Source organism: Pseudomonas sp. RGM2987 (assembly GCF_022952855.1).
Classification (GTDB): Bacteria; Pseudomonadota; Gammaproteobacteria; order Pseudomonadales; family Pseudomonadaceae; genus Aquipseudomonas.
The window spans coordinates 1-57671 of the sequence record NZ_JALJDX010000214.1; the positions used below are offsets into that span (position 1 = coordinate 1).

Genomic DNA, 57671 nt, shown 5'->3' on the forward strand with positions numbered 1-57671 from the left:
CGAAAGCGATCGGTCAGCTATTGATGGTATCGACTGACACACCGCCTTCGCGAGCAAGCCCGCTCCCACAGGGGATCGTGGGTTATTCGCGTTATTCAGCATCCAAACGCCGTGACAGGCGATACGAAAGCTGCGCACGAGTCAGGCCCAGGCGCCGGGCCGCTTCGGAGACGTTGCCTTTCACTTCGCGCAGGCAATGATCGATCATCGTGTCCTCGATCTCCTGCAGCGATAACCGGCTCAGGTCCCTGCCACCGAACAACGCCTGGATGGCGTCATTGCCTGGAGCCGCGGGCGTGCGGGTGTCCGGTGCCGGGTCATTGGTTGCCGCCGCCAGTTGACCGCGATTGCCGATGGAGAACATCGGCTGGGCCAACCGTTCGCCACTGGTGAACAAGTGGGCCAGGTCGATGGCTCCGCCATCGGGGGCGCTGATCACGCCACGCTCCACCAGGTTCTGCAATTCCCGGATGTTGCCCGGGAAGTCATAAGCCAGCAGGGTGTCGGCGGTGCGGGGAGTGAAGCCGCTGATATGGCGGCCATGGAGCTGGGTGAAGCGCTGCAGGAAATGTGTCATCAGCAGTGGAATGTCTTCCTTACGTTCGCGCAGCGGTGGCAGGTGGATCGGAAAGACATTCAGGCGGAAGAACAAGTCCTCGCGAAACTCACCGCGCTGGGCGGCGGCACGCAAATCGACGTTGGTCGCCGCGACCACCCGCACATTCACCTTCAGTGTGCGACTGCCGCCGACCCGTTCGATCTCGCCTTCCTGCAAGGCTCGCAGCAATTTGCCTTGGGCGACCAGGCTGAGGGTGGCGATTTCGTCGAGAAACAGCGTGCCGCCGTCGGCGCGCTCAAAGCGTCCGGCCCGTGATTGCGTGGCGCCGGTGAAGGCCCCGCGCTCAACCCCGAACAGTTCCGACTCCATCAGGTTTTCCGGAATGGCCGCGCAATTGATGGCGACAAAGGGCTCGTCGTGACGCGGGCTGATGCGGTGCAGCATCCGGGCGAACATTTCCTTGCCGACCCCGGACTCACCCGTGAACAGCACCGTCGCCTGGGTGGGCGCGACCCGTCGCAGCATGTGGCAGGCCGCGTTGAAGGCCGACGAGATGCCAACCATGTCGCCGTCCTGGGCCGGTCTGCAAGCCTGCAGATCAGCCGGCAGCGCGCCTTTGTCGCCTTGGCTGCGAGCGGTGGCGCCATGTCCGCCACTGCTGACAAAGGGTTCGGCATTGAGGTCAGCGAGGATTTCTTCGGCGTTGTCCCATTCCTCGGCGGGCTTACCGATCAACCGGCAGATACTCGATCCGGTGGACCGGCATTCGACCTCTTGATAGAGAATCAGCCGGCCGACCATGGCCGAGGTGTACCCAGTGGCGTAGCCGGTCTGCATCCAGCAGGCCGGTTCGGTGCCGATGCCGAACTGGGCGATGTGCTCATCATCCTCGCTGGAGTGGTGCCAGAGGAATTCGCCGTAGTAGGTGCCCAGGTTCATATCGAATTCGAAGTGCACCGGCTCGACTTTCACCGCGCCTTCAATGGCGTGGATGATCGGGCCGGCGGCGAACAGCGCCAGGAAGTCGGCTTCGGGGAAGCGCTCCTTGATCAGTGCCGCGTCCCGGGCGCCGCAATGGTAGCCGGTGCGCAGCATGATGCCGCGGGCGCGGGCCAGGCCCATGCTTTCGATCAATTCCCGGCGCAGCGCACCGATCCCACTGCTGTGCATCAGCAGCATGCGCGCGCCGTTCAGCCAGATGCGCCCGTCGCCGGGGCTGAACATCAGGCACTCGGTCAGATCCTGCAAGGTCGGCGAGGCGCCCGGAGGTAACTGCTCGCTGGCGCCACGCACGGGCTTCTTCGGGACTCCACCGGCGAGTTCGGCCAGGGAAATCAACTTATCTGCCATGGGGAATCCTTAAGAGAAGTAACCATAGTCCGCATAGTGCAGCATGAAATTCATCAAATCATCACTTTTTTTGCACGTCAGATCCTTCATTGCCAGCAGGGAAATCACCGAAATGGTTTGCATGCCGCGTGCTTGAGCGGTTGACGGGCTATTGCCGATAGATGGCATATCGCTTGCTAAAACTAGTTACCGAGCTTAACTAATTCGGCAAATAACAATATGGCTTGGCAGCCCTCGTGCGGGGTCGCACAAGCACCAACCGGGAAACCCGTATGAAGCTGACCAATAAGAAGATCGTCGTGACCGGGGTCTCCTCGGGTATCGGCGCCGAAACAGCCAGGGCCCTGCGTGCTCGCGGAGCCATCGTGATCGGCATGGACCGCAACGAACCCAGCCTGAGCCTGGACGGGTTTATCCAGGCCGACCTCAGCCATCCCGAGGCGATCGACGAGGCGGTGCGCCAGCTGCCGGAACATATCGACGGGCTGTGCAATATTGCCGGGGTGCCCGGCACGGCCGATCCGCGGCTCGTTGCCTACGTCAATTACCTGGGCCTGCGCCATCTCTGCGCGGCGACGCTGCCGCGGATCAACGAGGGTGGCAGCATCGTCAACGTGACGTCGATTCTCGGTGCGCAATGGCCGCAGCGCCTGGACCTGCACAAGGAATTGGCCCGTATCGAGGGCTTTTTCCAGGGCCAGGCATGGCTGGCCCAGCACCCGGTGCCCCCGGAGAGCTGCTATCAGTATTTCAAGGAAGCCCTGATCGTCTGGACCTATCTGCAGGCCCAGCCCTGGTTCATGGAAACGTCGGTGCGCATGAACAGCGTGGCGCCGGGGCCGGTGTTCACGCCCATTCTCGGTGATTTCGTCAGCATGCTCGGCCAGGAGCGCGTCGATGCCGATGCCCACCGCATGAAGCGCCCGGCCTACGCCGATGAAGTGGCCGTCGCCATTGCTTTCCTGTGCGCTGATGAGTCGCGCTGGATCAATGGCATCAACCTGCCGGTCGATGGGGGGCTGGCCTCTACCTACATCTGAACAAGGAACCATCGCCTGCGCATTTTGCGGGCGGCTCGTTGCCGATCGATTTTTGCAAGAAAAGCTGCTTCCACACAACAAGAACAATGAGGAACACCATGCACAACTCTCGATGCTACCCGGGCTTCAAGCGTTCCGCCTTGGCTCTTTCGGCTTGCCTCGCTGGCCTGGCTTCCCAGGCCCAGGCCGCGCAGATCGACCTGGGCGACAGTGACTGGCGCCTGCGCTGGGACAACACCATCAAGTACAGCCAGGCCTGGCGTCTGCAGGGCGCCGACGACCACCTGACCAACGCGCCGACGGCGGGCGGCCTGTATCCATCGATCCAGAGCCAGGGTGACAAGAACTTCAGTCGTGGCCTGGTCTCCAACCGCTTGGACCTGTTCAGTGAGATGGACCTGAGCAAGGAAAACTACGGCCTGCGCCTCAGCGGCGCGGCGTGGTACGACGATGTCTATAACAGGGACACCGACGACAGCGCGAACCCGCATTTTCTCGACGATACCCGCGAACTGCATGGGCGCGACGCCGAGCTGCTGGATGCCTTTGTGTTTCTGCGTGGCAATGTCGGCGATGCGAGCCAGGGCACCGTGCGCCTGGGGCGGCACAGCCTGATCTACGGTGAGAGCCTGTTCTACGGCAGCAACGGCATTGCCGCTGCGCAAGGGCCCACCGACGTCGTCAAGCTGCTCAGCGTGCCGGGGACCCAGTTCAAGGAGATCCTGCGTCCGGTCAACCAGGTGTCCGGACAGTTGCAGATCAACCCGCAGTTGTCCGTTGGCGCCTACTATCAGTTCGAGTGGGAACGTTCCAACGTGCCGGGGGCGGGCAGCTACCTGAGCGATAACGATGGCATCGGCAAAGGGGCTGGCGACTGGACCGAAGTGTTTGGCAACACCACCGTCCATGCGTCCGATATCGAGGCCAGGAACTCGGGGCAAGGCGGCATGCAATTGCGCTTCAAGCCTGAAGGCACTGAAGTGGAACTGGGCTTCTACGCCGCCAAGTATCACGACAAGACGCCAAGTGCGCTGTATGCCTACCTGGACGGTGCGGCGGCGGCCGCCACCGGACTGCCGATCCTGAGTGCCTATCGCCAGGTCTACGCCGAAGACATCAAAACCGTTGGCGCCAGTTTCTCCACGGCCTACGGCCCGTTCAACTTCGCTGGCGAAACCTCGGTGCGTTGGGATGCGCCTCTGGTGAGCAACCTGCAGGTAGTGACGCCAGGCACCGCGGCGGACAACAGCGGCGATGCGCTCTACGCCAAGGGCAAGACCGCGCACGTCAACCTGTCGACGATTTACCTGCTGTCGCCCGGTTCACTGTGGGACGGTGGCTCGGTACTCGCCGAACTGGCCTGGAACCGCACCCTCAGCGTGACCGACAACCCTGGCGCATTGGACCCCAACACCACCCGCGATGCCACTGCGCTGCGAGTGCTGGCAGAACCTGCGTACTTCCAGGTGGCCGACGGTCTCGACCTGAGCGTACCAGTGGGTTTTGGCGTAGGCCTCGACGGTCGCTCCTCGGCCGTCAGCAAGGGTGGTTTCGGCAACTCCCACGCCGGCGACTGGAGCGTTGGGGTCAAGGCCACCTACCTGCAACGCTGGGACTTTGGCATCAACTACGTGAATTTCTTCGGCAAGACCGCGGCAGGCCTGCGCGAGGACGGCAACTTCAGCTATGCGCAGTCCCTGGCCGACCGTGACTTCGTCTCCATGTACGTGAAAACCACATTCTAATAAGAGGCTTCATTCTCTATGCAAAGCCAATTTTCCTTGCGTATTTCGGCCCTGACCGTTGCGTTGCTAAGTGCTGGACTCGTGCAGGCGGCGGTTTCGCCTGAGCAGGCCGCACGGCTGAACAAAGACCTGACACCCATGGGCGCCGAGCGTGCCGGCAACAAGGACGGCAGCATCCCGCCATGGACCGGCGGCTATACCCAGGTGCCGGCCGGCTACAAGAACGGCGACAAACGCGCCGATCCGTTCGCCGCCGACAAGCCGCTGTACACGGTCAGCGCTGCAAACATGGCGCAGTATGCCGACCAGTTGGCCGATGGCACCAAAGCCTTGATGCAGAAGTATCCGGGCTATCGCCTGGACGTCTATCCGACCCACCGCAGTGCCGCGGCGCCGCAATGGGTATATGACAACACCCTGAAGAACGCGACCCGTGCCACGGTGGATGTGGAAACCGAGAAAGTCGACGGTGCCTATGGCGGGATTCCGTTCCCATTGCCGCAGAACGGCACCGAGGCGCTGTGGAACTATCGGCTGTCCTGGCAGGGCGCCGATACGTTCTACTCGCCGTTCGACACCTGGTTGATGACCGCTGGCGGCAAGAAGATCCAGGCGACCCGGGCACGTTTCTGGTATCAGGCTCCTTACTACTTCAAAGAGGGCAGCCTCGAGACGTTCGGCGGCAAGTTCCTGATCGGCAAGTTGGCCACCGAGCTGCCATCCTCCAAGGCCGGTGAGGGCCTGATGACGCACTGGGACATGGATCCGGGCAAACGCGCCGCCTGGCAGTATCTGGTCGGCCAGCGGCGGGTGCGCCGTGCGCCGAACATTGCCTACGACACCCCGGACTTCGTCACCTCCGGCGTCGGCTTTTTCGACGAGGCTTTCATGATCTTCGGTCCGACCGACCGACACGATCTGAAACTGGTGGGCAAGAAAGAGCTGTTGGTGCCTTACAACAACAACCGTGCGGCCGCGGCGAAGAGCGATGACCTGGTTAAACCGGGCTTCCTGAACCCCGATCTGGTGCGCTGGGAGAAGCACCGGGTTTGGGTGGTGAGCGCTACGCTCAAGGATGGCAAGCGTCATGTGGTGCCAAAGCGTACCTATTACGTGGACGAGGACTCCTGGCAAGTGCTGCTGGTCGATGGTTACGACGCCCAGGGCAAATTGGGGCGCCACAACTACTCGCTGACTCTGCTGGCGCCTGAAATGCCCGTGCTCACCGCACAGATGTCGTGGGGCAGCTACAACCTGGAAACCGGCGCGTACTTCCTGAACTCCTCGGCCAACGACCTGGACGTGCAGTACCAGAGCTATCCGCGTCCGCCGGCGTCGTTCTTCACGCCGGATGCCATGGCTAACGACAGTTTGCGCTGAGGCACCGTACCACGCGCCGGGCTCGGCATCGGCGCGTGGCGTTTGGCTAAATTTCCTGGTGGGTTGGAGCGCACATGATCGGTAAATTTTCACTCGCACGGGCCCTGTCGGCGGCCCTAGCGCTGACGTTTCTTCTGGCGTGCGGCGCGGCCGTGGCCAATCCGGGGATTGCGCTGCTCGACCAGCCGGCCATGCAGAGCGCCAAGGCCCGCCATGCAGTGTTGCTGGCGGTAACCCGCGCCGGAGAACGGTTGGTGGCCGTGGGCGAGCGAGGCATCGTGCTGCTCTCGGATGACTCGGGCAAGACCTGGCGCCAAGCCCAGGTTCCGGTCAGCATCAGCCTGACGGCCGTGCAGTTTGTCAGCGCCGAAGAGGGCTGGGCGGTCGGGCACATGGGCGTGGTGCTGCACAGCACCGATGGCGGCGAAACCTGGGGCAAGCAGCTCGACGGCATCGAGGTCGCGCAGTTGGCGTTGGGACTGGCACAGCAAAGCGGTGACGCCCAGCGCCTCAGCGACGCCGAACGGCTGGTAGCTGACGGCCCCGACAAGCCATTTCTCGACCTGTACTTCAGCGACCTGCGCAACGGCTACGTGGTCGGTGCCTACGGCTTGATCCTGCGCACGGCGGACGGCGGCCTGAGCTGGCAGCCCTGGATGCATCAGTTGGACAACCCCGAGGGCCTGAACCTGTATGGCATTCGCGCTGCCGGCAGTGGGCTGTTCATAGTCGGCGAGCGTGGTTTGCTGCTGCGATCGAGCGACAACGGGCACAGTTTCCAAGCGCTCGACTCACCCTACGCCGGCAGTTTCTTCGGCCTGCAAGGCAATGCCCGCGGCGAGTTGGTGGCGTTCGGTCTGCGCGGCAATGTGTTCTGGTCGGGTGACCAGGGCGCCAGTTGGCGGTCCATCGACACGGGCCTGGAGGTGGCGATGTCAGCCGCGACGCCCTTGGCCGATGGCGCGCTGGTGCTGGCCAGCCAGGCCGGTGACCTTCTGCTCAGCGCCGGACGGGGAAGCCGATTCCATCCCCTGGCCGCTCCGATCGGCACCTCGATTGCCGGGCTGGCGGCCGCGCCCGATGGCAGCCTGATTTGCGTCGGACTGAGCGGACTGAACCGGCTCAATCCCGATCTTTTCTCGGCGCAACGCTGAACAACTTGCCTGAGCCCTCGCGGGCCGTATGCGGAGCATGACGTGAATAACCCTAATCTCTCCCTCGAACAGCAAGTCGTGATCGCCCGCCTGGAAGATTTCGATTCGCACTCCGGCAACCTCGGTGAACGTGCGATCTTCAACCACCGGCCATGGGTCATTCTCCTGTGTCTGCTGGCGACCCTGGTGCTGGGCTTCCAGGCCAGCAAGATCGGCCTCAACGCCAGTTTCGAAAAAACGATTCCGACTTCCCATCCCTACGTCGCCAACTTCCTTGAGCAGCGCAGTGAGCTGAGCGGTCTCGGCAACTCGATCCGCATCGCGGTGGCGGTCAAGGACGGCAGTATTTTCGACAAGGACTATCTGGACATCCTGGCCAAGCTCAACGACGAGATCTACCTGCTGCCGGGCGTCGACAAACCCTACATGAAATCTCTGTGGACGCCGACCACGCGCTGGACCGCCGTGACCGAGGATGGGTTGGATGGCGGCACGGTGATTCCGGACGGCTACGACGGGTCGCCGGCCAGCCTGGAACAGGTGCGCACCAACGTCGCGCGCTCTGGTGAGATCGGGCAACTGGTGGCCGGCAACTTCCAATCCAGCGTGATCTTCGTGCCGCTGCTGGAAATCAATCCGGCGACCGGCAAGGCGTTGGACGCTGGCGAATTCTCCCGGCAACTGGAGGCACTGCGCGACAAATACCAGAGCGAGCGGATCCAGATCCACATCACCGGTTTCACCAAGATCATCGGCGACCTGATCGCCGGATTGTCCCAGGTGCTGCTGTTCTTCGTCATCGCCGTGCTGGTGACGGTGGCGGTGCTCTATTGGTACACCCGTTGCGCCCGCAGCACTGCACTGGTGGTGCTCTGTTCCCTGGTGGCGGTGCTCTGGCAAATCGGCCTGCTCGCGACCCTGGGTTACGACCTGGACCCGTACTCGGCGCTGGTGCCGTTTTTGGTGTTTGCCATCGGCATGAGCCACGGTGCGCAGAAGATGAACGGGATCATGCAGGACATCGGTCGCGGCACCCATCGGGTGGTTGCCGCACGCTATACCTTTCGCCGCCTGTTCGCCGCTGGCATGACCGCGCTGCTCTGTGACGCGGTGGGGTTCGCCGTGCTGATGGTAATCAAGATCCAGGTGATCCAGGACCTGGCGATTACCGCCAGCATCGGCGTGGCAGTGTTGATTTTCACCAACCTGATCCTGCTGCCGATCCTGCTCAGCTATATCGGCGTAGGCGCCCAGGCCGCCGCACGCAGCCTGCGGGCGGAAACCGCCGAATTGACCGCAAACGTCAAGCATCCGCTGTGGAGTTTTCTCGATCTGTTTACCCGGCGCGCCTGGGCGACGGCTGCTTGCCTGGTCGGTCTGGCCCTGGCGGTCGGCGGTTTTGCCGTCAGCCTGCATCTCAAGGTGGGCGACCTGGATCCCGGTGCGCCGGAGCTGCGCCCGGACTCACGCTACAACCGTGATGCGGCGTTCATGACGCAAAACTACGCGGCCAGCTCGGACATCTTCGTGGTCATGGTCAAGACCCCGGAAGACCAGTGCACGCGCTATCCGACCCTGGCCGCGGTCGACTCCCTGGCCTGGCAACTGGAGCAACTGCCGGGCGTCGAATCCACCAACTCCATGGCGGCCCTGAGCAAAATCGCTGCCGCCGGTTATAACGAGGGTAACTTCAAGTGGTATGAACTGATTCCCAACGATGGCGCCTTGGGCGCGGTGCAAACCCGTGCGCCGCGAGAGCTGTTCAACCAGGGCTGTTCATTGCTCTCGCTGTATGTGTATCTGGCCGACCACAAGGCCGACACGTTGCAGCGGGTGGTCGAGACCAGCGAGGCATTCATCGCCAAGCAGCACTTGCCTGAGGTCAAGTTCATGCTGGCGGCCGGCAGCGCCGGGATCGAGGCCGCCACCAACATCGTGGTGAAAAAGGCCATGCGCGAGATGCTGTTCTGGGTCTACGGGGCGGTGATCCTGTTGTGTTGGGTAACCTTCCGTTCCTGGCGCGCGGTCTTGGCCGCAGTGTTACCGCTGGTGCTGACGTCGATTCTGTGCGAGGCGCTGATGGTCGGCCTCGGCATGGGCGTCAAGGTGGCGACGTTGCCAGTCATCGCCCTGGGCGTGGGGATCGGCGTGGACTACGCACTCTACGTGTTGAGCATCATCCTGGCGCACATGCGCGCCGGTGCCTCGCTGTCCGAGGCCTATTACCGGGCGTTGCTGTTCACCGGCAAGGTGGTGCTGCTGACCGGCATCACCCTGGCGATCGCAGTAGCAACCTGGGCCTGGTCACCGATCAAGTTCCAGGCGGACATGGGTATTCTGTTGGCCTTCATGTTCCTGGTGAACATGCTGGGTGCGCTGATCCTGCTCCCTGCGTTGGCGTATTTCCTTTTGCCTGAGCGGCTCTTTGCAAAAAAGCCTGAAGCGTGTGGGGCGTTGCAGTCCGTTGCGCAGGGGTGAACATACGCACCGCGCTGATTCCGTGGCGAGGGAGCTTGCTCCCGCTGGGCTGCGTAGCGGCCCCGCTTTTTTGCGGCTGCTGCGCACCCGAGCGGGAGCAAGCTCCCTCGCCACGGGGTGGGTGGTGAACAGGTCGGACGCTCAAGAAGCTTTCACCGGAACGTATAGGAAGCAGCCTTGAGCCAAGCCCTCAGAAAAAATCCTTGAGCATCGCGATGAACTGCTCGGCGGCCGGCGACAGGGTCTGGCCGGTGCGGGTGATCAAGCCGATCTGGCGGGTAACGCCCGGATGGTCCACCGGCACTTTGACCAGCCCCTCCCGGGCATCGTCCGCCGACTCCGGCAGCAAGCTCACCCCCAGGCCCTGGCGCACCAGTGCCAGGACCGTCGACATGTAGTTGGCTTCAAGTCCAGGCGATAGCTGCAGGCTGGCGTCGGCGAACAGTTGCTCGACCAACTCTCGAACGCTGCTGTCACGCCCGGTGAGGATGATCGGTTGAGTCGTCAGCTGATTCAGCTTGATCGTGCGGAGCCGGGCCAACGGGTGATCGGCGGGGACGAATAGGCAGAGCCGATCCTCCAGTACCGTCTGGAACTCCAATCCATAATGGGTCCGAGCCTGTACGCCGAGGCCAAAATCCACTTCGCCGTCGCGCACCAGCAGGTCGATGCGCCGGGCCACCACGTCCCGCAGGCGCACTTCAATCCCGGGAAACTGCTCACGGAAGTCTTTCAACAACGGCGGCAGCGCGCCGGCGCACAGCGAGGGCAGGGCGGCGATGCTCACCACGCCCCGCCTCAACGCCGCCAGGTCCCGGGAGGCGCTGACGATGTTGTCCAGGTCCAGCAGCAGTTTCTCCATGGGCAGCAGGTTGTTCTGCCCGGCGCTGGTCAATGCCACATGCCGCGGGCTGCGTTCGAGCAGGGCGACGCCAAGCCAGTCTTCCAATTGCTGAATCTGCACCGTCAGCGCTGAAGGCGACAGGTTCAGCGCCGCCGCTGCCTTGGCAAAGCTGCCGGTCTGCGCCACGACCAGGAACGCGCGAATGTGCTGGATAGAGTTCTTCATTTTGTTTTTCCGAATACAGACCGCCGAACATTTCAATTTACAAAGAATACCGGCAATTCCAATACTCGGTGAAAACAACAACAGCGCATTTCATCGCCACCGCGAACAGAGATGCCGAACAGGACCTCCCTATGCTTGCCACACTCGGTGTCGTCACCATCCTCTGTTTGCTCGCCTGCGTGATGAGCAAGCGCCTGTCACCCCTGGTCGCGTTGATCGCGTTGCCGATCATTGCCGCGCTGCTTGGCGGTTTCGGTCTGCAAACCAGTACATTCATCATTACCGGCATCAAGAACGTCGCCCCAGTGGTCGGGATGTTCGTGTTCGCGATTCTGTTCTTTGGCGTCATGACCGACGCCGGCATGCTTGACCCGATCATTGACCGCATTCTCAAACGCGTCGGTACCCGCCCGACGCGCATTGTCGTGGGCACCGCGCTATTGGCGTTGCTGGTGCATCTGGACGGTTCCGGAGCGGTGACCTTCCTGGTAACCATTCCGGCCATGCTGCCGCTGTACACGCGGCTGGGGATGGATAAGCGGATCCTGGCCTGTGTCACGGCGATGGCCGCCGGGGTCAACTTTCTGCCCTGGACCGGCCCTGTCCTGCGCTCCTCGGCGGCCCTGCACGTGCCGGTGGCCGAGTTGTTCCAGCCGTTGATTGCGGTGCAGATCTTTGGCCTGGCGTTCGTCTTTGCCTGCGCCTGGTTCCTTGGCCGTCGCGAAGAAAAACGCCTGGGCCTGGGCGCTGGCGCAGCGGTGGAAGTGATGCCACAACGGGTGCTGACCGAGGCGGAAGTCGCCCTGCGCAAGCCGCGCCTGTTTTGGGTCAACCTGGTGCTCACTGTCGTGGTCATGGGCGTGATGATTGCCGGGGTGGTCGATCCGGTGGTGATGTTCATGCTCGGTACGGTGTTGGCGTTGTGTATCAACTACCCGAACGTCGACGCGCAACGGGCACGTATCGACGCCCACGCAAAAACCGCTCTGACGATGGCCAGCATTCTCCTGGCCGCCGGGGTGTTCACCGGGATCATGCAGGGCAGCGGCATGCTCAAGGCCATGGCCGAGGTGGCTGTAGCGCAGATTCCCGCTGGGCACGGCAAGTTGATTCCGATGGTCGTGGGTTTCATCTCCATGCCCCTGAGCCTGCTGTTCGATCCGGACTCCTTCTATTTTGGCGTGATGCCGGTGGTGGCTGAAGTCGGTCGCTCCCTGGGCGTTGACCCGTTGCAAGTGGCCCAGGCCTCGTTGTTGGGCGTGCATACCACCGGCTTCCCGGTCAGCCCGCTGACCCCGGCGACCTTCCTGCTGGTTGGGCTGTGCAAGATCGAACTGGCCGACCACCAGCGCTTCACCATTCCTTTCCTGTTCGCCGCCTCGGTATTGATGACGCTGACGGCGCTGCTCATTGGAGTCTTTTGAATGAAAACCTTACGCATCGGCTCCGGTGCCGGTTATTCCGGCGATCGCATCGAGCCGGCGATCGAACTGGCCGAGCACGGCGAACTGGATTACCTGGTGTTCGAATGCCTGGCCGAGCGCACCATTGCCTTGGCGCAGCAGGCACGGTTGCTCGATCCGCAGGCGGGCTACGATCCACTGTTGAGCGAGCGCATGCGTCGGGTGCTGCCCTTTGTCGGGCGTGGTGCCGATGGTCGGCGACGTCGCTTGCGGGTGATCACCAACATGGGCGCGGCCAACCCCCAGGGCGCGGCGCAGGAAGTGCGGCGCATCGCCCGCCAACTGGGCTTGCCGGGGCTTAAAGTGATCGCTGTGACAGGTGATGATGTGCTGGCGAGACTGCTGGATGATCCGACTCAGACACTGGATAACGGCATGACGTTGGCAGCGTTGGGCGAGCGTTTGATCTCTGCCAATGCCTACCTAGGGGTCGACGGTATCATCGAAGCCTTGCAGGCCGATGCCGACGTGGTGATCACCGGACGGGTAGCAGACCCGTCGCTGTTCCTGGCGCCGCAGATGTTTGAGTTCGGTTGGGCTGTGGACGATTGGACGCTGTTGGGGCGCGGCACACTGGTCGGGCACTTGCTTGAATGCGCGGGCCAGATCAGCGGTGGCTACTTTGCCGACCCGGGGTTCAAGGACGTGCCGGACCTGGCGCGCCTTGGCTTTCCCCTCGCCGAAGTGGACGCAACGGGGCGTGCGGTGATCAGCAAGGTCCCAGGCTCAGGTGGGCGCATCGATACGGCGACCTGTACCGAGCAATTGATTTATGAAGTGCATGACCCGGCCGCGTACCTCACACCGGATGTCAGTGCGGATTTTTCCGGCGTGTCGTTCACGCTCCAAGGGCCGGACCAGGTCCTGGCCCAAGGCGCCGAGGGCCGGGAGCGGCCGGCATCGCTCAAGGTGTCGGTGGGTTACCTCGATGGCTGGATCGGCGAAGGCCAGATGTCCTACGGCGGACCGGGCGCTTTGGCGCGGGGACGGCTGGCGCGAGAGGTGGTGCTGGAGCGCTTGAAACTGATCGGCGTGGTGTTTGAAGACCTGCGCGCCGAACTGATCGGCGTCGATGCCTTGCACGGCAGCGAGTTGGGCTCGCGGGCGAGCGGTGAACCCTGGGAAGTGCGCCTGCGCGTGGCCGCCCGTTGCGCCGATCGCGCCGAAGCCGTGCGCATCGGCAACGAAGTGGAAACCCTCTACACCAACGGCCCCTATGGCGGGGGCGGCGCGAGCAAATCGGTACGCCAGGTGGTGGCGGTGGCTTCGCTGTTACTGCCGCGCGAAGCGGTCAACGTACAGATCCATTCGGAGGACATGCCATGAGCCAACTTAAACTGCGTAACCTGGCCCATTCCCGCACGGGGGACAAAGGCGATACCTCGAATATTTCAGTGATCGCATTCAAGGCCGACGACTATCCACGGCTGTGTGAATGGTTGACGGTGGAGCGGGTGGCCGAACATTTTGCCGAGCTGCTGGACCCGCACGGGCCGACGATACGCCGCTATGAGTTACCTGGCGTGAACGCGCTTAATTTCGTCCTGCCCGGCGTATTGCGCGGTGGGGTGACCCGCTCGCTGGCCCTCGATGCGCATGGGAAGGCGTTGGGGGCGGCGTTGTTGGATTTGGATGTGCCGGGCAGATGAGTGTGGTTTGTTGTACGGGTGGCCACCCGTGGAAGACGAGCGACCACCGGATCACGCAGGTCTTTACATCAAGACGTCGGCTGGTTTTTGCGGCCTCTCTCCAGGCTGCAAATATTCAGTCAACCCCTGGAACCACATCACTTCGACAAAATCACCGCTGACCACCAGATCCTCGGTGCGCAGTCCTGTCAGGAACGCATCTTTACCGTCCTTTGCAGACAAGATGGCGAAACCTTTCGCAGCGTTTCGGAAGGAGAGGGTGAACTGTGGATTCCGGGTCACGCCGGCAGAAGACGTTATCTCGCCGTTCTTGACGGTGAAGTAGCGGCCGATTCCGTCGTGGGTCCGGATCTGAAAGATCAGTTGCTTGCCGGTGATGTAGCTGGCGCAACCAGGCTTGTTCCTGACCGCTTTTTGCAAGAGTTTGGTCAACGCCCATAACAGGAACTTGAATTTCAGCATGACAGGCTTCCTTTGGCAGTGCGCAGGCACCTTGCGCTGTGGAGCGACATTGTTCGCTGCGCGAGTCGTTACTCGTTGAGAAATTGAATGGCGTGCTTCAGGAAGCGCTCTGGGTATTGGAACTGAGCCCCGTGCCCGGCATCGGGGTAGAGGAAAAGCTGTGCGTTCGGGATGTTCTGCGCCATGTACCAGGAATTCACCGTGGGGATCATGATGTCGTTCGTGCCGTTGAGGATGAACGTCGGCTGCCTGATCTCGCGCAGATGGTTAAACGGAGCGTCAGGGTCGAGCTTGGGCAGGTAATGCATATTGGCTTCGATCTGCGCCTGTATCACTTCGGGGGAGCTGGGTGGGTCTTGCTCGACACGCAGATGGCGACGTTCCCAGAACTCACGCCCGGCTTGCCGTGCGGCCTCGGAGCGACCGAAGAACAGCAATAGAAAGTCCTCCAGGACCGGCACGGGGCGCGGTGCAGCCTGCAGCACACCAGGGTCTGAATCAGGGTTGCCACCACGCGGCCCCGTGCCGAGCAACAGCAGTTTACGGACCAGGTCGGGATGGCGCCGCGCCAGGTCCTGGGCCTGGAAGCCACCGAGCGAGAAGCCCAGGACATCGACCGTAGACAGGCCCAGTGCGCGGATGACCGCCGCCGCGTCGTCGGCCATGTGCTCGATCCGCGTCCGTGGTTTGCCGGAGGAAGAGGCAATCCCGCGACCGTTGAAGAGGATCACCTCGCGCCCTGCGGCCAGGCCGTCGGTCATGAGTGGGTCCCAATGGTCCATGCCACCGCGAAAATGCTGGAGGAGAAACAGAGGGGGTTGGCCAGCCGTTGCGTTGCCAAAGCGACGATAGGCATATTGGTCACCATTGACCTCCACGAAACGGGTCGGAGCGGTGAGGTGGGTATCGGTCATGTTGGCGTCTTCCAAAGGGTCAGGGTCAGTTTCTGGGGATATCGGCTCATGCCCGCAGGCGTCGCGTACGGAAAGTCCCCCAGCCGCTTTTCATCACGGATTTGACAAATGCCCATAACCCGCTTTCGTCAGGACGCGGATCCCCGCCATTGGCAATTCGTTTGAGTTGCAGCGTGTACCAGAAGATTTCCATGACGCCCATCTGATCGACCTGCTTGATGCCTGTGGTGATCGGCCGTACGCGCTGGGGGCTGTCTTGTCCACGCAGCAGCGCCGCCGGGGCATCGGGGTCGATGGCCAGCAGCCGCGCCAGACCAACGACATCGAGCGCCCCGGAACGCAGCGCGGTGTTCATGGCCGCGGCGCTGCGAAAGCCGCCGGTGACCATCAGCGGTACCTGGGTCGAGGCGCGGACCTTCTCGGCAAACTCGAGGAAGTAAGCTTCGCGGGCCACTGTGGAGGCTTTCTTGGTTTCTTGCAGGGTGCCGCTCATGGCTGGGGCCTCGTAGGTGCCACCGGAAATTTCAATCAGGTCGATGCCGGCTTCGGCGAGCGCATGAATCGTCGCCATGGACTCCTCTTCGGTAAAGCCCCCGCGCTGGAAGTCGGCGGAATTGAGCTTGATGCCGACGGGGAAATCAGCCCCCACCTGACGCCGGATCTCTGCGTACACCGCCAGTACGAAACGCCGCCGCTTCTGCGCGCTGCCGCCCCATTCATCGGTGCGTCGGTTATGGTGCGGTGACAGGAACTGGTTGATCAGATAACCGTGCGCGCCATGGATCTGGACCCCGCTGAAGCCGGCCTTTTTACAGATCGCCGCGCTGCGCCCGAAGCGCTGGATGATCTCTTCGATCTCGTCCGTGGTGGCTTCACGCGGGGTCTCGAAAAGTGCCGCCATGTCCTCGCGAAAAGGAACAGCCGATGGCGCCAGATTGCTTTTATTCAGGCCTTTGGTCGATTGTTTGCCGGGGTGATTGAGCTGCACCCAGATGGCCGCTCCCTGCCCGGTGGCGGCGTTGGCCCATTGCTTCAACAAGGGCAGGTCGCTTTCATCCTCGATCACTACGTTGCCTGGCTCACCCAGTGCGCGCCGGTCGATCATCACGTTTCCAGTGAGAAGCAAACCAATGCCGGAGACTGACCAGCGACGGTACAACTCGACCAACTTCAGGGTCGGGCGATTCTCATAGGTCCCCAGCACTTCGCTCATGGCCGCCTTGGCGAGGCGGTTGCGAAGGATGCTGCCGTTTGGCAGGTGTAGAGGCTGGCTCAGCAGATTGGCTTCAGGCGCGGACGCGGTCATGGCGACTTCTCTTTCAGGGCTGTATCAAGGTTGGATAACGGGCAGCAACAGGCGGCCGAACCTGCGCTGGCGGGCTGGCATGCGAGGTTTGGGGCCGCTGTGTCTTTTATCGGGATGTACGATCGGATAAGCCCCGCTCACCGGGGCATATCGATTTGCGCGCTGTGGGGACGCGTCAGGAACGGCTTGAAGCCTTAGGGCTTGTACTCGAGAACTTTGAACATTCGCGTGAAGGCTTGCCGATCGCCCAGCAGCAGCTTGATGTCTCCTTCGCGTAGCGCCCGGGCCGGGGTGTCCTGGCCTTGGACCAAGGCGAGAAACGTTGCCATGTCGCACTGGACCCTGACCGCGACTGGCTCGGCGCTGGGGCCGGAGCGTGCCAGCAGGCTGCCGTCGTTCACTTGGATGTGAAAGACCTCTGCATCGACCTGGAATTCGTATGCCTCGCGCAAGCCTGCGCTCGCTTTCGGATCGCCCGCGCTTGTCAGGCACAAGGCTATGAGCTCCGCACGGGCACTGGTCGGATCGATACGCTCGTCGATCGGAAGCTTCAACCCCCAGGACCCTAGCGCGAGAATCGGCTTGCGCAGCTGCTCGCCCAAGTCTGTCAGCTCGTAGGCGGGTAGGGATGAAGGTGTGCGTGCGACCTGTTGGATGATGCCGTTCTGTACCAGCATGGCCAGGCGTTCGGACAGTCGATTGGTACCCATTGCCGGCAGGATGGCGAGCAGTTCCTTGAACCGCTTCGGACCCAATAGAAACTCGCGAATCAGCAGCAGAGTCCAGCGATCGCCCAGAATGTCCAGCGACCGGGCGATGGGGCAAAGTTGACCATAGGTTTTGTTTGTCATGCGCAATTGTACTGTATTGGGATCGGTCGGAACGTGCGGGAAAGGATGGGCTGCCGGCCAGAGTCGGATTGCAGGAATGGATGGATATTCCAGGCGCCGGCAACATTGCTGGCTGCGTCGCGCAGAACTTTTCCTGTGCCGGGGTAACGACCATTTTCATCTACCGATCGCTGGATGAGAAGTGCAATTCCCGGTCACTATACTATTCGTATAGTCTTTGTTGCTATATAAAACGTATAGTTTTTTGATTGGTGACGAAGCGCGGTACGAACATAGAGAGCGCGGCTGAGTGCGTAGAGGAGGGGGATGCGGCGCATGGCGGTATAGATCTCGCCGTCCTCGTCGCGAAAAGTGCCCCAAAGGTAAAGCGCCTCCGGTGGCATCCGAAGTAGGCACGATCAGACATCATGTCTTCGAGGCGATCGTGAAAAGGCAGTGGCGCAAATGGCACGTTATATCGGTGGCATAAAGCCTGGTTGGCTTGATTGCCAATGGTTAAGGCGGGCTTGTTGCCGGTTCGGACCAGGCTCTGTAAGAAACGCCTAGGGTGGGCCTTTGGCTCCGGTTGAAACCACCGTTTCTGCGGTCGGCGTCTGATTAGGAACCAGCAACCGCTGGGTGCGACATTTGAACTTCACACCCTTGCGCGGCGCCATGCCCCGAGCCTGCTCCATGCACAGTGCCTTAGTCGCATAGGTTGGTTCTGGCTTGCGTTCCTCGATGCAGCCCTCGCCGCCGGTGCAAATGGTCATCACCATTATGTAGACGGTCATCATCCTGGCTTGCTCCCATCGAAACGATGCGATTGATGCATCCTGCGTCAGCCCTGGCGGGCTTGAACGAGTAGCAATGACAGGCGGATGATGAGCCTTTCTTCAAATTGCCAGCAATGGCGCACTGATGCCTTTTGTCGGAAAACCGTCACTATTTGGATTTTTATTTGCCAGGCAAAAAATGTCGCCAATATATTGGCGGATCTGATGGATGGAGTGATTGAACGCTATGAGGCAGGGCATTGTTCGCCGTGAGGGTTACACGGCTCAAAGCCTGCCCAGGCAGCGTCCTTAAGCGTTCAGGGATAGACCTGCGTCTTGGTGTCTCGGTCGAGCACGTAGGAGGTAATGCTGATCTGCATTTGCTCGTACCCTGAGACACCTTTTACAGATGTCGAAGAAGACCATGTCGCGAGATAGTGCTTGCCGGCTTCCAAATTGATGTCCGGCGCACCAAAGCCGCATTTACCTCCACCGGTGCCCAGTTTGTTCATCGAGACCCAGCACCACTCCATGGAGTGGCGACCTGGAGTCAGGCGAATGGCCTGATAGCCGAAGTAATCCAGGATTGAATACTTCCCGGCATAAGGTAGCGGGGCACCATCCACGCGGACAGCCAGCAGCAGGCGATGGAAAGGTATTCCAAGATCCCGATATTGAGTCGTGTCAAAGTAGACAACAGGAGCGTCCAGCTTTCCATCGGACAAGTCCAGGACGCGGATCGCCGGATCATCCACGCTGCCGACGAAAGATTTGTACTGGTAGTTCGAGCAAGCAGACGTCAGCAGTGCGGCCATGGCCATACCTAGAAGACGAGATTTCATAGGGTCCATCCTGAGTGTGATATTCAGCGGGCGCGCAGTTTACCTGCCTGAGACATCGGTGTGTACGTGCGGTTTTGGTGATCGACGACGCTGCCAGACCTGCCCATCCACGCTCACCACCCAAGGCGCCTGATCGGCGACGATACGCACGCCACCGACCCATCGCGGCGTTGGATTCTGATCGAGCCAATTGAACTGGCCGAGCAGGATTTGCTCACCCAAGGCCGTTAGCTCAAGGAGGCGCTGGTGCCAATCGTCCCCTGGCTTTTCAGTGATCAGTGGACGAGGTGCATCGATCAAGGGGCGCAGGAGCGCGTAAAACATCAGGTCACCCAGGTAGGGCAGCGGCTCATAACTCGTCATGAGATGGCCGAACACTTTCCCAGCGGGCAATTCGCCGTGGTCGGCGAGAATGCGCAGCGCCAGGCGCTGGGTGAGACTCAAGCCATCGGCAGCGCCCGGAAGCTCCTGCAACTGCCGCGCAAGGGCGGGCCCAAGTAGCGGTAAGGCTGGGTGATGCTGGCGAGCCAGGGTTGCCCAGTCGCTTGGGTCCGATGCAGTGAAGGCAGCCCATGCCAGGCGTGCCAGGGCCAAGGCATCGTCACCCAAGCGACGGCGTTGTGGCCACAGCCAGGCGAGAAGGTCCGGTGCTAGCTGCCCAAGCCCGATGAACCGCTCCACGCCCGGCACCTGGGCTATTTCGATGAGTTCCAGCCGACGGGGCAAGGCGGAGAGACTCGCCAGGACTCGAATCAGAAACAATTGATCATAGGCATCGCCTTCACACCACAACACCAGTTCGCTATCGCCGTGCAAGCGGGACAGTGCCGCACGCTGCAGCGCCTGGCGCTGTTCGATATCGCGCGCGGATAGCCCGAAGGCCTGTTGCAGGTAAGCGGCGCGTATTGACCAATACTCAGCTTCAGGCACCGCGGGCACAGGCCCCATGACCATCGGGTCGTCAAACATATGAAACGCGCCTGAGAAGCCTGCGATGCGAAGGCTGTGCTCGATGTCGTTGCCGCAGCGCCAGTGCTGGACGGTGCTTTCGCCCGTCGCGGCGAACGTTGGGTGACGTGCGGCGAACGAGACTGCGTCGGTATGAGCGATCAGCTTGGGCCAACTGGCAAAACCGGCCTCTCGGGCGACGAGCCATTGAGTGTCGACGAGGCGATAGTCGGGGCCCGGCAAGCCGAGCGCGCGCAGCTGTAGGCGTGTCTCGTCAGCCTCATTGGCCTTGAGTGCTTTGAGCAGGCGTTTGGCACGTTTTCGCAGTGCGGATAAATCCAGAAGACCATCACGGCGTGATGCATAAGTAGCGGGCATACCAACTCCTCAAGAGGCTCGGTCCGCCGACAAGCCGGGAGCTGGAACGGAAAATGTTGGAAGCCTGCCTGGGTAACCCCTTCGCGCGGACCGCGGGCGTAGCGAACGCCGAGGGTCGGACTTTAACGGCAGGCTTGCGATGAGACAAGGGCGACGTGAGTCGACTGCAGTGTTATCCCCGCAGCATCGTCACCCGCCGACCCGCCATGAAACACAGCGTCCCGCCCATCGCCGTCAGCAAGCCAAGGGCATAGAACATTGTCGGCGCGGGGGTATGCAGGAGCAGGAAGCCGCAGATCACCGGGCTCAAGGCGCCGCCGAGGGCCGCCAGGTTTTGTGCGCCGTAGTAGCTGCCGCGCAGGTCTTCCGGGGCCAGGGTGTCGACGAACAGGAATTCCGCCGGGTAGATGATCATCTCGCCCAGGGTGAAAATGAACATCGCCACGCACCAGCCCACCAGGCCATCGGCCAGGCTGAAACCGATCAAGCCGAGGATGAACAGGCTGGTGCCGCCGGCAATCCAGTAGCGCAGTTGCTCGCGCTTGAGGAAACGACCAATCTGGTATTGCAGCAGGATCACACTGACTGCGTTGCAGGCGAGCAGGGCGGCCATGGTTTGCAGGGCGCGTTGCGAGTCTTCGGTCACCAGCAGGTATTGCGACAGGTACAGGGTGAATCGACCGTGGACCACGGTGCTGAATAGGCAGCCGCAGGTAAACATGATCAGGGTACGGTCGTTCTTGAGGGTGGTCAGGGTCTTTAGAAAACTCGGCGGCTGGCCGATGACGGGCACCGGATCGGCGTCCTTCGGGATGGCGCTCATCAGGAAAATGCTGAGGAACGCGATGCCGCCGGCCATCAGAAACGGCGCTGTCGGGTAGACCCCGGCGATCACCACGCCGAGCATCGGGCCGGTGGCGTAGCCGATGTTGGTCAAGGTGTAGCGCAAGGAGAACGCCTTGGCCCGTTGGCCCACCGGCAGTTGCTCACTGAGAATCGCCTTGGAGCCGATCAGGAACAACGCCGAGGCGGTCTCAGTGACTACCAGGGTGGCGGTGGTCAGGTAGAGGTTCTCAGCGAAGGTCAGCAGCACGAAACCGATGGCGCTGGAAAGCATGGCCAGGATCAGCAACCGGCGCTTGTCCAGCCGGTCGATGACGTAGCCACCATACAGCGCCAGCAAGGTGGCGATGAACACCGCGATACCCAGCAGCAGACCGACATCCTGCTGATTGAGGCCCAGCTTGGTGCTCAGGAACAGCGTGAGCAACGGGCTGGTAATGGCTCGGCTGACAACGATGGTCAGCGAGCAGATCATCAAGCGGCGGATCACGAGGGAGTAGGTGGCCACGGGAAACAAATGTCCTTATTCGAATGCGCTAGCGTTTGCCGGCAGAGCCTGTACCGGCGGCCGATGGTTCACGTCAGCCATTGATGCAACTCTGCCGTTGATTCCAGGGTTTCCATACGTTGCAGCCGGGCCAGTAACGCCTGGGCCTGTTGTTGCGTGATAGTCCGCCCGGCCAGGCTGAAGAACTTCTCTTCCAGTGCTGCGTCGCTCAGCGGATTGCCCGGCGCGCCCAGCGGGATGTCCACGCAGAGGCTGGCTTGCCGACCGTCCTGGGTCCGCACGCTCACGATGGGCTCGCCATCCTGCGATAACGTCGGGTCCACTTCAAGGCGAATCCGTGAAACCCACTGCGCTATTCGCCGATCGCTGCGCGGTACATCGTCATAGGCCTCCAGGCGGCAATGTCCCAGCACCAATCGTGCAGCGAGGGCGTAGCGCAGGCTCATCTGTGCGGCGGCCAGGCTGGCGACATCCTGGCCGCCGCACATGTCCTGGAGAAACTGGCAGAGCGTGACCTGGATGTCCTCGATCTGCCCGGCGCCGACATCCAATTCGGCCAGCAACAGCCCCAACGCATCAATCGCCGAGTGGGTGCCACGACAAGCGGCGTAGGGTTTGATCGAGCACCGCGCAAGTTTCCAGACGAGGCCCAGGTCCTTATCCAGTGCCTCAGGTACGGCAGTGCTACCTGCCAGGGTCTTGAGAAACCCGCCCCAGACGTCCTCGAACAATTGGCTCGGCCCGGTGATTCCCTGCTGGGCGAACCGGGCGGCCAGCAAGCCGCCTTCGGCAGCGCGCCCGCTGTGGAGTTTTTTGCTTTGGGAGCCGTCATGGATAAAAGCCCACAGGCCGCCGCTGAAGCTGCCGGCGATGCCCAGGGCGGACACGGTTTGCGCTGTGTCTAGGCCGAGGATCCGTGCACTGGCTGCCGCTGCGCCAAACACGCCGCAGGTTGCGGTGGAATGCCAGCCGGCGCCGTTATGCACTGAATAACTGCCACAGGCTTCCAGCGCCCTGCGGGCGATCTCGTAGCCAATCACCACTGCCGTGATGAACTCCCGGCCGTTCACCGGGCGGCCAGCCATCGACACCGCCGCCATGACCGCCGGCAACACCACGGCTCCGGAGTGATCGCAGCCTCCGGTGTCGTCCAGCTCCAGGGCGTGGGCGGCGATGCCATTGAGTGTCGCAGCCTGGGCAGCGCCGGTGCGCCGATCTGTGCCCCAGATCGGCGTGTCGCCCGGTTCAGCGGCAAACACCGCCTGGGCCTGTCTGGCCACCTCACTGCCGGCCCCGGCGAGGGCCGCGCAGAAGGTATCGAGGATGTGCCGCTTGGCCTGGCTTACCAGTGCTGCGGGGAGATCTTCGAAGCGGGTCATCACGCAGAACTGTGCCAAGCGCTCCATGGGCGTCACGCCTTGCCAAGTGCTCATACGCCCTGAGTCCGATAATGGCGCTCGTACACGGCTGCCGGGTGGTCCTCGGTCACAGCCCCCGCCGCAGTTGCCCACCACTGTGCAACTTCACCCGCGGTGGCGAGCCACACGTCCGGATGCTGCTGGATGCCTTCCAGCAGTTCCCGTAACAGGCCGATGCGCCCGGGCGTAGCGATGATCTCCGGGTGCAGACGCAGCACATAACACAGACCGAATCGGTGGAAGCCGGCGAAGTCCATTTGCAGGTTGCCCAGGGTGTGGCTGTACGAGGCGATCCGCGATTGACCGGGTGGCACGGCGGGGCTGAGGTTGAAGGCAAAGTAGGGTTCGTCTTCGAGTTCGTAGTGCAGCGGCAACTCGATCACCTCGGGCGCGGTTGGGTGCGCAAAGGGCAAGTCGTCGCCGCGCCACGACGAAGACCAGCGGATACCCTGCTGGTGCAGCGCCTGGATGAATCCCGGCGCGCCATTCCCCGCAGGAATCCGGAAACCGCTCGGATGCTTGCCGGTGAGCCGGGCCAAGGCTTCACAACCCTTGGCGATGTCGGCGGTTTGCTCGGCGAGGGTCAGGTTGTCGTAGTTTTGATGGCGATAACCGGTGCAGGCAATCTCATGCCCACCGGCCTGGATCGCCTGGATGTGCCCGGGGTTTTCTTCGCCGACAATGCCGGGAATGCACCAGGTACTGGGCACCTTCAGCTCGGCCAACAAACCGAGCAGACGCTCTACGCCCCGTTGGCTGCCGTAGCGCCAGACCGACAGGGTCTTGTCGCGCCCGGCCACTTCCGGGGCCTGGGTAAGAATGCCATGGATGTCGTTGTAGTCGACGGTCACCACCACCGCGCAACGGTAGCCGTCGGGCCAGACTTTGGAATCAGCCATGGTGATGCTCCTTGAGCCACCAACGGGCTACATCGCGGCAGGTGGCGAACCACACGTCATCGCGCTGGCGCATGTGTTCGAAGAGTTTTTCCAGCAACAGGATGCGGCCCGGTTTGCCGATGATCTTGGGGTGGAACAGGGTGGTCAGGCACAGGCCTTCGTTCATTGCGCCGTCGTACTCGCGGCACCAGTTGTCCAGTGTCAGTTGGTAACTGGCGGTACGGTCCAGTCCCGAAGGGAAGTCCGGGCCACGGGTGTAGGCGAGGGAGGCGTAGTCGTCCATCTCCCAGCGGCCGGGGATTTCCACCAGGGGTGTATCAACGCCAGGAACATTAACGAGATAGGGACGGTCATCGCCACGCATGCTGCTGGAATAGATCACTCCCGCCTGCGCCAACATGGCCGGGGTCTCGGCGCGCCAGTCCCCGGACGGGGTGCGAAAGCCCTCTGCGCGGATGTTCAGATAGTTGCTGAACACCTCGCGGGATTTGTTCATCACGGCCTTCTGCTGGTCCAGCGTCAGGGCGTAGAAAGATTCGTGTTTGTAACCGTGGTACGCCACCTCATGTCCGCGCTCAATGATCGCCTGGCACTGCCTGGGCCAGTTTTCCACGACCCAGGCCGGGACGAAGAAAGTGGTCGGGATCTGGAACGCGTCGAGCAGATCGAGCAGGCGTGGCAGTGCGCGATAGGGGCCATAGCCACCGAAGCCGAAGTACTCGGGCTTGTGCCAGATCGAGCCGTTGAGCATTGCGTCGCCAGTCGGGCCGTCGAGGTCGAAGGCCAGCGCGAGGCAGGCTTTGTGTCCATCGGGCCAGGTGGGTTGAGACATCTTTGTGCTCCAGCAATCAATAAGTCGCCACCCATCGGGTGGGAGCGGGCTTGCTCGCGAAGGCGGTGGGCCAGGCAATCCAGTAGCGACTGATCGGACGCCTTCGCGAGCAAGCCCGCTCCCACAGGGCGCCGGGGGTGTTTGCGGGTTCTGCGTACACCCCGGCCCTGGTCATTTACCGGCGTTGATGGTCACTGTCTTGATCGCACCCAATTCCAGGTCCCACTTTTTCAAGATGGCCTGGTAGCTGCCGTCATCGACCATGCTTTGCAATGCCACTTTCACAGCCTCGCTCAGCTCAGGCTTTTTCTTGCTCACGCCAAGGCCGGTGAACTGCACGGAAATCGGCTGGCCGACGCTCTTGTACATGTCCTTTTCCTGGGTCTTGAGGTAGGACAAGGTTTCGCTGCCCTGCATGGCCGCATCGATACGGCTTTGGCGCAGCTGTGCACGGGCGTCCGCCGAACCTTCGGTACCGATCACGACGATGGCCGGTTTGCCGGCCGCCTCACAATTGGCCTTGCTGAACTCGGCGATTTCCGCCGGAAAGGTGGTACGGCGGCTGGTGCCGACTTTCTTGCCGCACAGGTCGGTGACGTCGTTGGTGTCCTTGTTTTTCTGCAAGGTGTAGAACTGCGGACCGCTGGTGAAGTAGTCGACGAACGTCACGCTGGCCTGGCGCTCGGCGGTGTCGGTCATGCCCGATAGCACCATGTCCACCCGGTCGGTGGTCAGGGCGTTGATCATCTGTTCGAAGCCGGTTTCCTGCCATTTGATCTTCACGCCCAGGCGTTCGGCCAGGGCATTGCCCAGGTCATAGTCCAGACCGGTCAAGGTGTTGGTGGCCGGGTCCTTGAAATCCATCGGCGGGTAGTTCGGCATGATCGCCACGACAACCTCGCCCTTGTCCTTGATGCTCGCGGGTAAATCGGCGGCGAAGCTGACGCTGGAAGCCATCAGGCCGGCGAGTACTGCTGGGATTACGAAATTCTTCATGGTCGTTCTCTTATGAGTGTTGTGGCGCCAGACGGCGCTTAGGTTCGAACGGCAGAAATGAAGCTTTGGGTGCGCGGGTTTTGTGGACTTATTAGGATTTCTTCGGGGCTTCCAGCCTCCACGATCTGCCCGCCGTCCATGAACACCATGCGATTGGAAACCTCGCGGGCGAAGCCCAGTTCATGGGTGACGACGATCATGGTCATGCCGGTCTGCGCCAGATCGCGCATTACCGACAGCACCTCACCGACCAGTTCCGGGTCGAGTGCCGAAGTGGGTTCATCGAACAGCATCAGCTTGGGTCGCATGGCCAGGGCGCGGGCGATCGCCACCCGTTGCTGTTGGCCGCCCGACAGTTCGATCGGGTAGCTGTTGCGTTTGTCGGCCAGGCCGACCCGCGCCAGTAACTCCAATGCTTCTTCGTGTGCTTCCTTGGGCGAGCGCTTGAGCACCTGGCAGGGGCCTTCGATGATGTTTTGCAGCACTGTCATGTGCGGGAACAGGTTGAAGCGCTGGAACACCATGCCGGTGGCCAGGCGTTGCCGGGCGATCTGCGACTCGTTGAGCTCGTGGAGTTTGTTGCCGACCACGCGGTAACCCACCAGTTCGCCGTCGACCCACAGACCGCCCTTGTCGATCTTTTCCAGTTGGTTGACGCAGCGCAGCAAGGTGCTCTTGCCCGAGCCGGACGGCCCGATGATGCACAACACTTCTCCTTGCTCGACTTCGATATTGATGTCTTTGAGGGCGTGGTACTGGTCGTAGTATTTGTTCAGGCTCACGGCCTTGACGATGCTTCTCATGTCGCTTCCCTCACGAACGCTTGCCGGCGCCGCGAGCGAAACGACGCTCCAGACGACTTTGACCAAAGGACAGCACCGTGACCGCAGCCAGGTACCAGATACCCGCGACGATCAGCAACTCCATGACCCGGGCGTTGGCGTAGTAGATGTTCTGGGCGTTGTAGAGCAGTTCCGAATACTGGATGACGCTCGCCAGCGACGTCATCTTCACCATGCCGATGAACTCGTTACCCACCGGCGGAATAATGATCCGCATGGCTTGCGGCAGGATGATCCGGCGCAGGGCTTGCAGGCGCGGCATGCCGATGGACTTGGCGGCTTCGTACTGGCCAGTGTCCACGGACAGCAGGCCGGCGCGCACCACTTCGGCGGTGTAGGCGCCCTGGTTGATGCTCAAGCCGAGCAGGGCCGCCACGAACGGCGTCATCAGGCTCACAGTGTCTATTTCGAACAGACCGGGAATGCCGATGGTGGGGAAAATCAGCGCCAGGTTGAACCACAACAGCAGTTGCAAGATCAGCGGCGTACCGCGGAACAACCAGGTGTAGGTCAACGCCACGTAGCGCAGGACCGGGTTGGCCGACATGCGCATGATCGCGGTGATCACCCCGAACACGATCCCCAGCGCCATGGCCAGCACGGCCATGACGATGGTGTTGAACAAGCCCCACAGAATGGCCTGGGAGGTGAGGAACTGGCCGATGTATGACCATTCGATCTTGCCTTCGGCGAAGGCCCGCACCAGGCCCAGCAGCGCAACGACGATCACCGTGGCGAAGAAGATGCGCCCGTAATAGCGCCGTGGCACATGCTGGTACTGGGTTATGTCGAACTGGTTTTCCGCCAGTTTGCGCTCCGCCTGGAGTTGTTCTGCCTGGGTCTGGCTCATGTTGGTTCTCCGTACACTTTATTCGGGTCAAACACCTGGTCCTTGTGGGAGCGAGCTTGCTCGCGAAGGCGTCCGATCAGTCGCTACTCGATTGCCTGACCCACCGCTTTCGCGAGCAAGCCCGCTCCCACAGGAGTGTTTGATTCAGAGGCGGAACCCCTGGTAGTCCTCGGTCCACTCCTGCTGCGCGGCGAGGGCGGTTTTCAGGCGGCCGATCTGCTCACGCACCTGCTGCGGGGCGGTGCCGCCATGGCCACTGCGAGCGGCAATCGCTGCCTCCAGGGTCAGGCTTTCGCGCACTTCTGGCGTCAGGCGCGGGTCAATCTCGGCCAGCAGCGCCGGGGAGGCATCCCACAATTCAATGTCGTGTTGCTCACAGGCCTTGACCAGCGCACCGGTGATTTCGTGGGCTTCCTTGAACGGCACACCGCGCATGGCCAGCCAATCGGCGACCTCGGTGGCGAGGGTGAAGCCCAGCGGCGCCTGACGCCGCAGTTCCTCGACATTGACCTGCATGGTCGCAACCATTCCGGCCATTGCCGGCAGTACCAGTAGCAGCGTGTCGACGCTGTCCAGAACGCCGCTTTTGTCTTCGCTCAAGTCGCGGTTGTAGGACAGCGGCAGCGATTTGAGGGTGGACAACAGGCCGGTCAGGTTACCGATCAAGCGACCGGCCTTGCCGCGCGCCAGTTCGGCAATGTCCGGGTTCTTTTTCTGCGGCATGATCGAACTGCCGGTGGCGTAGGCATCGTCCAGCGTGACCCAGCGAAATTGCCGCGACGACCACAAGCAAAACTCTTCAGCGAGGCGGGAAATGTTGATCCCGAGCATGCTGGCGATGAACAGGAATTCGGCGACGTGGTCGCGGCTGGCGACGGCGTCGATGGAGTTCTCGCACACCCCGCTGTAGCCCATTTCCCTGGCCGAATGCTCGGGCTGGCGAGCGATGGCGGAACCGGCCATGGCTGCTGCGCCCAATGGCGACAGCGAGGTGCGCGCATCCCAATCCACCAGGCGTTGCACGTCGCGCAGCATCGCTTGGGCGTGGGCCAGCAGGTGATGAGCGAAGACAATCGGTTGCGCTTGCTGCAGGTGGGTGAAACCCGGGCAAATACTCTCGACGTGTTGTTCGGCCTGGGTCACCAGCGCTTGTTGCAAGGCCAGCACTTCGACGGCCAGGGTTCGGACGTGATCGCGCAGGAACAGGCGCAGGTCGTTGGCAGTCTGGTCGTTGCGCGAGCGCCCGGCACGCAGCTTGCCGCCGAGGGCGCCGAGACGCTCGGTCAGCAGGCGCTCGATGAAGGTATGGACGTCCTCGTCGTCCAGGGTCGGGGCGATGCTACCGGCAGCGAAGTCGGTACCGATCTGGTCCAGGGCGGCGAGCATGGTCCGGGTTTCTTCTTCGCTCAGCAGACCGGCGCGTTGCAGTTCCCCGGCATGGGCCTTGGACCCGGCGAGGTCGTAAGGGGTCAGGCGAAAATAGCGCTCAGGGCAACGCGACAGGGCCGCCAGTGCCTCGGACGGGCCGCTTTTGAAACGTGCACCCCAGAGTCGATCAGTGGTTTGAGACATTTTTTTTCCTTCTCGGTAAAGCGAACTTCAAGCGTTGTGCCTGGCCCGGAACTTTCGCCCCTGGACGGTGGAAATCCACCCGGCGTGGCTCGGCTTAGTTAGTCATCAAGGGCAGGGGACAAGCGCAGTTTGGAAGCGGAAAGGGCTGATCAAAGTGTCAGCTTTTAATGTCGAAAAATCAGTGAGTTGGCACTTGGGTGCGAAAAATATTAACGGTTGCCAAGCTTGGTTTTCTGTGATCATTATTATTAGCCAGCGTTGTTTTTGTTGTTGGGCACAGAGTGTTGAATAGGGCGCCAGAGGTAAATAAGCATTATGGAAACCCCACTTTCCAATTCCGGAAACCCGCCGCCTAAACCGCCTCACCGGGCTCCGCTGGCGCTCAGCGGCCTGGACTTCAAACTGCTCAAAGTCTTCAAGGCAGTGGTCGAGGCCGGAGGTTTCAGCGCTGCGCAGAACGAGCTGAACGTGGGATTGGCGGCGATCAGCAAACAGATCTCCGATTTGGAGATCCGGATTGGCATGCGCTTGTGTACCCGAGGCCGCGAGGGGTTTCACCTGACCGAAGAAGGCAAGTTGGTGTATCAGGCATCCATTGATCTTTTTGCCTCGGTCGACAACTTTCGAGACCGGCTTAGTTCGGCTCAGAATGAACTTGTCGGCGACCTTGGGGTGGGAGTGATTGACAATACTATTTCCGACCCTGACTCACCGTTAGTTTCAGCCCTTAGACGAATAAACGAAGAATCGCCAAAAGTAAGGCTGCAACTTCAAGCGTCGCAGTTGGATGAAGTGGAGCGTGGGGTGGTAGAGGGCCGACTAGTGGCCGGGATCGTCCCGGTTTACCAACAGCGGGAGGAATTTGACTACTACGCTTTGTACCAGGAGCGCTCGCTGGTTTATTGCGCGCAGGGGCATCCGTTATTCGATGTGCCAGAGACGCAGATCAATAGCGAGATGCTCAAGGAATATGAATGCGTCAACCATCGCTATGCGATTCACCGAGATAAACAGAATTTCGCCCGTTACGACAGCTTTTCTGCCTCGGCGACCCAGGTGGAAGCAGTTGCGCTGCTGGTCAAGACGGGCCGTTTCGTAGGCTTTTTACCGCAACACTACGCCGCCGCAATGGTGGAGCAGGGCCTTATGCGCGCTGTACGTCCGGACTTGATTAGTATCGTCACGCCTTTCAACCTGATCTTGCGGCACAACACGGTTCGCAGCCCGCTGGTCAAGGCATTCGCCCAAGCGCTTGGGGTGGATTTGAAAGCGTCACAATGAAGTTCACAATGGCGTTCCCGGCGTGCAACTTCAACTCTGGCAATGGAGCAGTTAACGGCGAACTTCGGGGCGTTCCACCAGTGCCGCGAAGATCATTGCGCCCAATAAGTGCAATGTCTGCCATCAAGAATCGGTCGCTGGATAATCGGCCAGCGCTAGGGCACCTCGAAATTCTCATAATCCAGGGAGATCGAGTCGCTCTGCGGATAGCTGACGTACACCATCTCCCCGTAGTTGCTGGCCACCAATACGTAGGGCCACTTGCCGTTTGCCTTTCGCAATTGCTCGTACAAAGGTAGGAAGAAGTCTTTGGTCTGACCTTGTGGATCGTACGGGACTTCGCCCTGGAAGATCGGATAACGTCCACCATTACACAACTGCACCCGTTCCAGCTTGATGCCGTTTTTCTCTAGCACGGTGCGGGCAGGGTGCTGCCAGGTGGCCAGGTCGACATCCCTGCAATCGGTGGTCTTTTGGGTGTAGAGCTCAGTGTCCGGAAGGGCTGGGTACGCCATGGCCTGGCCGGTAAGGAACAACAACGCCAGGGAAAGAAGACGCGGCATGGTGGTAGTCCAGATAAAGGGGAGGACGATTGTAAGGGCTTTTCATCCCGATCCAAGAGGCTCGAGATGTTTGCGGGCGAACTGTCCCTTCCCACTGATATGGATTTGCGATGGCATCAAATGGAGCGCTGATTCACTCTGGAAGACAACTGCTCGGCCGTTTCCTTGCGCTCCGAGTAGCGGTCCACCAGATATTCCTGACGATCACGCAGTAACAGTGTGAACTTCATGAGTTCCTCCATCACATCTACCAATCGGTCGTAATACGCTGATGGCTTCATGCGGCCTGATTCATCAAACTCGGTAAACGCCTTGGCCACCGAAGACTGGTTCGGGATGGTGAACATTCGCATCCATCGGCCCAGACCCCGTAGCTGATTGACCACGTTGAACGATTGCGAACCGCCGCATACTTGCATCACGGCAAGGGTCTTGCCCTGCGTAGGCCGTATGGCGCCCAGCGCCAGCGGAACCCAGTCGATCTGGGCCTTGAATACCGCGCTCATGGAGCCGTGTCGCTCAGGAGAGCACCACACTTGTCCCTCCGACCATTGCATCAATTCGCGCAGTTCTTGAACCTTGGGGTGGGTGTCAGGAGCGTCGTCCGGCAGCGGTAAGCCCGAAGGATCGAATATTTTCGTTTCCGCCCCAAATTCTTCCAACAGACGCGCTGCTTCCTGGGTGACCAGACGGCTGAAAGAGCGTTCTCGTGTCGATCCATACAGCAGAAGAATTCGCGGCTTATGGAGGCGCGGGGTGGACGGGTTCAGTTGCTCCAAGGTGGGGATGTCAATCAAACCGACCTGTACGTTGGGCAATGTGTCTTGCATACAAACTCCTTCAGCCATGCCATGCAGGGCTTTGCTTGATGCTTCAAAGCGTACCGATACGATTCAGCTCAGCTTGAAGTTGGTCGGTGCTCATCGTCTTGAGAGGCAAGGCGAAGAATGCGCTCAAGCGCTGCCGGATTTTAGCGAGGGTAGTCTCGAACGCCGCAGTAATGTCGGCCTCGGATCCGGTTGCTTCTGATGGATCGACCAAGCCCCAATGCGCCTTCAGGGCAGGTCCGAAAAACACTGGACAGGCCTCACCGGCCGCCCGATCGCAGACGGTAATGACGATGTCCGGTGGTGCGTCTTGAAAAGTGTCTGAAGCCTTGCTACTCAAGTTAGCCGTGGAAATACCTGCCGCCGCCAGCGTTTGCAAGGCGCGTACGTTGACACGTCCACTGGGAAAGCTTCCCGAGCTGCCTGCCTCCAAGCCTTGCGGTGCCAAATGATTGAACATCGCCTCGCAAAGGATGCTGCGACAGCTGTTGTGGGTGCACATGAACAGGACTTTCATTGGGGGATTCCTTGGTCTGCAAGCTGAGGCCAAATGCCAGGGCGCGTAGGTCGGCGGGAGAATAGGCAGCTCCAGCAATGAGAATGGCTGTACGCCCGGTTCATGACCAGGGCTGCACATACGGAAAAATGAATATACGATTTCCCGTATATTCAGTAAAGCGAATAGGAAGTCTCCCTGCCTCCTGGTATTGCGCGAACCAGGCCTGCTGCCCAAGCGCAAACACGCCAATCGCTCTGAACCCCCGCGTCGCAAACCCCTCAAAACACTCGTTCAATGGCAGAATCTATCTCCTTTATCCTTTCGGAGGCCGCAATGCTTCGTGTGTTTGAACGAAGACTCGACCCTTTCCCGCCCGATGAAGCACCGCCGCCACCGGTTGGCCTGGCGCGGTTCTTGTGGGCCTGCACCCGAGGCGCTCGCGGTTATATCCTCGCGCTGGCGCTGCTCAGTGCCGCCGTGTCGATTTATGAGGCCTGGTTGTTTTCGTTCCTGGGACAGGTGGTCGACCTGCTCGCAGCTTGGCAGACAGGCGGTGAGGCGCAAGGCGCGCAAGAGCGTCGGGTACTGTGGGGGATCGGCATCGTGCTGCTCACCAGCATCGGGTTGGTGGCACTGCGCACCATGGTGCAGCACCAGATCCTGGCGATCAATCTGCCGCTGCGGCTGCGCTGGGATTTCCACCGGCTGATGCTGCGACAAAGCCTTTCGTTCTTTTCCGATGAGTTTTCTGGCCGGGTCACGACCAAGGTGATGCAGACGGCCTTGGCTGTGCGCGAAGTCCTGTTTACCGTCATCGAAATCGCCCCCGGGATCGGCGTTTACTTCATCGCGATCATCGCCCTGGCCGGTGGCTTCGCCCTCAAACTGATACTGCCGTTCATAGCCTGGGTCGCCTTGTTCGGGCTGGCGATGCTCTATTTCGTGCCGCGCCTCGGGCAGGTAGGGCAGGAACAGGCCAACGCGCGGTCGTCGATGACCGGACGTATCTCGGACGCCTACACCAACATCACCACCGTGAAGCTGTTCTCCCACTCCAAACGCGAAGCGCACTTCGCCCGTGCTGCGATGGAGGATTTCAAGCAGACGGGTTTTCGCCAGATGCGCCTGGTCAGCCAGTTCGAGATTGTTAACCAGGCGCTGGTGGTGGCGCTGATCATCGGCGCAGGCGGCTACGCGCTGTGGCTATGGCACCTGGGAGAAGTCGGTACGGGTGCGGTGGCGGCGATTACCGCGATGGCGTTGCGGATCAACGGCATGTCCCATTGGATCATGTGGCAGATGACGTCGCTGTTCGAGAACATCGGCACCGTGCAGGATGGCATGGATACCTTGACCCGAGGGCCGAAAGTCCAGGATGCGCCGAACGCCGGCGTACTGGTGCCCACTGGCGGCGCGGTCACGTTCGACAACGTGAGCTTCAACTACAACGGCGAACGCCAGGTGCTCGATGGGTTGAGCCTGCACATCCGAGCAGGGGAAAAAATCGGCCTGGTGGGTCGCTCCGGTGCCGGCAAGTCCACGCTGATCAATCTGCTGCTGCGCTTCTACGATGTAGACAGCGGTGAGATTCGCATCGACGGGCAGAACATCGCCCGCGTTACCCAGGACAGCCTGCGCAGTGCCATCGGCATGGTCACTCAGGACACTTCGCTGCTGCACCGCTCCATTCGCGACAACATCGCCTACGGTCGCCCGGACGCGACCGACGCGGACATCCGCACGGCTGCGGCCAACGCCCAGGCCGACGGGTTCATCAGCCAATTGAGCGACCGCCAGGGCCATAGCGGCTACGACACGCTGGTCGGTGAGCGCGGCATCAAGCTTTCGGGCGGCCAGCGCCAACGTATCGCCATCGCCCGGGTGATGCTCAAGAACGCCCCGATCCTGTTGCTTGACGAGGCCACCAGCGCCCTGGACTCGGAGGTTGAAGTGGCGATCCAGGAAAGCCTCGATGAGATGATGCAGGGCAAGACGGTCATCGCCATTGCCCATCGGCTGTCAACCATCGCCGCCATGGACCGACTCATCGTCATGGATGAAGGACGGATCATCGAGCAGGGAACCCACGCTGAACTGCTGGCGAAAAACGGTACCTATGCGCGGCTGTGGCAGCATCAGAGTGGTGGGTTCCTGGGAGAGGATCGCGGAGTGGTTGAGGCGGTGGAGTAGGGATGGACAGGCGCTGGCATGGTTGCTAACGTATTAAAAGGTAATACCTTTGAATATTGAGAGGCTAACATGGCGACGTCGATTAAGATCGATGAGGACCTGAAATACCGCATTCAGCAGCTAGCGAATGCCCGGCAACGTTCGGCCCACTGGATCATGCGCGAAGCCCTCTCTCAGTATGTAGTGCGGGAGGAGGCGAGAGAAAACTTCAAGCAAGAGGCGCTGGCCTCCTGGAAGGCCTATCAAGAGTCAGGTCAGCACCTGACCGGGGCCGAGACCCGAGACTGGCTTAGAACCTGGGGAACCGAGGACGAGTCGGAGCTTCCTAAGTGCCACGACTGATTGTCACCGCAGGTGCGGGGCAAGGGTTGGAGCGTTGCCGCCGTTTCTTGTTGGAAAAAGATCCGCAAGTGACGCGTAGGGCTGCTCAAACTATCGAGCAGCAGTTGCTGCGCTTGGAGGCTGATCCTCAAATAGGTCGGCCCTATATAGAGTTACCTGAATTGCGTGAGCTGGTCATTGCTTTTGGTGACGCGGGCTATGTCGCGCTTTATCGTTATGTTCCGGCAGAAGAAGCCGTGTACTTGTTGGCGTTCCGACATCAGAGGGAGGCGGGTTACTGATAGATCAGGAACTCATTTTCTCAAACACTTTTTCCGGAGGATTTCTACCTGCCGACTTGGTGTTCCAGCCATCAATAGATGGGCGGGCGATTCAAGAAAGTGATGATTTAGCCCACCCGCTGTATCTGCTCCAGTATCTGGCTGTCGGTGATGTTCATGTCATCCTGCAGCAAAAACATCTTGCTCAGCACTTCGGCCATTTTCCGGTCGGTGTCGGCGAACGGCAGGTAGAACTCGCTGGGGCTGCCGCCAGCAGGCACGATGCACAGGTAGTTGCCGGGTTCGATGTGGATGGCCGCGCTGCCCAGGTGAATGCGGTAGTTCGCTCGCTGGCCGGTAACGTGCAGAAAATGCCCTTCGCATCTGACGTTTTTCAGCCCCATTCCCTGAATCAACTCGCCAACCAGCTCTGCGCGGCGTTGCAGGGTTTCGTTGCTGGTGCTGTAGCCGTCTGCGGCATGGGCCACAGAGACCAGCAGGTCGGCGTCGCGCATGACTTCCGAGAACAGCAGCGGCGGCACCTCATCCAGAGGCAGGGCTTTGCGGTCGCGGTAGAACGCAATCGTGTCGAAGGTGAAGTGTTCTGTTTCCGACAGGTAATGGCCGGTATCCAGGAAGTTGAACATGGCGTAAATGCCATGCTCCTTGCTCTCGTAATAGACGTCCTCGACGCTTGAGGTCGACCAGTTGCGGACCTGCAGCAACCGGGCGGCGATCTTGCCCTTCAGGCGGTGGCCGACAAATCGATTGGACCACAGGCGCGTATCGCGCTCGGCAGGCGTCAGTAGGTACAGCTCGCGAAAGGCCTGCTTGAACGGCTGCACGCGGCGTTGGCTGACCACTTCTTTCTGCCAGGCTGAAAGCTGGCCTGCCGTGAACAGGTGAAAAGGGTGGGCAATGCGCAGGTTTTTTTCGATGGCGTGCCGGCGGCCCTCAAGGTCGGTCACGGTCAGCGTTGCGCTATCGAGCCAGCCCAGGGCCGCGTCGTCGGTCTGCACGATCAGTTGTTCCAGCAGCAGGCGAACCGCGGGCATCTTCAACAGCGGTTCAAGGGCATCCAGCGCCAGGGTTTCGCCGCTGCTCATCATCGCTTCCAGGGTCCGGCAGAAGCGCGCAATCTGCTCCTTGAGCTGAGCCTGCTGCGCTTTCAGGGCGACGAAGGCTGGGCTTTTGCGAATCGCCGGTGGCGCGGTCTTGAGCGTCTTTGCGGCTTTGCTGATGTGCAGCGCTGGCGACAAGCCGTCGATCACCAGCGTGACGTCGTAGCCATCGATGGTCGCCGTCGTCAGGGCGGATTCGGCGATCTGCGATTCCATGGCCCATTCCAGGCGTATCGCCGAGGGATAGCCGGCGACCCGCGCCAGGTTTTCCAGCCCGGCCTGCACCGCCGCCTGGGAGTTGGCCTGGCGTTGCGCGCCGTACTTGCGCACCTCCTTGTGCAGTTTCTTGAGCATCAGATAGCGCTGGCGGACGTCGTCCGCATCCTTGACGGGCAGTACACCATAAATGCGCATGGCCGCCTGTGCGTGGCGGGCCAGCTTCTTTTCCAGCGCCGGCCGGCCGATGCCCTGGTAGGCGTCGAGCAGTGCACGCGTCTCGGGGAACGCCCACTGCGAGGGTTTGAGTGCGGCGAGGTATTCACGCAGGTGTTGCGGGTCGGCCTCGGCCAGCGCCTTGTCCAATAGGTAGCGGTCCACCACACCCACGGTTTCATCCAGCGTATTGGGCAGGTCACTGCCCCGACCGGACCGGGGTGCGAGGGCAATGTTCAAGTATTCCCGCTGGAAGGCTTGCAGGTCACTCCAGCCGAGGGCATCGAGTACCACTCGGCTGGCGTCGCCGGCGTACGGCAGGGCAGTCAGCAGGGTATCTCTGGAAAATCCGGTCAGTGCGGCGAGCAGCTCTGCCGATTGGCTCTTGGGCAATTGCTGAAGCAGCAGGAAGCGTTCGAGCACCGCGGGGCAATCACCGAAGTCGGCGATGAAAGTCTCCGGCGTCATGCCCAGTCGCTCGATGGCCGCCAGGGCCAGCAGCACCCAGCGGGTCTGATAGACCTCTACCGACCGGAAGGTGTCCGCCAGCTTCGCGGCGTTATCGGGCAGTCCAGCCAGGGCGTCCTCGGCATAACGGACGGTGAAATTCACCAGTTCAGGAGGTGTGTCGGCCGGTTCTTCAGTAAGGGCCTCTTCGCTTTGGGGCTGCTCCTCCTCGAGGCCTTCGTCGTCAAGGTCTTCGTCGTCTGAATCATCCTCGTCGAACGCTTCATCGGCATACCGATTCAGGTCCACATCATCACTGTCGAGGCCGGCGTCGTCGGCGTAGAACATCATGGCGCGGCCCCAGGTATTGGCCGCCCGAACGAAGCGAGGGTAATCGAGGCGGCCCGCTTCCAGCAGGCCCAGGGCGATCCGCCTGATGTCCTGGTGCACGTAGATATACGCATCGGCCACCTTCCTTTGCCCTTCTTCAGGCGAGGACGGGGGCTGCACTCGGTTCCAGCTGCCGTCCAGCAACCATTCGGCGAAGGTCTGCCAGGCCGGGGTAGCCGGGTAGTTGCTCAGGCGGTTGATACAAGCCGGGATGTCGGGGAAGGCCCACGCGTGTACCGGACTTCGTCGATAGTAGGCGGGACTGTCGTCGTCAGTGGGCAGTGGATAGTCGCTGTCCTCGAAGGCAAATTGCAGCATGTGCTGCAATCGCGCGCAGATTTGCTCCAGCGCATAGGCATCCGGGTGAGCCGTGATCCACGCATCGCAGAGGCGATATTGCAGGCCGTAGCGCTGCTGATCGCGGCGGTCTTCCAGGTCGTCCCAGACGATCGGGAACACAAAGCCGTCCGCCAATGCCCTGGCGCCTTCCTCTGGATGCTGCCTGAACCAGTCATCGGCGATGCGCAGAAAGTCGATGCCGTCCCAGAAATCGTGCTCGTATTCCTCATACCCGCTGAGCTCGGGATAGGTGTCCAGGGCTCTGTCACAGAATGCTCGCAGTGCCGCGAGGCGTGTGGCTTGTTCAGGCACGGGAAGGCGTTTTTGCATGGAGGGATTCCGAAGAGAAATGAACGGCGAGGGTCAACCGCCAATCAGCGGCATCAGCCGGATAAACGCAAGCGTGGACGGGGGACTCAATTCGATGATGTCATCCAGGTTCTGCAGCATGACGCCGTTGTGCAGAACGCGGAATGCACGGGTTTCAAAGCCTTTCAGGGCTCGTTCGCATTCAACGCCGACATCCAGTTCTGGGGCGGCGCTGGCCTGCGGCATGACGATTGCACCTTCGCTGGCTTGCTGACGAATGTCCCGCTCGCTCAGGTACTGGCGATCAAGCACCTCGCGCACAGATACCTGTTCCAGCCAGTGCTGCACCGAGAGGGCGGCGATCTGCTCGGCAACGGTGAGGCGAATGAGCTCGGCGACCGTCAGCGTCGATGAGGTCGGTGCCACGGTGACAGGGGGAAGCAAAGGCTCCTGGCGCGCGCCTTTGAGGCAATAACTATGAACCACCAATTCCATAGGGCATTCCTCGCAAGCCAGACGAGCCGGGGGGAAGGGTAGCGTAACATCGTCCCATATGCCCCGGCTCTTATAACTCGCCCAGTCGAGAGAACTGGTTCACAGGTCGACCGGCAAGTCCATCAGCCCGTAATGTCTTTACCGAAGATGCCGCGGGCGATCACCAGCTTCTGGATCTCATTGGTGCCCTCATAAATTTCGGCGATCTTGCAGTCACGGTAGATTTCTTCCACACGGTAGTGAGACCCGTCTGCCGCGAGTTCACGCATGAAGCCATAGCCACCGAAGATTTGTACGGCGTCGCGGGCGAACTCACCGGCAAGATTGGTCCCGTACCATTTGGCCATGGCCGCTTCCGGATCGGCGAAGGCGTGGCCTTCATCCATGCGCAGCGCTGCCTTGAGGTAGAGATTGCGGGCGTTCTCGATTTCAGTGGCACGCTCGGCGATTTTGAACTGCCAATGCTGGAACTGAGCGATGACCTTGCCAAACGCCCGGCGGCTCTTGAGTCGTTCCACGCTCAGATCGAAAAGGGCCTGGGCCATGCCGGTTCCGCTCGCGGCAATTCCAACGCGCCCGTAGGTCAGTGTTTGCAGGGCGATCTTGAGCCCTTGGCCCGGCTCTGCGACGACGTTTTCCAGTGGAACCTCGACGTTATCGAAGTAGATGTCCGCCGTCAGTTGGCCATGGTTGCCCATCTTCTTGTCGGGCTCACCCACACGTACGCCCGGCCAATCCAATTCGACGACCAATTCGGTCATGCGCCCTGCATCCACACAGAGCACTACGACAAAATCAGCGACGGGGGCGTTGGAGATGAAGCGCTTGCGGCCATTGATGACATAGCCGGTTTCGGTCCGCCTGGCATGGGTGCTCATGGCGTTAACGCTCAAGTCGGTACTGGCGTCGGGTTCGGTCGTGGCAAAGCTGCCGATCTTCTCACCCTTGAGCAATGGAGTGAGATAACGCTCCCTGATTGAATCCGAGCCGTGTTTCAGCGCGTTACCCGCCAGGATGCAATGCACATCGACAATGGCCGCGACTGAGTTCGAATGGTAAGCCAGCTCCTCGATCATCACAGCGGTGGCCGTGCAGGGGTACTGGAGTCCACGGCCGCCAACCTCGGCCGCAAAGGGAATGGCGAACAAACCTGCCTGTGCCATCTTGGCGAACAGCTCGCGCGGAAAAGCACCCACGGACTCTTCGGTGTGGCCAATGGCATACGCCGCCGGTGCGACATGTTCATCGGCGAAGCGCCGGACTTCCCGGCGGATGGCAAGGATTTCCTCCGGTGTAGCGAGGTCGTGATAGAGCGTGTCCTGATACCGCGCAATGGTTGTTTGAGTCATGGTTTGTCGTCCGCAATCCGAAAAAATGATGTGCCGAGAACTCTAGAGAGACGGTTGGGATGCGGTAATAGGCAATAACGACTGTAAATATGCGAATATCGCCAAACTTTCCTGGAACGATACCGCCATGCCTACCGTTGCGATTCTCGGATTTGACGACTCATATGCTTCCGTCATTGGCGGCTTTGCCGACATGCTTCAGGTCGCCAATGCGCATATGTCCAAGCAGGGCATGCCGTCGGCCGGGCTGTTTGAGTGGCATTTCTTATCGCAGAGTGGGTTGGCGGTCCGCACAAGCAACGGGCTTGAGCTTTCGATGCGGCCCTTGCCCCGTGATCGGATTTACGACCTGGTCTTGATTCCCAGCCTGCATTACCGGGGCTGGCGGCTTTTCTGCCAGTTTCTTGATAGCCAGATTGTGGTTCGCAAGTGGCTGATCAAGCAGTGGGAGCAGGGTGCGTGGCTTTGCGCCAATTGCACGGGCACGTTCTTGCTCGCGGACACAGGGTTGCTTGACGGCCGTATCGCAACCACCACATGGTGGCTGGAGGAGCACTTTCGCGAGCGATTCCCGAAGGTCGACCTACAGATGCGCCCTTTGGTCACTGAGGCCGAGCGGCTGGTGTGTGGCGGTGCACATGCGACCTTTCTGTTGCAGTCGGTGCATGTGCTCAAGCAGTTTGCGGGCAAGGCCATAGCGATGCAGTGTGCCCGCAGCATGCTGATCGATCTGACCCAGACGACCCAGACACCCTTGCAACCGCTGATCGCCGACAGCACCCACAACGACCCTTTGATCCAAAGGGCGCAGAAGTGGTTGCAGGATCATCTCGCTGAACCGATACGCATGAAGGACCTGGCGACGCAACTGGCCGTGAGTGAACGTACTCTGATACGCCGTTTCAACAAGGCGCTCGAGCAGTCGCCGCTGACCTATCTGCAGAACTTGCGCATCGATACGGCGCGGGCATTACTCGAAGCAGGGGACCTGAGCACCGAGCGAATTGCTCAGTACGTAGGCTATAGCGACCTCAGTTCGTTTACCCGATTGTTTCGCGAGCGCGTGGGCTTCACCCCGGGGGCTTATCGAGCCAGATTTCAATTGCCCAACGCCGATCTTGATTTGCGCCATTGACCCGTCTATAAGCCACAGCGGACTTGTATTCGGTTCTGACTCACGGAGAGAGATTGCTTGAAAAGGAAGCTGTTATTCATTGTTTTGCCAGCAATATTATCGTTCGCTCAAATAGCGCCATCCATCGCGGACAACGCGAATGGAAAGAACCTGTACCAACAGCGATGTGCGATGTGCCACGGCGCAGACATCAAGGGAACAGGACCGTTGGCCCATAAAAGCACTCCTCCTGCTCCTGACCTTACAAGCGCCGCCTTCAAAAAACGCCTGAGTGATTATCCCGGCGTTATTGTCTCGTCGATCATTCTTCGACCCAATGGAGATTTGATCCCCAAAACCCTGAAAGAGAACGGCGTGAAGCTGGAGCCTTACGCTTGGAGGGTTCAGGATTTTCGCGATCTGAATCAGTACATGAACGGCGTCATTTTTAAGAAATGAGCAGTGGTACAAGGCCGATCTGGCGAAAACAAGAATAACCAAGAGTGTTCTGAACAGCCCCTTCGTTGTCAGCCAGGATCAACATCACCTAAAGCCCCCTTGATCAAGGAGGCAAATGCGCTGATTGCTACTTCCTGGCGATATCGCCCCCGTGCCAACGCCCCTGCAAGTGCTTCACCGGCACCCACCAGGCCGGTACAGCGGCTTTCCAACTCAGCCACAGGCAAGGTCGCGTGAGGCTTGAGCACGCTGACAAACATCTGCACACAGTGATCCAGCAGCTCCTGGAAAACTGCCGCTTTCTCCTCACTTCCCGCCAAGGCCGCGCCGACTGCAAAGAACTCATCGGTGTGGTCCGCTGCACATTCAATGTAGGTGCTGGCCAGTAGCTGGGCGGTTTCTTCCAGGTTCCGGGCAGTTCCGGTCATCGCGTCACGGAAGGCATTGACCCGTTCGGTATCGATCCACCGGTAAAGCTCGATCAACAGGACCGACCGGGTCTCGAAATGGTCGTAGACCACCGGTTTGGACACACCGGCGCGAACAGCCAGATGGCCGAGGGTCAGGCGGTCAGCGCCTTCCTCGCGCACGATCAGTAATGCCGTATCGAGTAGCTGGCTGCGTCGTTCGGCTTTCGAGAGTCGGCGCGTCGGGGTAAGGGGTTCGGGAGTTTTAGGCATTTCGTCGCTCCAGCCCGATAAACCTACCATCGGTAGGTTTATCGGGTGTATGTTGATTGTCACCTACCAAGAGTAGGTTAATTCCCCTCAAGGAGAACACACTTATGTCTGTTAATCCTATCTTGTTCATGGGCGGCACTGGCGCCATCGCCCATCACAGCGCCCGGGCGCTGCGGGCGGGCTACCCCGACGTACCGTTGCTGATCGGCGGCCGCGACCTCGCCAAGGCCCAACGCGTCGCCGAGCAAATCGGCGGGGCGCAGGGCGTGCTGGTGGACACCTCTGCCAACGACCTCGGACTCGGCGATCGCCCAGTCAGCGGCGTGGTGGTGTTTTACATGGACCATGCCCTCGCAGGGCTGCGCTTCGCCCAGATGCGGGGCGTGCCGCATCTGAGCATATCCTCCGGGATTTTTGAGATCGCCCCGGAAATCGCGACCTTCATGCACCAGCCAAATGCGGCGCCTATCGTCCTCGGATACGAATGGATGGCTGGCGCGACCACCGTGGCGACGCTGAATATCGCCAAGGCCTATTCTCGGGTACGCGACATCAAGATCGGCGCGCTGATCGATGAACAGGACACCGGGGGACCGACTGTTGCCAGCGACTTTGAACATCTGAACAAAATGCTCCCCGCTGCCATGACCCGCCGCGACGGGGTGTACATCTGGCGTGAAGGAGAGGGCGCCAAGGCCACTTTTCGTGCAGTGGACGGCAGGGAGATCGAAGCCAGCGGCTTTTCCTCCATAGACGTCGTCGGGCTGGCGGCAGCCACGGGTGCGGCTGACGTGCAGTTCAACATGGCTATCGGGACCAGCTCCAGCCGTCGCCGGGGCGAGCCCATGTCCACTGAAATCATCATCGAGCTGGCGGGTGAGGGCAAAAATGGCGAAGCGTTGCGCACACGCCACGCGGTGGTTCATCCCGCCGGCACCGCGCCGCTGACCGGCCTCAGCGTCGCGATGATCCTGGAGCGGTTGCTCGGGTTGGACGAGCGTGCGCCTACTGCGCCGGGGCTTTATTTTCCTTATCAATTGCTGGACGACGTCGCGTATCTGGAGCGTCTTGAACGGGAAGGGGGAGCGCTGCGCGAGTTGCCAGTGTAGACGGCATTACTTCGACTTCGGTGCTCTCCTGGGCGGATCTCTTAGCCGCCCTTTTTCGTAACTGGCTATCTAAGGTATTTGAAGGCATGGATGTGGGTCTTGAGTGATGGCCTTTTGATTTCAATCGATTCCCGTTAGAATCCACACCCCTCTCTGTGAGCGGCCTGTAGAAACTACGCAAGGAAGTCGATATGCAATTTGGAAAAGCCTTGGGCCTCGCCTTGGCCTTGAGCCTCAGTGGTTGCGCCAGTTTCACCAAAGATGAAGTAGCCCCCGTGAACCTGCCTTCAATGGCCAGTTACTCGAACAAGCCGAACGTCTATGTCGACTTCGATTTCTATCAGGGCGACCCCGACAATGCCAAGGCTACCGAGGTGCCGCAGGCTCGAGATATGCTCAAGCCGGACCTGAAGCGAGCCTTCGACGAATCAGGGCTTTTTGGGCGCGTGGTGTTCGACGAGTTCCAGAAGCAACCGGGCGACTACAACCTTCGGTTGAAAGTCTATAACCATGCACCAGGTGGTGGGCAAATGGTCATGGCATTCATCAGTGGCCTTACTTTCACGATTATTCCGGCGCTGGGAACCGACCAGTACACTATGAGCCTGGAAACCCTGGACGAGCATGGTCAGCCGTTGAGCAAGAACAGCAACCATGATGCGATCAACACGTGGATCGGCATCTGGTTCCTGCCGCTGGCCGGTAATACGCCCAAGGCTGCCGTCACCGATACTTTCAACCGGCAGGTCAATGCGCTGTTGAAGAACTGGGTCGACAACAACCGCATGAAATACTCCGCTATCGACGCCCGCATTCCTCGGGGCTGACAGCCGATAAAAAAAGAGCCGCAATCGCGGCTCTTTTTTTTTTGATCACTTCAACGCCTGAGTGAACTGCGGGTCGCTGTACAGGCTCTTGAGCAGGTCCAGTACCATCGGGTTGTAGTTGTTTGCGGCAGCCGGAATGGCGATCGGGCCGAAGAAGCTACTGTCCCATTCACGCTGCACGTCTTTAGTGCTCTCGTACAGGACCTGGTCACCTTTACGCAGCGTGAATCGTGCTGCCAGTTCGCCATGGCCGGTGCCCATGCCTGCGGTGAGCTGGCTCTTGACCAATTGAACCTGCAGCTGGCGGTCGGCACGAGGGTCCAACAAACCGGCCTGACGCAGCTCATCGTTGATCGCAGCCTGGATGTGTAGCGGCACACTGCCCGCAGGTGACGAAATCGGGTTCAGGCGCACCATCAACGATCCTTGACCTGAATCCGCATCCACCTGCGCTTCACGCAGAGCCTGCATCGGCGCGTTTTGCTTGAGCTGCTGGACGTTTTGGTAACTTGGTTCATAGCGGGTCATGGTCACGCCGCAGCCTTGTAGCAGCAATGCGCAGAACGGTAGAGCCAGGTAGAGCTTCTTCACAGCAAATCCTTATGTGCTTTTTTGAAGGGCGTGATTATCGATAGATAGCGTTAAGCCATCAAGCAGGGATTGCCCTCGATCAGCAATTCCAGGGTCCCCGCTAGCGACCGCCTCAAACAATAAGCACAATCTTACCCTGCAGACTGCCGCGCGAAGCCCGCTGATGCGCATCCGACGCCCATTCCAGCGCGTAAGTACTATCGATCACCACGCGAACAATACCGTCGTCCAGCAGGCGACCGGCTTCTGCCAGTTGGGCACCGTTGGAGCGCACCTGCGTCGAGGACACCGTGATCCCCAGGGCCGCGGCTTCTTCATTCCCCGAGAACCCCAACGGGTTGACCAGGAAGAGCGCGCCGCCGGGCTTGATGATGCTCAGGAAGCGTTCCATGTTCGCGCCACCTACAGCGTCAATCACCAGATCCACATCCGTGGCCGCTGCTTCGGCTGCTGTCTTTGTGTGGTCGATAAACTCTTCGGCGCCCAGGTCGCGAAGCAGGCGCTCGTGTTTGCCGGAAGCGACCGCGATCACGCGCGCGCCTTTCCATTTGGCAACCTGTACCGCGAGATGCCCCACGCCACCTCCCGCACCGTTCACCAGCACGGTCTTGCCGGCAAGCGGGACCGGCGCATGCCGAAACGACTGGAACGGATTCGGCTCGTCATGGCCCAGGTCAATCAGCAACTGCCAGACCGTGAGCAGCGACATGGGCGCACCGGCGGCCTGGATGTGGTCAATGCCCTTTGGCTTCAAAGCCAACTCGTCCTCATGGACGCATATGTATTGAGCGTAGGCGCCGCTGCCGGTCATCAGGTCCTTCGGAAAACGCACCATTGCATAGACTTCATCGCCGACGCGGAACCTGGACGCTCCGTCGCCAATGGCCGCAACCTCCCCAGATACGTCAGTGCCCAAGATCAACGGAAACGTTGGGTTGGGTCGCCATTCAGGGGGGAGTGCCCGGTAGCCTTCTCGCAGATAGAGATCAGGCGGATTGAGACCGGCTGCATGGACGCGGACGAGTACTTCGCCGCGTTGTGCGCTGGGTCTGGGCGCATCTTCATAACGCAGGACCTGAGGGCCACCAAATTCGTGCAATCGCACGGCTTTCATTGTGTCGTTCATCACCACCTCGTTCAGATTGATAAGTACGACTTAGCGTAAGCCTTGCCTGGCAGGTTGATAATGGGGCTGGAACTCGTTTCAATGGTGCCATGAAGGAACCAATTGGATTCGAACGACTCAGCGGGCTGATTGCATTTGCCCGCGCGGGCTCCCTGGGTAGCTACAGGGCGGCAGCCCGCTCGCTATCGGTTTCGCCCTCGGCGATCAGCAAGAGCATCCAGCGGTTGGAGCGTCATTTTGGTGTTTCCCTGTTCACGCGCACCACACGCTCACTCACCCTCACGCCTGAAGGTCGCGACCTTCATGAACGCGCGTTGCAGTTGCTGCGACAGGCAGAAGAAATCGAGCAGGTGGCAAAATCCGCACGCTCGGAGCCGGCTGGCACGTTACGGATTGCAGCGCCACTCCCGATTGGGTTGCACCTGATTGCGCCGCTCATCACGGCGTTTCGTAAACGCCACCCCAAGGTGCTGATCGACTTGCGCCTGAGCGACCAGATCGTGGACCTGGTCGAGGAACGCATAGACCTTGCGATACGAATCGGCGAGCTTGCGGATTCCTCGCTTCTGTCTCGCCGACTCCTGCCGTACACCCTCGGTTGTTACGCCTCACCTGAGTATCTGGCCAGGTGCGGTACCCCTCAGCATCCGGATGAGCTGGTGGGGCACGAAACGGTAAACCTGCGCTATCAGAGCTCCGGCAAGGCTTTACGCTGGCCGTTTCGTATCGGGGACAAAGAAGTCGAGATCCTGCCGTCATCGCCTGTCATCGTTGATGCAAGCGAGGCCGTCCTGGCGGCAATGGCAGCGGGCGCGGGCATAGGAATCGCCGCGAGTTTCATGGCGGCTCCCAGGGTGCAGCGTCATGAGCTGATACCGGTATTGTCTGAGTTCGCCGTGGAGCGGCACAACATCACGGCTGTTTGGCCTGAGAGTCGTCGCACCAATCCTGCGGTGCGCGCATTTCTGGAGATGCTGATCGAGCTGCATGATTGAGCGCAGCGACAAGACAAAAGGCCCGCATGTGCGGGCCCTGGGTTGTGCCGATTGAATTACTGCGCGGCTTTCTCGATCAGGCTGGCCACCACCTTCGGGTTGGAAACCATCACCACGTGGGAAGCACCTTTCACCACCACGGTCTGTTTGGAGTGCGCACGCTCGGCCATGAACGCCATGGCTTGAGGCGGGATGTTCTTATCCTTGTGGGTTTGACGTTCGCAGCGTGGGCAAAACCGGCGGCGATGAGGCCGGAATTATGACTATGCTCATCGTTACAGCAGGTATTGTATTGGTTTTCAATTGTCAGCCGTCAAGGAAAGGAGTCCACATGCGTCTTCAGGCCCGGTCCAATTACAAAATCTTGTGGCGCTTCGCAGGTTGTATGGCCTGGCTGGCGATGATTACCTCCCATCCTGCCCAAGCGGCTGACGACGGCGTCGCCCGTGGTCCTACCGCCAGCCAGAGCATTGCCTTCAGCAATTCCTACGCAGGCAGCGACTTTCGCAAGGTGATGGTGCGCAACTGGCAGGAGATTGCGACCCAGGCGCAAAAGGATGGCTTGGTCCGCGAGGCTCCGGTGGTCAGCGCCAATAACTCAGCGTCGGAACAAGCGGCCCATATACAGGAGTTGATCGTCCAGGGGGTGAACGCCATCGTCATCCTGGCCGCGTCCGACACGGCCCTCAATGGGGTGATCCGCGATGCCTGTAACGCCGGCATCGTGGTGGTGGTCATGGCCAGCCTCGTCACCGAGCGCTGCGTCTATACCGTGGACTACAACTGGTCCGCGATGGGCCGCGTGGAAATGGACTACATCGCCAAGCGGCTCAAGGGCAATGGCACACTGTTGGAGATTCGCGGCATCGCCGGCGATGCCACTGATCAAAACATCAGCGACGGTATTCGCAAGGCCGCCAGCGACTATCCAGGACTGAAGTTCGCCAAGACCGTGTACGGGAATTGGACGGCTTCCGTCGCCCGCAAGGAGGTGGCGCTGGCGCTGCCGTCGCTGCCCGGTATTGATGCCGTCGCGACTCAAGGGGGCGATGGTTATGGCGCGGCCATGGCGTTCAAGGCGGCGGGGCGCCCCCTGCCGATCATCGTGATGGGCAACCGCCAGGACGAACTTGCCCTGTGGAAACAGGAGCGCGATGCCAATGGCTATGAGACCGTCTCGGTCTCTGCCTCCCCGAGCGTCTCGCAGGTAGGGTTTTGGGTGGCCCAGCAGATTCTGGCGGGCAAGCAGGTGCCGAAGTTCGTCGAGGTGCCGCTGGTGCGCATCGATGCGAAAGACCTGGACGCCTGGCTCGCCACCATGCCGGCGGGCGGCGCCGCCAATCCCTCCTACGACCAGGCGTCCGTGGCGGCGATGATTGACGCAGCCGCCCACAATACAGCGCCACCGACGCCTGTGCCGGAGGTGACGAAGCAATAGCGGCGGGCGAGGAGGCGAGGCGCCATGCTGAAACTCAAACCCGCCAGGGACACACCGATTGCCGTCAGGATTGGCCTGGCGGTCGCCGCGCTGGTGTTCCTGATGCTGGCGGTATCGCTGGTGAACCTCTATGGCCTGCGAGGCATGGTCCGTGCGGTGGACTCCTCCAGCCACTCCGCGGAAATCCTGGCGTCCGTCAACGGAGCCACCGGGCGGGTGGAAAACTTCATCGCCACCCGCGACCAGCAAAGCCTGTCCCAGGCCGAAAGCATGGTGGCGAACGCTATCGCTGGTCTTACTGCGATTCCGGCGCAAGAGGCGCAATCGCTCAAGGGCAGTCTGCAGAGGCTTGCCGCGGCGATAGCAGCCTTGCGAGCGGCGAGCCTGACCATGGATGGCGAAACGGACAACATGACGGCCCATTACGGCCGGATGCGAGAGGCGACGCTTCTCATCGAGCAGGGCATTGCCGATGGGTTGAAGGGACTGGATTCCCGAACCACTGAACACCAGGCGCGGGCGAACGATGTCGAAGGCGCCCATCGTATCCTCGATACCCTGCGCAACGGCGAGCAGGTCATCACGGCCAATGTGGCGAAGGTGCTGGTGTCAGTGGATGCCGCCGCCGCTACGGCGGCGCGCAATGCTTGCGCGGCCCTCCCGCCCGTGGTCGAGCAACTGCGCGAAATGATGGTGGCGCCACATCAGCTAGAGGCGCTGAACCAGATGGATACGGCGATCGCCGCTACCAGCCTCACGCTCGAACATCTTGGCGAGGCGCCCAGGCTTCGGGGAGCCGAGGCTCTGCGGCATCTGGCCGCCGTCGGGAATGCGGCCGAGCGCCTCGAGGCGATGTTGGGTGAGGTGGAAGAGGGCGTTGCCCATGCCGCCGGCGACATTCAGGCCGCAACCGGCTTGCTGCACAATGCAGCTGCGCTGTCCAAGCGTTTTGCCGAGCGGGTCGCCACCCTGGAGGCGCAAACCTTGTCGTTTCGTCTGGCGCCGTCGACCGAAGTCGCTGGCGCGGTCGGCGCAATCCTGGACGAGCTCTCGCGTCTCGCTCGCGTTCTTCCTTCGACCGTGGCCCTGCAAGACAAGGCGACGGCCCTGACGGTCAGCGATCAGATCGCCGGCTACCGAGCGGCATTCGCCAGGTTCCAACAGGCGAGCAATGCCTTGGGCGATGCCCGCGATCAGGTTCGCAACGAGGCGCGCAGCGCCGGCCTGTTGGTAGCGCGCTTCGCTGGCCAGGCGCGCTCCGACGCCGTGGCCCACAATGATCGCGGCATGCTGGCGACCCTGGTCGCGGGTACCGTCGCCATCTTGCTGGCCGGCGCCATCGCCTGGAGCACGTCGCGGTTTATCGCGCAGCCCATCGTGGCGCTGGCCTCAGGCATGCGCCGGCTCGCCGCCGGCGACTTGAACGCCAGGATCAGCAACGGCGGACGCGGCGACGAGATCGGGATCATGACCCGCGCCGTACGGGTGTTCCAGGAGAATGCCCTGCGCATCCGAGTGCTGGAGGCCGAGGCCGAAGCCGAACGACAGCAAGTCCAGGCCTCGTTGGAAAGAATGGTCGCCGAACGGACCGAAAAGCTCCACCAGCAGACCGAGATGCTGGAGGCGCAAGCTGTAGAGCTCATTCAGGCGCGCAACCAGGCCGATGCGGCCAACCAGGCAAAGAGCGACTTTGTCGCCACGGTCAGCCACGAACTGCGCACGCCCCTGACTCTCATTCTCGCCCCTCTGGAGCAGCTTTCGGCGGCCACCACGCCACCGGCGGACTGGCATGTGCAAATCGACCGCGCCCAACGCAACGCGCTGCGCTTGATGAACCGGGTGAATGACATCCTCGATTTCTCCAAGGTTGAAGCGGGCAAGTTTGAGTCACATCCGGCGCCCATTGACTTGAACAGGGCAGTGGGCCTATTAGCCGAGGACGCCGCCCTGGTGGCCGAAGGCAAAGGCTGCACCTTGACTTGGAGCATCGACCCGGCGCTTGCTACCGTGTTTCTGGACCCGCGACACTTCGAGAAGATTGTGCTCAACCTGGTGAGCAATGCGATCAAGTTCACACCCGCTGGCGGCACCGTGCACCTGGCGGTGACAGCACTTGAAGACGAGCGATTTGAATTCGCGGTACAGGATTCAGGCATCGGCATTGCGCCTGACAAACTGCCGCTGCTGTTCCAGCGTTTTTCCCAGATCGATAACTCCGCCACACGCAACTACAGCGGCACCGGCATCGGTCTGGCGCTGGTCAAGGAGCTGGCGGAACTGATGGACGGCGAAGTCGGCGTCAACAGCGAACCTGGAAAAGGTTCCTGCTTTTTTGTCCGGCTTCCGCTCGGGGTTGAGCCCAACACGGTGCCGACCGAACTCAGCGATGTGCATGAGCAGTCATCACCGAGCACAACCGAACAGCGTCATTTGCGTTTCGACGACGGCCATCATGGCAGCAGCCACGAGCGAGTGTCGGTGCCAGGAGTAAACGACGAGCAGCACCCGGAACGCGCCTCGCAATCCCGGGTGCTCGTGGTAGATGACAGCCCGGAAATGCTCAGCTACCTCAGCGAACTCTTGCAAGATGACTACACCGTCGCTACCGCCGCTGATGGAGAGCAGGCCTGGGCACTGTTGCAGCGTCGACCCATCGATATCATCGTCTCGGATGTGATGATGCCGCAGCTCGATGGCATCGGCCTGACAGCCCGAATCAAAGCCAGTGCCGGTTTCGCCCATCTGCCGGTGATCCTGTTGACCGCCCGCGGTGGCAGCGAGGCTTGCGTCTCCGGGCTCGAGAGTGGCGCCGATGACTATATCGCCAAGCCTTTTTCGCCGCTGGAGCTCAAGGCTCGCATCCGCGCTGCGCTACGCATGAGCCAGATCCAAGCCGAACTGCAGGCAAAATCCCGTCAGGCCGGCATGGCCGAAATCGCCACGGCTGTGCTGCACAACGTCGGCAACGTCCTCAATAGCGTGAACGTGTCGGCCGAAACCGTCAGCAGCCAGATGCGCGCCTCCAAAGCCCAGGGATTAGGCAAGGTGGCTCATTTGATGAATGAGCACGTGAACAACCTGGGAGAATTTTTCACCAGCGACCACAAGGGAAAGATGCTGCCCAGCTACCTGCTCAAGCTGGCGGAGGCGGTGACGGCAGAGCAGCATGGCATCATCGAAGAACTCGGGCAGCTCACCAAGGGCGTGGAGCACATCAAAGCCATTGTCGCCGCCCAGCAGTCCTACGCCGTGACCGTCAGTGTTGTCGAGAGCGTACTCATCCCTGAGCTGATCGATGATGCCTGGCGCATGAGCGCCGGATCACCGACGCGCCAGGAAATAGCGGTGGTCAAGGAAATGACCGACTTACCCTTGCTCTCGCTGGATCGACACCGAGTGCTGCTCATTCTGGTGAACCTGATCCGCAATGCCAAGCAGGCGTTGCAGGGCGTGGATGATCGAAGCCCGTGCATCGTTTTCGGCGCCTCTCTGGTTGAAGGCTCGGTGTTGCGTATTACGGTGACTGACAACGGAAACGGAATTGCACCAGAGCATCTGAAACGCCTGTTTACCCATGGCTTCACCACCCGCAAGGAGGGTCACGGATTCGGCCTGCACAGCTGCGCGCTGGCGGCGCAGGAAATGGGCGGCAGCTTGACGGTGCACAGTGACGGGGTTGGACAGGGCGCTAGCTTTATCCTCGAAATACCGATTGATGCTTCGCGCTGAACACCGAATTGGCTTCAGCAACGAAGCTCTTACTTAAACGGACGAGTATCGATTATCGTGTTTAACATAATATACATTATGTGTACTCATATAAACACTCACGGGATGGGTTTTGATGGACGCGCGACGCTCAGTCAAACTCGCCAAGGCTGACGCCGATGACGCAGCGCTGGCCTTGGCGCCTTCGACCGTCAATCAAGCCAAGGTGGAATTGGGTGAACCTGGTGCGCACTGGTGGGACGACGGAGCACCTGATGTAAACTTGCCCTTCGATAACCCACATGCAAATCCAGAACCTTGGTTGAGATCATGAATCGTCAGAAAAAATTGCAACAACTATTCAAGGCGAAAGCCAAAAAGGCCAGCGCCAAGCTGGCGCCGAAGAAGCCCAAGTACATCAGCAAGGCTGACCGTTTGAAGATGGCTGCCGAGGGCGAGTCGGAGACAAGCCTCATTACTGAGAACTGAACGCGACAAAAGCTGTTTAGAGGAAGGCGGCATTGATCAATGAATACCAGACCACGGTCTTGATCTAATGCGCGCCCTGCCCTGATCAACTCATTTCAACACCAGCATCCGATACACTCCCGCTTCGCTTTCAATCCCGTGGGTGTCATGTGTGAACCCGGGGAACGATTTGTCGAAGCTCTCCAACGCCTTGAGATACGCCAGCAGCGGCCCGTCTGAAGGCCCGGCGTCTTCCCCCGGCATCAACAATGGAATCCCTGGCGGATAAGGCACGATGCCGGTGGCCGCGATGCGCCCGGCGGCGGCTTCCAGGCTGACTGGTTCGACCTCGCCCTTGACCAGTTTCTCGTAGGCCTCCACCGGGCTGAATACCGCTTTGGGTAACGTACCGAAAGCCCGGGACATGGCCGCGGTGGTCCTGGTTTTCTTCATTGCGGTGAAGATCTCTTTCGCCAGGTCCTTCAAACCCATGCCGGCGTAGCGTTGCTGATTGGCAGTCACCAGATCCGGCAAGCACAGTTCGAGCTCCAGGTTGGTGTCGTAGTCGCGCTTGAAGTCCAGCAACGCGTTGACCAGCGTGCCCCACTTGCCTTTGGTGATGCCGATGGAGAACAGGAAGAGGATGGTGAAGTCCGTGGTTTTCTCGACGACGATGCCTTGATGCCCCAGGTAGGCGCTCAACACACAAGCGGGTATGCCGAAGTCGAGCAGATTGCCGTCGTCGCCCATGCCTGGACTGAGGATCGACACCTTGATCGGGTCGAGCATGCAGTAGCCGTCTTCGATATTGCCGAAACCATGCCAGACCTCGTTAGGATGCAGCACCCAGCAGTCCGGGTCGGTCTTGAGCCTGATGGGATCGACTTCATGGAACGCGACCGCCGTTTCACCGACCTGCACCGAAGGCGGCTGCCAGCACGAGAAGAACCAATCATCATTGCCCGAGATCTCGTTTCGCATGCGTGAGATGACCTGGCGGAACGCAATGGCCTCCTCGATCGATTCATTGGTCAGGATCTGCCCGCTGGGCGCTTCCATCATTGCTGAGCTGACATCGCAGGACGCCATGATTGCGTAGTTCGGCGAGGTCGAGGCGTGCATCATGAACGACTCGTTGAATCGCCCGTGGGGAATCGGGTTGCGGCCGTTACGCACATGGATCATCGAAGCCTGGGACAACGCCGCCAGCAGCTTGTGCGTCGACTGTGTAGCGAACACGGTTGGCTTGCTCGGATCGTGATCGTCCGGGCTGCCGTGCATCGCAAAGCGGTCCTTGTACAACGGGTTGAAACGCGCATAACCATACCAGGCCTCATCGAAATGCAGGCGATCGACGCTCTGCCCCAACAGTTCTTCGACGCGCGTAACGTTGTAGGTCAGGCCGTCGTAGGTAGAGTTGGTGATGATCGCGTGTACCGGCGTTGGATCAATGTGATCCTTGACCAGCGGGTTGTCGGCAATGGCAGCCTTTACGCCCTCGGCGCTCAAGGTTTGCGGCAGGATCGGGCCGATGATGCCGTAGCGGTTGCGCGTCGGCACCAGGTACGTAGGAATCGCGCCGGACAATGTCATCGCATGCTCGGCGGACTTGTGGCAGTTGCGGTCGCACAAGGCGATCTGATCGCGGGTGACACTCGCCATCAGGATTACCCGGTTGGACATCGAGGAACCGTTGGTGACGTAGTACGTGCGATGGGCGCCGAACACCTTCGCCGCATAACGTTCGCCCTGGCCGATGGGGCCGCTATGATCGAGCAACGAGCCGAGTTCACCCACCGAGATCGACAGGTCCGAGCGCAACAGGTTTTCCCCGAAAAACTCGTAGAACGCCCGGCCGGCGGTACTTTTGAGAAAAGCCGTACCACCCGCATGCCCAGGAGTGTGCCAGGAATATTCATAGCTGCGGGCAAACTTCAGCAGCGCGCCGAACATCGGCGGCAACACTGCCTGGCGGTAGCGTTCGATGGCGGCCATGATCCGCCCGCTCAGGAAGCGACTGGTGTCTTCGGGCAGCCAGATGAAGTCGTCGGCGTGCTGCATGACGATCAGCGGCACGCTCGACGCGGTGCTGCGATCGCTGATCAGGAATACAGGCACGCGAGTGTTACGCTCGCGCAGGGTCGTGAGCAGGTCGATGCATTCGCGATGATCTGCGCTGCTGTCCATTTCCCAGCTGAGCAATACGCACTGGATCGCCGGATCGCTGCTGAGGATCGACTTCGCATCGCTCAGGCTTTCGGACGTCAGCACGCTGATGGCGCGCTCTTCCACATCACTGATCAGCTGGATCAGCGCCCGGCCGAACACGCTGCGTTTGTCCGGCTGGTTGCAGACCAGCAACGCGAGCATGCCGAGCAGGTGTCTGTTTTGCGTCATGATTGAGGCTCCAGTCTGGCCGATTGCAAATGATTGGCCGGCAGGTCATTCACCGGGACAGGTTCGCCAACGATGTGTTGCGCCGCCACGGTCTGGGTCGGAACGCTGTTGTTCACGGCCTCCAGGCGGATCAACCGCGTGTTGACGAAACCGAACAGCGTGTAGCCGATAATGGTTGCAACGCCGCCCAGCATCAGCGCCTGGGCGCCCGAGCTGTACAGCGCCAGGTAACTGTAGGCCGCCGCGATGCCGGCGACGATGTTGGTGATGAGCGCTTTGTTGGCCGGGACACCGGACACTTTCTGCAGGGTCATCAAGGTGGCCATCGACAGGATGTACGGCACCAGGTTGGTGACTACTGCCAGGTTGACCAGGGTGTCGAACTGCTTGGCCAGGTCGGGGCTGATCGTCAACAACGCCATGGCCGTTTGCATGGCGAGCAGAATCAGCATGCTGATAATCGGCACACCGTGCTTGTTGGACTTGGCGAATATCGGCAGGAAATACCCGGTGTCCGCCGAGCTCTTGAAGACTTGGGCAACGGTGAACTGCCAACCCAGCAGCGAACCGATGCACGCCAGCACCATCAGCCCCATGACGATGTCGCCGACCAGGGGTGTGAACATCTTGGCGAAGACCAGCCCGAACGGCGCGGTGGAGCTGACGAGTTCAGCGTTACTCACGATGCCGGCGATGACGTTGGTGGACACGATGTAGATCACTGCCGCGCCCAACGTCCCGCCGAGTACCGCGATGGGTACGTTCTTTTCGGGATTCTCCACCGCATCGCCGTTGGCGCAGGCCGATTCAAGCCCGAGAAACGCCCAGAGCGTGATCGCCACCGAAGCCCCCGCCGCTTCGTACCAGGTTTTATCGTGGGGGTTCCAGCCGGCGGCGTAGACGCTGCTGTCGAACCAGAACCAGCCAATGGTCGATACCAGCACCACCGGTGCAATAACGCCCCAGACCGTGACCGCGCCAATCTTGCCGGTGATGCTCGCCCCGCCGAAATTGGCGAATGTGGTGATCCAGAGCAACGCGATGGTCGCCAGGCCGACTTGCACTGAGTCAAGCTTGATTCCAAAGAGCGTCTGTATGTAGCCGACCGCGGTAATGCTGATCGCCACGTTGGCAATCAACAGCGACAGGCCGTAGGTGTAGTTGGTGATGTAGTTGCCGGATTTGCCGAACGTGTACTCGGCATACCCGCCCATGCCGCCGGTCTTGCGGCTGAGCATGCCGCAACGGGCGAAGGCGTAAGCCAAGGCCAGCGAGCCTGTTGCGGTGATCAGCCATGAAAGGATCGAAATGCCGCCGACCTCGGCGAGTTTGGTAGGCAAAAGCACGATGCCTGAGCCCAGCATGTTGACGGCCGTCAACATCGTGAGCTGCCCTACACTCATTTTCTTGGCCACCTGGAGTCCCTCCCCGCTATCGTCCGGGTTCAAGCTTAGCTGCACAATCTGTATCCCGCAGACATTTGGCTTGATTAGCGTCGACATTGACTCGGGAGGAACATCCATCCGGTAAACAACAGCTCTGGGCGTCTATCCGATCAAGCCTCTTTCTATCAGCGGCTGATCCCATTTCGGCTCGCTGCCAATCTGTTCTGCCAGGAAGTCGATCAACCGGGCCACTTTCAATGCTCCACGCTGGGCTTCTGGATAAACAGCCACGAAGTCCAAAGGCGGTAATCTGTACTGGCTCAGCACTGGAACGAGCCTGCCATTGATCAAGTCATCGCTTGCTATAAGCGTGGGCAAGCAAGTGATCCCTGCCCCACTCAGCGCGTAATCGCGTATCAGGTGAAGCGAAGAAGACCGGAGCTGACCGCGCAAAGTGACTTCAATGGAGTCGCCTCCGTGGCTGAATTGCCAACGGTTTCGTGACGCATAACCACCGTAGAGCGCCATAGGGTGGTCATGAAGTTGCGAAGGATGCTCCGGGGCTCGATGCATATCCAAATATTCGGGTGCGGCGCAAAACAAACGATAAACGGTGAAAAGCTTCCGCACCACTACGCGCTCTGTGGTTGCTGGAAATAGCTGGAACGCGACATCAAACCCTTCTTCGATAGGTCCTATGACTCGATCATTAACCACAACATCAAAGTCAACGTCAGGATATTGCTTGGTAAATTTCGCCAGCAACGATCCTAGATGGCCGATTGCAAATCCCTGAAGCACCTGCACTCGTAACTGGCCGATGAGATTTGAGCTTTGGTGACGCATCTTTTCAGTCAAGCCGTGAAAGGAAGCGATCATGTCTGCACACTCCTGAAAGTATGATTCTCCTACATCAGACAGACGAACTTGACGGGTGCTTCGGTGAAACAAAGCTGCATTGATGAACTTTTCAAGCTGTTGCACCCGGAGCGTGACCACTGACCGGGTGACTCCAAGCTGTTCGGCGGCTTTGGTGAAGCTCCCCGTTTGTGCTACCCGCACGAACGCTTCAGTGCTTAGCAGACGATCCATTCTTGTTCTCCTAGGTCGATCTATCTCGAAAAGCTCGGGAAAGGCTATCACAGTGCATCGGCATCGCAGATTCCGGCGTGCCTCCAGGGGCCGCGCAGCCTTGCGCAAGTACGTGTCTGCAGCCCCAAGCTCCTCGGCATTGTTCGCGGTTCGCGAACAGTCATTTCGCCTGGATTGGCCTTGTTCCGAAGCCACGGCAATCGCTAACGTAGGGGCGTGCAGACAACAACAAAAAGGCAACTAACATGAAACCAGAACGCCCTCCTTTCCCCACTCCAACTGCATCTTACGTTTTCACAACAGACGATCAGCGAACTCCTAATCCCCCGCGTAAT

The 57671-nt window shown here is 60.5% G+C and carries 50 protein-coding genes and 1 pseudogene; 21 read left to right on the forward strand and 30 right to left on the reverse strand.

The window, feature by feature from the left end; translation table 11 throughout:
* Positions 1-91: 91 nt before the first annotated feature.
* On the reverse strand, positions 92-1909 hold the full coding sequence (locus tag RGM2987_RS20605) for a sigma-54-dependent Fis family transcriptional regulator (RefSeq protein ID WP_245144668.1): 1818 nt from the start codon (positions 1907-1909) through the stop codon (positions 92-94).
* 272 nt (positions 1910-2181) lie between these two features.
* Here RGM2987_RS20605 and RGM2987_RS20610 point away from each other — a divergent pair, with 272 nt between their 5' ends.
* The 5 genes from RGM2987_RS20610 (at position 2182) to RGM2987_RS20630 (ending at position 9706) form a co-directional block, all read left to right on the forward strand.
* A complete protein-coding gene (locus RGM2987_RS20610) occupies positions 2182-2949 on the forward strand; it encodes a coniferyl-alcohol dehydrogenase (RefSeq protein WP_245144669.1) in 768 nt (255 codons plus the stop codon).
* Positions 2950-3047: 98 nt separating this feature from the next.
* A complete protein-coding gene (locus RGM2987_RS20615; protein ID WP_245144670.1) occupies positions 3048-4694 on the forward strand; it encodes a DUF1302 domain-containing protein in 1647 nt (548 codons plus the stop codon).
* Positions 4695-4712: 18 nt separating this feature from the next.
* Positions 4713-6074 carry a DUF1329 domain-containing protein gene (locus RGM2987_RS20620; protein ID WP_245144671.1) on the forward strand — a complete coding sequence of 454 codons (1362 nt, stop codon included), beginning with the start codon at positions 4713-4715 and terminating at the stop codon, positions 6072-6074.
* Positions 6075-6148: 74 nt separating this feature from the next.
* Positions 6149-7228 carry a YCF48-related protein gene (locus RGM2987_RS20625; protein ID WP_245144672.1) on the forward strand — a complete coding sequence of 360 codons (1080 nt, stop codon included), beginning with the start codon at positions 6149-6151 and terminating at the stop codon, positions 7226-7228.
* 42 nt (positions 7229-7270) lie between these two features.
* A complete protein-coding gene (locus tag RGM2987_RS20630; RefSeq protein ID WP_245144673.1) occupies positions 7271-9706 on the forward strand; it encodes an MMPL family transporter in 2436 nt (811 codons plus the stop codon).
* Positions 9707-9896: 190 nt separating this feature from the next.
* On the opposite strand, the gene RGM2987_RS20635 is transcribed toward RGM2987_RS20630, so the two are convergent.
* On the reverse strand, positions 9897-10775 hold the full coding sequence (locus tag RGM2987_RS20635) for a LysR family transcriptional regulator (protein WP_245144674.1): 879 nt from the start codon (positions 10773-10775) through the stop codon (positions 9897-9899).
* 131 nt (positions 10776-10906) lie between these two features.
* Here RGM2987_RS20635 and RGM2987_RS20640 point away from each other — a divergent pair, with 131 nt between their 5' ends.
* From RGM2987_RS20640 to RGM2987_RS20650, 3 genes are read left to right on the forward strand one after another with little or no spacing between them, the layout of a single operon-like run.
* Positions 10907-12199: a citrate:proton symporter gene (locus tag RGM2987_RS20640; protein WP_245144675.1), complete on the forward strand. Its 1293-nt coding sequence runs from the start codon at positions 10907-10909 to the stop codon at positions 12197-12199.
* Positions 12200-13564 (forward strand): acyclic terpene utilization AtuA family protein, encoded by a 1365-nt coding sequence (locus tag RGM2987_RS20645; RefSeq protein WP_245144676.1) that lies wholly within the window; start codon positions 12200-12202, stop codon positions 13562-13564. It abuts the gene before it with no gap.
* Complete coding sequence (locus tag RGM2987_RS20650) at positions 13561-13887, forward strand: hypothetical protein (RefSeq protein WP_245144677.1); 327 nt, start codon at positions 13561-13563, stop codon at positions 13885-13887. The genes RGM2987_RS20645 and RGM2987_RS20650 overlap by 4 nt, the downstream gene beginning before the upstream one ends.
* Positions 13888-13950: 63 nt before the next feature.
* Here the strand turns inward: RGM2987_RS20650 and RGM2987_RS20655 are convergent, their stop codons facing one another.
* From RGM2987_RS20655 to argH, 15 genes are all read right to left on the reverse strand, one after another.
* Complete coding sequence (locus RGM2987_RS20655; protein WP_245144678.1) at positions 13951-14349, reverse strand: helicase; 399 nt, start codon at positions 14347-14349, stop codon at positions 13951-13953.
* Between the two features lie 68 nt (positions 14350-14417).
* Complete coding sequence (locus RGM2987_RS20660; protein WP_245144679.1) at positions 14418-15263, reverse strand: alpha/beta hydrolase; 846 nt, start codon at positions 15261-15263, stop codon at positions 14418-14420.
* 46 nt (positions 15264-15309) lie between these two features.
* Positions 15310-16569 (reverse strand): NADH:flavin oxidoreductase/NADH oxidase family protein, encoded by a 1260-nt coding sequence (locus tag RGM2987_RS20665; RefSeq protein WP_245144680.1) that lies wholly within the window; start codon positions 16567-16569, stop codon positions 15310-15312.
* A gap of 194 nt (positions 16570-16763) precedes the next feature.
* Entirely contained in the window at positions 16764-17420 is a 657-nt protein-coding gene (locus tag RGM2987_RS20670; protein ID WP_245144681.1) for a helix-turn-helix domain-containing protein, read from the reverse strand.
* A 542-nt stretch (positions 17421-17962) separates the two neighbouring features.
* Positions 17963-18196 carry a hypothetical protein gene (locus tag RGM2987_RS20675; RefSeq protein ID WP_245144682.1) on the reverse strand — a complete coding sequence of 78 codons (234 nt, stop codon included), beginning with the start codon at positions 18194-18196 and terminating at the stop codon, positions 17963-17965.
* A gap of 296 nt (positions 18197-18492) precedes the next feature.
* A complete protein-coding gene (locus RGM2987_RS20680; RefSeq protein ID WP_245144683.1) occupies positions 18493-19017 on the reverse strand; it encodes a hypothetical protein in 525 nt (174 codons plus the stop codon).
* A gap of 39 nt (positions 19018-19056) precedes the next feature.
* Positions 19057-20343: a DUF1835 domain-containing protein gene (locus tag RGM2987_RS20685; protein ID WP_245144684.1), complete on the reverse strand. Its 1287-nt coding sequence runs from the start codon at positions 20341-20343 to the stop codon at positions 19057-19059.
* 172 nt (positions 20344-20515) lie between these two features.
* Positions 20516-21694, reverse strand: a complete 1179-nt coding sequence (locus RGM2987_RS20690; RefSeq protein WP_245144685.1) for an MFS transporter — start codon at positions 21692-21694, stop codon at positions 20516-20518.
* Positions 21695-21762: 68 nt separating this feature from the next.
* Positions 21763-23127 carry an MmgE/PrpD family protein gene (locus tag RGM2987_RS20695; protein ID WP_245144686.1) on the reverse strand — a complete coding sequence of 455 codons (1365 nt, stop codon included), beginning with the start codon at positions 23125-23127 and terminating at the stop codon, positions 21763-21765.
* A complete protein-coding gene (locus tag RGM2987_RS20700; protein ID WP_245144687.1) occupies positions 23124-24011 on the reverse strand; it encodes a polysaccharide deacetylase in 888 nt (295 codons plus the stop codon). The genes RGM2987_RS20695 and RGM2987_RS20700 overlap by 4 nt, the downstream gene beginning before the upstream one ends.
* Positions 24004-24843, reverse strand: a complete 840-nt coding sequence (locus RGM2987_RS20705; protein ID WP_245144688.1) for a polysaccharide deacetylase — start codon at positions 24841-24843, stop codon at positions 24004-24006. Before RGM2987_RS20705 ends, RGM2987_RS20700 begins: the two co-directional genes overlap by 8 nt.
* 171 nt (positions 24844-25014) lie before the next feature.
* Positions 25015-25839, reverse strand: a complete 825-nt coding sequence (locus RGM2987_RS20710; RefSeq protein ID WP_245144689.1) for an ABC transporter substrate-binding protein — start codon at positions 25837-25839, stop codon at positions 25015-25017.
* 38 nt (positions 25840-25877) lie between these two features.
* Positions 25878-26642 carry an amino acid ABC transporter ATP-binding protein gene (locus tag RGM2987_RS20715; RefSeq protein ID WP_127647236.1) on the reverse strand — a complete coding sequence of 255 codons (765 nt, stop codon included), beginning with the start codon at positions 26640-26642 and terminating at the stop codon, positions 25878-25880.
* Positions 26643-26652: 10 nt separating this feature from the next.
* A complete protein-coding gene (locus tag RGM2987_RS20720; RefSeq protein WP_245144690.1) occupies positions 26653-27531 on the reverse strand; it encodes an amino acid ABC transporter permease in 879 nt (292 codons plus the stop codon).
* 144 nt (positions 27532-27675) lie between these two features.
* Positions 27676-29103 (reverse strand): argininosuccinate lyase, encoded by a 1428-nt coding sequence (gene argH / locus RGM2987_RS20725; RefSeq protein WP_245144691.1) that lies wholly within the window; start codon positions 29101-29103, stop codon positions 27676-27678.
* 315 nt (positions 29104-29418) lie between these two features.
* Between argH and RGM2987_RS20730 the strand changes: the two genes are divergently transcribed.
* The gene (locus RGM2987_RS20730) at positions 29419-30384 is read left to right on the forward strand and encodes a LysR family transcriptional regulator (protein ID WP_245144692.1); all 966 of its coding nucleotides are present in this window, start codon (positions 29419-29421) and stop codon (positions 30382-30384) included.
* 155 nt (positions 30385-30539) lie between these two features.
* Here the strand turns inward: RGM2987_RS20730 and RGM2987_RS20735 are convergent, their stop codons facing one another.
* The 3 genes from RGM2987_RS20735 to RGM2987_RS20745 form a co-directional block, all read right to left on the reverse strand.
* Positions 30540-30947 (reverse strand): hypothetical protein, encoded by a 408-nt coding sequence (locus RGM2987_RS20735; RefSeq protein ID WP_245144693.1) that lies wholly within the window; start codon positions 30945-30947, stop codon positions 30540-30542.
* Between the two features lie 116 nt (positions 30948-31063).
* Positions 31064-31777 carry an arsenical resistance protein ArsH gene (gene arsH / locus RGM2987_RS20740; RefSeq protein WP_245144694.1) on the reverse strand — a complete coding sequence of 238 codons (714 nt, stop codon included), beginning with the start codon at positions 31775-31777 and terminating at the stop codon, positions 31064-31066.
* A 43-nt stretch (positions 31778-31820) separates the two neighbouring features.
* On the reverse strand, positions 31821-32291 hold the full coding sequence (locus RGM2987_RS20745; protein ID WP_245144695.1) for an arsenate reductase ArsC: 471 nt from the start codon (positions 32289-32291) through the stop codon (positions 31821-31823).
* A 315-nt stretch (positions 32292-32606) separates the two neighbouring features.
* Between RGM2987_RS20745 and RGM2987_RS20750 the strand changes: the two genes are divergently transcribed.
* The 3 genes from RGM2987_RS20750 (at position 32607) to RGM2987_RS20760 (ending at position 35086) form a co-directional block, all read left to right on the forward strand.
* Positions 32607-34463, forward strand: coding sequence for an ABC transporter ATP-binding protein (locus tag RGM2987_RS20750; RefSeq protein WP_245144696.1), 1857 nt, complete (start codon positions 32607-32609; stop codon positions 34461-34463).
* Positions 34464-34532: 69 nt separating this feature from the next.
* On the forward strand, positions 34533-34805 hold the full coding sequence (locus RGM2987_RS20755) for a CopG family ribbon-helix-helix protein (RefSeq protein ID WP_245144697.1): 273 nt from the start codon (positions 34533-34535) through the stop codon (positions 34803-34805).
* Positions 34793-35086, forward strand: a complete 294-nt coding sequence (locus RGM2987_RS20760) for a type II toxin-antitoxin system RelE/ParE family toxin (RefSeq protein ID WP_348529648.1) — start codon at positions 34793-34795, stop codon at positions 35084-35086. The genes RGM2987_RS20755 and RGM2987_RS20760 overlap by 13 nt, the downstream gene beginning before the upstream one ends.
* 107 nt (positions 35087-35193) lie before the next feature.
* Here the strand turns inward: RGM2987_RS20760 and RGM2987_RS20765 are convergent, their stop codons facing one another.
* The 3 genes from RGM2987_RS20765 to RGM2987_RS20775 form a co-directional block, all read right to left on the reverse strand.
* Positions 35194-38124 carry a DUF4132 domain-containing protein gene (locus tag RGM2987_RS20765; protein WP_245144698.1) on the reverse strand — a complete coding sequence of 977 codons (2931 nt, stop codon included), beginning with the start codon at positions 38122-38124 and terminating at the stop codon, positions 35194-35196.
* Between the two features lie 33 nt (positions 38125-38157).
* Positions 38158-38598: a hypothetical protein gene (locus tag RGM2987_RS20770; protein ID WP_245144699.1), complete on the reverse strand. Its 441-nt coding sequence runs from the start codon at positions 38596-38598 to the stop codon at positions 38158-38160.
* Between the two features lie 122 nt (positions 38599-38720).
* The gene (locus tag RGM2987_RS20775) at positions 38721-39947 is read right to left on the reverse strand and encodes an acyl-CoA dehydrogenase family protein (RefSeq protein ID WP_245144700.1); all 1227 of its coding nucleotides are present in this window, start codon (positions 39945-39947) and stop codon (positions 38721-38723) included.
* 127 nt (positions 39948-40074) lie between these two features.
* Between RGM2987_RS20775 and RGM2987_RS20780 the strand changes: the two genes are divergently transcribed.
* Both RGM2987_RS20780 and RGM2987_RS20785 read left to right on the forward strand, forming a co-directional pair.
* Positions 40075-41082 carry a helix-turn-helix domain-containing protein gene (locus RGM2987_RS20780; RefSeq protein WP_245144701.1) on the forward strand — a complete coding sequence of 336 codons (1008 nt, stop codon included), beginning with the start codon at positions 40075-40077 and terminating at the stop codon, positions 41080-41082.
* A gap of 57 nt (positions 41083-41139) precedes the next feature.
* Positions 41140-41520, forward strand: a complete 381-nt coding sequence (locus RGM2987_RS20785; protein WP_245144702.1) for a c-type cytochrome — start codon at positions 41140-41142, stop codon at positions 41518-41520.
* A 68-nt stretch (positions 41521-41588) separates the two neighbouring features.
* Here RGM2987_RS20785 and RGM2987_RS20790 read toward each other — a convergent pair whose 3' ends face one another.
* Positions 41589-42200, reverse strand: coding sequence for a TetR/AcrR family transcriptional regulator (locus RGM2987_RS20790; RefSeq protein WP_245144703.1), 612 nt, complete (start codon positions 42198-42200; stop codon positions 41589-41591).
* A gap of 104 nt (positions 42201-42304) precedes the next feature.
* Here RGM2987_RS20790 and RGM2987_RS20795 point away from each other — a divergent pair, with 104 nt between their 5' ends.
* Positions 42305-43309, forward strand: a complete 1005-nt coding sequence (locus RGM2987_RS20795) for an NAD(P)-dependent oxidoreductase (RefSeq protein WP_245144704.1) — start codon at positions 42305-42307, stop codon at positions 43307-43309.
* Between the two features lie 191 nt (positions 43310-43500).
* Positions 43501-44136, forward strand: coding sequence for a hypothetical protein (locus tag RGM2987_RS20800; RefSeq protein ID WP_245144705.1), 636 nt, complete (start codon positions 43501-43503; stop codon positions 44134-44136).
* 45 nt (positions 44137-44181) lie between these two features.
* On the opposite strand, the gene RGM2987_RS20805 is transcribed toward RGM2987_RS20800, so the two are convergent.
* Entirely contained in the window at positions 44182-44727 is a 546-nt protein-coding gene (locus tag RGM2987_RS20805) for a hypothetical protein (RefSeq protein ID WP_245144706.1), read from the reverse strand.
* Between the two features lie 112 nt (positions 44728-44839).
* Positions 44840-45853: an NADP-dependent oxidoreductase gene (locus RGM2987_RS20810; protein ID WP_245144707.1), complete on the reverse strand. Its 1014-nt coding sequence runs from the start codon at positions 45851-45853 to the stop codon at positions 44840-44842.
* Between the two features lie 89 nt (positions 45854-45942).
* On the opposite strand from RGM2987_RS20810, the gene RGM2987_RS20815 reads away from it, so the two are divergent.
* Entirely contained in the window at positions 45943-46848 is a 906-nt protein-coding gene (locus tag RGM2987_RS20815; RefSeq protein ID WP_245144708.1) for a LysR family transcriptional regulator, read from the forward strand.
* A 56-nt stretch (positions 46849-46904) separates the two neighbouring features.
* Here the strand turns inward: RGM2987_RS20815 and RGM2987_RS20820 are convergent.
* Positions 46905-47054 (reverse strand): annotated as a pseudogene (locus RGM2987_RS20820) (alpha/beta hydrolase); the annotation flags it as partial.
* A gap of 125 nt (positions 47055-47179) precedes the next feature.
* Here RGM2987_RS20820 and RGM2987_RS20825 point away from each other — a divergent pair.
* From RGM2987_RS20825 to RGM2987_RS20835, 4 genes are all read left to right on the forward strand, one after another.
* A complete protein-coding gene (locus RGM2987_RS20825) occupies positions 47180-48286 on the forward strand; it encodes an ABC transporter substrate-binding protein (RefSeq protein ID WP_245144709.1) in 1107 nt (368 codons plus the stop codon).
* A 24-nt stretch (positions 48287-48310) separates the two neighbouring features.
* On the forward strand, positions 48311-52015 hold the full coding sequence (locus tag RGM2987_RS20830) for an ATP-binding protein (RefSeq protein WP_245144710.1): 3705 nt from the start codon (positions 48311-48313) through the stop codon (positions 52013-52015).
* Between the two features lie 115 nt (positions 52016-52130).
* Positions 52131-52328 carry a hypothetical protein gene (locus RGM2987_RS27595; RefSeq protein ID WP_348529649.1) on the forward strand — a complete coding sequence of 66 codons (198 nt, stop codon included), beginning with the start codon at positions 52131-52133 and terminating at the stop codon, positions 52326-52328.
* Positions 52325-52483, forward strand: coding sequence for a DUF2986 domain-containing protein (locus tag RGM2987_RS20835; protein ID WP_245144711.1), 159 nt, complete (start codon positions 52325-52327; stop codon positions 52481-52483). Before RGM2987_RS27595 ends, RGM2987_RS20835 begins: the two co-directional genes overlap by 4 nt.
* Positions 52484-52573: 90 nt before the next feature.
* On the opposite strand, the gene RGM2987_RS20840 is transcribed toward RGM2987_RS20835, so the two are convergent.
* The 3 genes from RGM2987_RS20840 to RGM2987_RS20850 form a co-directional block, all read right to left on the reverse strand.
* On the reverse strand, positions 52574-54859 hold the full coding sequence (locus RGM2987_RS20840) for an Orn/Lys/Arg decarboxylase N-terminal domain-containing protein (protein ID WP_245144712.1): 2286 nt from the start codon (positions 54857-54859) through the stop codon (positions 52574-52576).
* Positions 54856-56262, reverse strand: a complete 1407-nt coding sequence (gene potE / locus RGM2987_RS20845; RefSeq protein WP_245144713.1) for a putrescine-ornithine antiporter — start codon at positions 56260-56262, stop codon at positions 54856-54858. The genes RGM2987_RS20840 and potE overlap by 4 nt, the downstream gene beginning before the upstream one ends.
* 144 nt (positions 56263-56406) lie before the next feature.
* A complete protein-coding gene (locus RGM2987_RS20850; protein ID WP_245144714.1) occupies positions 56407-57336 on the reverse strand; it encodes a LysR family transcriptional regulator in 930 nt (309 codons plus the stop codon).
* Between the last annotated feature and the right edge of the window lie 335 nt (positions 57337-57671).

Bases quoted from the DNA above. Each gene is read 5' to 3' on its own strand.
- RGM2987_RS20640 (WP_245144675.1), top strand. From the start codon at position 10,907: ATGCTTGCCACACTCGGTGTCGTCACCATCCTCTGTTTGCTCGCCTGC.
- RGM2987_RS20780 (WP_245144701.1), top strand. From the start codon at position 40,075: ATGCCTACCGTTGCGATTCTCGGATTTGACGACTCATATGCTTCCGTC.
- RGM2987_RS20710 (WP_245144689.1), bottom strand. From the start codon at position 25,839: ATGAAGAATTTCGTAATCCCAGCAGTACTCGCCGGCCTGATGGCTTCC.
- RGM2987_RS20775 (WP_245144700.1), bottom strand. From the start codon at position 39,947: ATGACTCAAACAACCATTGCGCGGTATCAGGACACGCTCTATCACGAC.
- RGM2987_RS20770 (WP_245144699.1), bottom strand. From the start codon at position 38,598: ATGGAATTGGTGGTTCATAGTTATTGCCTCAAAGGCGCGCGCCAGGAG.
- RGM2987_RS20635 (WP_245144674.1), bottom strand. From the start codon at position 10,775: ATGAAGAACTCTATCCAGCACATTCGCGCGTTCCTGGTCGTGGCGCAG.
- RGM2987_RS20685 (WP_245144684.1), bottom strand. From the start codon at position 20,343: ATGCCCGCTACTTATGCATCACGCCGTGATGGTCTTCTGGATTTATCC.
- argH (WP_245144691.1), bottom strand. From the start codon at position 29,103: ATGTCTCAAACCACTGATCGACTCTGGGGTGCACGTTTCAAAAGCGGC.
- RGM2987_RS20750 (WP_245144696.1), top strand. From the start codon at position 32,607: ATGCTTCGTGTGTTTGAACGAAGACTCGACCCTTTCCCGCCCGATGAA.
- RGM2987_RS20730 (WP_245144692.1), top strand. From the start codon at position 29,419: ATGGAAACCCCACTTTCCAATTCCGGAAACCCGCCGCCTAAACCGCCT.
- RGM2987_RS20625 (WP_245144672.1), top strand. From the start codon at position 6,149: ATGATCGGTAAATTTTCACTCGCACGGGCCCTGTCGGCGGCCCTAGCG.
- RGM2987_RS20850 (WP_245144714.1), bottom strand. From the start codon at position 57,336: ATGGATCGTCTGCTAAGCACTGAAGCGTTCGTGCGGGTAGCACAAACG.
- RGM2987_RS20665 (WP_245144680.1), bottom strand. From the start codon at position 16,569: ATGACCGCGTCCGCGCCTGAAGCCAATCTGCTGAGCCAGCCTCTACAC.
- RGM2987_RS20735 (WP_245144693.1), bottom strand. From the start codon at position 30,947: ATGCCGCGTCTTCTTTCCCTGGCGTTGTTGTTCCTTACCGGCCAGGCC.
- RGM2987_RS20605 (WP_245144668.1), bottom strand. From the start codon at position 1,909: ATGGCAGATAAGTTGATTTCCCTGGCCGAACTCGCCGGTGGAGTCCCG.
- RGM2987_RS20650 (WP_245144677.1), top strand. From the start codon at position 13,561: ATGAGCCAACTTAAACTGCGTAACCTGGCCCATTCCCGCACGGGGGAC.
- RGM2987_RS20825 (WP_245144709.1), top strand. From the start codon at position 47,180: ATGCGTCTTCAGGCCCGGTCCAATTACAAAATCTTGTGGCGCTTCGCA.
- RGM2987_RS20715 (WP_127647236.1), bottom strand. From the start codon at position 26,642: ATGAGAAGCATCGTCAAGGCCGTGAGCCTGAACAAATACTACGACCAG.
- RGM2987_RS20675 (WP_245144682.1), bottom strand. From the start codon at position 18,196: ATGATGACCGTCTACATAATGGTGATGACCATTTGCACCGGCGGCGAG.
- RGM2987_RS20755 (WP_245144697.1), top strand. From the start codon at position 34,533: ATGGCGACGTCGATTAAGATCGATGAGGACCTGAAATACCGCATTCAG.
- RGM2987_RS20705 (WP_245144688.1), bottom strand. From the start codon at position 24,843: ATGTCTCAACCCACCTGGCCCGATGGACACAAAGCCTGCCTCGCGCTG.
- RGM2987_RS20700 (WP_245144687.1), bottom strand. From the start codon at position 24,011: ATGGCTGATTCCAAAGTCTGGCCCGACGGCTACCGTTGCGCGGTGGTG.
- RGM2987_RS20810 (WP_245144707.1), bottom strand. From the start codon at position 45,853: ATGAACGACACAATGAAAGCCGTGCGATTGCACGAATTTGGTGGCCCT.
- arsH (WP_245144694.1), bottom strand. From the start codon at position 31,777: ATGCAAGACACATTGCCCAACGTACAGGTCGGTTTGATTGACATCCCC.
- RGM2987_RS20655 (WP_245144678.1), bottom strand. From the start codon at position 14,349: ATGCTGAAATTCAAGTTCCTGTTATGGGCGTTGACCAAACTCTTGCAA.
- RGM2987_RS20800 (WP_245144705.1), top strand. From the start codon at position 43,501: ATGCAATTTGGAAAAGCCTTGGGCCTCGCCTTGGCCTTGAGCCTCAGT.
- RGM2987_RS20660 (WP_245144679.1), bottom strand. From the start codon at position 15,263: ATGACCGATACCCACCTCACCGCTCCGACCCGTTTCGTGGAGGTCAAT.
- RGM2987_RS20620 (WP_245144671.1), top strand. From the start codon at position 4,713: ATGCAAAGCCAATTTTCCTTGCGTATTTCGGCCCTGACCGTTGCGTTG.
- RGM2987_RS20790 (WP_245144703.1), bottom strand. From the start codon at position 42,200: ATGCCTAAAACTCCCGAACCCCTTACCCCGACGCGCCGACTCTCGAAA.
- RGM2987_RS20840 (WP_245144712.1), bottom strand. From the start codon at position 54,859: ATGACGCAAAACAGACACCTGCTCGGCATGCTCGCGTTGCTGGTCTGC.
- RGM2987_RS27595 (WP_348529649.1), top strand. From the start codon at position 52,131: ATGGACGCGCGACGCTCAGTCAAACTCGCCAAGGCTGACGCCGATGAC.
- RGM2987_RS20680 (WP_245144683.1), bottom strand. From the start codon at position 19,017: ATGAAATCTCGTCTTCTAGGTATGGCCATGGCCGCACTGCTGACGTCT.
- RGM2987_RS20720 (WP_245144690.1), bottom strand. From the start codon at position 27,531: ATGAGCCAGACCCAGGCAGAACAACTCCAGGCGGAGCGCAAACTGGCG.
- RGM2987_RS20815 (WP_245144708.1), top strand. From the start codon at position 45,943: ATGAAGGAACCAATTGGATTCGAACGACTCAGCGGGCTGATTGCATTT.
- RGM2987_RS20695 (WP_245144686.1), bottom strand. From the start codon at position 23,127: ATGAGCACTTGGCAAGGCGTGACGCCCATGGAGCGCTTGGCACAGTTC.
- RGM2987_RS20645 (WP_245144676.1), top strand. From the start codon at position 12,200: ATGAAAACCTTACGCATCGGCTCCGGTGCCGGTTATTCCGGCGATCGC.
- RGM2987_RS20745 (WP_245144695.1), bottom strand. From the start codon at position 32,291: ATGAAAGTCCTGTTCATGTGCACCCACAACAGCTGTCGCAGCATCCTT.
- RGM2987_RS20795 (WP_245144704.1), top strand. From the start codon at position 42,305: ATGTCTGTTAATCCTATCTTGTTCATGGGCGGCACTGGCGCCATCGCC.
- potE (WP_245144713.1), bottom strand. From the start codon at position 56,262: ATGAGTGTAGGGCAGCTCACGATGTTGACGGCCGTCAACATGCTGGGC.
- RGM2987_RS20615 (WP_245144670.1), top strand. From the start codon at position 3,048: ATGCACAACTCTCGATGCTACCCGGGCTTCAAGCGTTCCGCCTTGGCT.
- RGM2987_RS20830 (WP_245144710.1), top strand. From the start codon at position 48,311: ATGCTGAAACTCAAACCCGCCAGGGACACACCGATTGCCGTCAGGATT.
- RGM2987_RS20765 (WP_245144698.1), bottom strand. From the start codon at position 38,124: ATGCAAAAACGCCTTCCCGTGCCTGAACAAGCCACACGCCTCGCGGCA.
- RGM2987_RS20670 (WP_245144681.1), bottom strand. From the start codon at position 17,420: ATGACAAACAAAACCTATGGTCAACTTTGCCCCATCGCCCGGTCGCTG.
- RGM2987_RS20610 (WP_245144669.1), top strand. From the start codon at position 2,182: ATGAAGCTGACCAATAAGAAGATCGTCGTGACCGGGGTCTCCTCGGGT.
- RGM2987_RS20835 (WP_245144711.1), top strand. From the start codon at position 52,325: ATGAATCGTCAGAAAAAATTGCAACAACTATTCAAGGCGAAAGCCAAA.